The sequence below is a fragment of the Chitinimonas violaceus genome, assembly GCF_052601015.1.
In genome coordinates, this window is sequence record NZ_JBQXDJ010000034.1 from 1 (window position 1) to 47239 (window position 47239).

38 protein-coding genes and 1 pseudogene are annotated in these 47239 nt (G+C 54.5%); 16 read left to right on the top strand and 23 right to left on the bottom strand.

Features of this window, described 5'->3' with window-relative positions; genetic code table 11:
* The first annotated feature begins 197 nt into the window (after window positions 1–197).
* The 3 genes from glgB to ACUHMQ_RS12415 all read left to right on the top strand — a co-directional run bounded on the left by glgB (window position 198) and on the right by ACUHMQ_RS12415 (window position 6019).
* Complete coding sequence (gene glgB / locus ACUHMQ_RS12405) at window positions 198–2357, top strand: 1,4-alpha-glucan branching protein GlgB (RefSeq protein ID WP_445295776.1); 2160 nt, start codon at window positions 198–200, stop codon at window positions 2355–2357.
* A 1-nt stretch (window position 2358) separates the two neighbouring features.
* Window positions 2359–4428, top strand: coding sequence for a glycogen debranching protein GlgX (gene glgX, locus ACUHMQ_RS12410; RefSeq protein ID WP_445295777.1), 2070 nt, complete (start codon window positions 2359–2361; stop codon window positions 4426–4428).
* A 127-nt stretch (window positions 4429–4555) separates the two neighbouring features.
* Complete coding sequence (locus ACUHMQ_RS12415; protein WP_445295778.1) at window positions 4556–6019, top strand: S41 family peptidase; 1464 nt, start codon at window positions 4556–4558, stop codon at window positions 6017–6019.
* Between the two features lie 348 nt (window positions 6020–6367).
* Here ACUHMQ_RS12415 and ACUHMQ_RS12420 read toward each other — a convergent pair whose 3' ends face one another.
* Complete coding sequence (locus tag ACUHMQ_RS12420) at window positions 6368–7453, bottom strand: ABC transporter substrate-binding protein (RefSeq protein WP_445295779.1); 1086 nt, start codon at window positions 7451–7453, stop codon at window positions 6368–6370.
* A 679-nt stretch (window positions 7454–8132) separates the two neighbouring features.
* Here ACUHMQ_RS12420 and ACUHMQ_RS12425 point away from each other — a divergent pair.
* The 3 genes from ACUHMQ_RS12425 to glgA all read left to right on the top strand — a co-directional run bounded on the left by ACUHMQ_RS12425 (window position 8133) and on the right by glgA (window position 12708).
* Complete coding sequence (locus ACUHMQ_RS12425) at window positions 8133–9764, top strand: alpha-D-glucose phosphate-specific phosphoglucomutase (protein ID WP_445295780.1); 1632 nt, start codon at window positions 8133–8135, stop codon at window positions 9762–9764.
* Between the two features lie 164 nt (window positions 9765–9928).
* Complete coding sequence (gene glgC / locus ACUHMQ_RS12430; RefSeq protein WP_445295781.1) at window positions 9929–11209, top strand: glucose-1-phosphate adenylyltransferase; 1281 nt, start codon at window positions 9929–9931, stop codon at window positions 11207–11209.
* Window positions 11210–11211: 2 nt separating this feature from the next.
* The gene (gene glgA, locus ACUHMQ_RS12435) at window positions 11212–12708 is read left to right on the top strand and encodes a glycogen synthase GlgA (RefSeq protein ID WP_445295782.1); all 1497 of its coding nucleotides are present in this window, start codon (window positions 11212–11214) and stop codon (window positions 12706–12708) included.
* Window positions 12709–12715: 7 nt separating this feature from the next.
* Here glgA and ACUHMQ_RS12440 read toward each other — a convergent pair whose 3' ends face one another.
* From ACUHMQ_RS12440 to ACUHMQ_RS12455, 4 genes are all read right to left on the bottom strand, one after another.
* Complete coding sequence (locus ACUHMQ_RS12440) at window positions 12716–13330, bottom strand: GNAT family N-acetyltransferase (protein ID WP_445295783.1); 615 nt, start codon at window positions 13328–13330, stop codon at window positions 12716–12718.
* Between the two features lie 80 nt (window positions 13331–13410).
* On the bottom strand, window positions 13411–13734 hold the full coding sequence (locus tag ACUHMQ_RS12445) for a c-type cytochrome (RefSeq protein ID WP_445295784.1): 324 nt from the start codon (window positions 13732–13734) through the stop codon (window positions 13411–13413).
* Between the two features lie 10 nt (window positions 13735–13744).
* Window positions 13745–14068, bottom strand: a complete 324-nt coding sequence (locus ACUHMQ_RS12450; RefSeq protein WP_445295785.1) for a c-type cytochrome — start codon at window positions 14066–14068, stop codon at window positions 13745–13747.
* A gap of 655 nt (window positions 14069–14723) precedes the next feature.
* Window positions 14724–15491, bottom strand: coding sequence for a class I SAM-dependent methyltransferase (locus ACUHMQ_RS12455; RefSeq protein WP_445295786.1), 768 nt, complete (start codon window positions 15489–15491; stop codon window positions 14724–14726).
* On the opposite strand from ACUHMQ_RS12455, the gene gloB reads away from it, so the two are divergent.
* Together gloB and ACUHMQ_RS12465 are read left to right on the top strand one after the other, a co-directional pair.
* Complete coding sequence (gloB, locus tag ACUHMQ_RS12460) at window positions 15490–16245, top strand: hydroxyacylglutathione hydrolase (protein WP_445295787.1); 756 nt, start codon at window positions 15490–15492, stop codon at window positions 16243–16245. The two genes, ACUHMQ_RS12455 and gloB, sit on opposite strands and share 2 nt — an antisense overlap.
* A gap of 168 nt (window positions 16246–16413) precedes the next feature.
* The gene (locus tag ACUHMQ_RS12465; protein WP_445295788.1) at window positions 16414–18000 is read left to right on the top strand and encodes a LysM peptidoglycan-binding domain-containing protein; all 1587 of its coding nucleotides are present in this window, start codon (window positions 16414–16416) and stop codon (window positions 17998–18000) included.
* Window positions 18001–18075: 75 nt separating this feature from the next.
* Here ACUHMQ_RS12465 and msrC read toward each other — a convergent pair whose 3' ends face one another.
* Entirely contained in the window at window positions 18076–18561 is a 486-nt protein-coding gene (gene msrC / locus ACUHMQ_RS12470; RefSeq protein ID WP_445295789.1) for a free L-methionine (R)-S-oxide reductase MsrC, read from the bottom strand.
* 99 nt (window positions 18562–18660) lie between these two features.
* Between msrC and ACUHMQ_RS12475 the strand changes: the two genes are divergently transcribed.
* A complete protein-coding gene (locus ACUHMQ_RS12475) occupies window positions 18661–19329 on the top strand; it encodes a hypothetical protein (RefSeq protein ID WP_445295790.1) in 669 nt (222 codons plus the stop codon).
* A gap of 134 nt (window positions 19330–19463) precedes the next feature.
* Here the strand turns inward: ACUHMQ_RS12475 and ACUHMQ_RS12480 are convergent, their stop codons facing one another.
* From ACUHMQ_RS12480 to ACUHMQ_RS12490, 3 genes are all read right to left on the bottom strand, one after another.
* On the bottom strand, window positions 19464–20429 hold the full coding sequence (locus ACUHMQ_RS12480) for an ABC transporter substrate-binding protein (protein WP_445295791.1): 966 nt from the start codon (window positions 20427–20429) through the stop codon (window positions 19464–19466).
* Window positions 20430–20638: 209 nt separating this feature from the next.
* The gene (locus ACUHMQ_RS12485) at window positions 20639–21940 is read right to left on the bottom strand and encodes a tryptophan--tRNA ligase (RefSeq protein WP_445295792.1); all 1302 of its coding nucleotides are present in this window, start codon (window positions 21938–21940) and stop codon (window positions 20639–20641) included.
* Between the two features lie 215 nt (window positions 21941–22155).
* Window positions 22156–23622 carry an NAD(P)H-hydrate dehydratase gene (locus ACUHMQ_RS12490; RefSeq protein ID WP_445295793.1) on the bottom strand — a complete coding sequence of 489 codons (1467 nt, stop codon included), beginning with the start codon at window positions 23620–23622 and terminating at the stop codon, window positions 22156–22158.
* Between the two features lie 47 nt (window positions 23623–23669).
* Here ACUHMQ_RS12490 and ACUHMQ_RS12495 point away from each other — a divergent pair, with 47 nt between their 5' ends.
* Entirely contained in the window at window positions 23670–24128 is a 459-nt protein-coding gene (locus tag ACUHMQ_RS12495) for a flavodoxin family protein (RefSeq protein WP_445295794.1), read from the top strand.
* A 453-nt stretch (window positions 24129–24581) separates the two neighbouring features.
* On the opposite strand, the gene ACUHMQ_RS12500 is transcribed toward ACUHMQ_RS12495, so the two are convergent.
* Window positions 24582–25475: a LysR substrate-binding domain-containing protein gene (locus ACUHMQ_RS12500; RefSeq protein ID WP_445295795.1), complete on the bottom strand. Its 894-nt coding sequence runs from the start codon at window positions 25473–25475 to the stop codon at window positions 24582–24584.
* Between the two features lie 115 nt (window positions 25476–25590).
* Between ACUHMQ_RS12500 and ACUHMQ_RS12505 the strand changes: the two genes are divergently transcribed.
* From ACUHMQ_RS12505 to ACUHMQ_RS12515, 3 genes are all read left to right on the top strand, one after another.
* A complete protein-coding gene (locus ACUHMQ_RS12505) occupies window positions 25591–25968 on the top strand; it encodes a nuclear transport factor 2 family protein (protein WP_445295796.1) in 378 nt (125 codons plus the stop codon).
* 477 nt (window positions 25969–26445) lie between these two features.
* A complete protein-coding gene (locus ACUHMQ_RS12510) occupies window positions 26446–26910 on the top strand; it encodes a DUF5675 family protein (protein ID WP_445295797.1) in 465 nt (154 codons plus the stop codon).
* Window positions 26911–27066: 156 nt separating this feature from the next.
* On the top strand, window positions 27067–27351 hold the full coding sequence (locus ACUHMQ_RS12515) for a GIY-YIG nuclease family protein (RefSeq protein ID WP_445295813.1): 285 nt from the start codon (window positions 27067–27069) through the stop codon (window positions 27349–27351).
* Here the strand turns inward: ACUHMQ_RS12515 and eutC are convergent.
* From eutC to ACUHMQ_RS12545, 6 genes are all read right to left on the bottom strand, one after another.
* Window positions 27286–28047, bottom strand: coding sequence for an ethanolamine ammonia-lyase subunit EutC (eutC, locus tag ACUHMQ_RS12520; RefSeq protein ID WP_445295798.1), 762 nt, complete (start codon window positions 28045–28047; stop codon window positions 27286–27288). The genes ACUHMQ_RS12515 and eutC overlap by 66 nt on opposite strands.
* Window positions 28044–29432, bottom strand: a complete 1389-nt coding sequence (locus ACUHMQ_RS12525; RefSeq protein ID WP_445295799.1) for an ethanolamine ammonia-lyase subunit EutB — start codon at window positions 29430–29432, stop codon at window positions 28044–28046. The genes eutC and ACUHMQ_RS12525 overlap by 4 nt, the downstream gene beginning before the upstream one ends.
* Window positions 29433–29454: 22 nt before the next feature.
* Window positions 29455–30846 carry an ethanolamine permease gene (gene eat / locus ACUHMQ_RS12530; protein ID WP_445295800.1) on the bottom strand — a complete coding sequence of 464 codons (1392 nt, stop codon included), beginning with the start codon at window positions 30844–30846 and terminating at the stop codon, window positions 29455–29457.
* A 366-nt stretch (window positions 30847–31212) separates the two neighbouring features.
* Window positions 31213–32760 (bottom strand): metallophosphoesterase, encoded by a 1548-nt coding sequence (locus ACUHMQ_RS12535; RefSeq protein ID WP_445295801.1) that lies wholly within the window; start codon window positions 32758–32760, stop codon window positions 31213–31215.
* Window positions 32753–34498, bottom strand: coding sequence for an alpha/beta hydrolase (locus ACUHMQ_RS12540; RefSeq protein WP_445295802.1), 1746 nt, complete (start codon window positions 34496–34498; stop codon window positions 32753–32755). Before ACUHMQ_RS12540 ends, ACUHMQ_RS12535 begins: the two co-directional genes overlap by 8 nt.
* Window positions 34499–34551: 53 nt before the next feature.
* Window positions 34552–36321: a GMC family oxidoreductase N-terminal domain-containing protein gene (locus tag ACUHMQ_RS12545; RefSeq protein ID WP_445295803.1), complete on the bottom strand. Its 1770-nt coding sequence runs from the start codon at window positions 36319–36321 to the stop codon at window positions 34552–34554.
* 149 nt (window positions 36322–36470) lie between these two features.
* Between ACUHMQ_RS12545 and ACUHMQ_RS12550 the strand changes: the two genes are divergently transcribed.
* The 3 genes from ACUHMQ_RS12550 to ACUHMQ_RS12560 all read left to right on the top strand — a co-directional run bounded on the left by ACUHMQ_RS12550 (window position 36471) and on the right by ACUHMQ_RS12560 (window position 41931).
* On the top strand, window positions 36471–39881 hold the full coding sequence (locus tag ACUHMQ_RS12550; RefSeq protein WP_445295804.1) for a hybrid sensor histidine kinase/response regulator: 3411 nt from the start codon (window positions 36471–36473) through the stop codon (window positions 39879–39881).
* A gap of 797 nt (window positions 39882–40678) precedes the next feature.
* Window positions 40679–41752, top strand: a complete 1074-nt coding sequence (rsgA, locus tag ACUHMQ_RS12555) for a ribosome small subunit-dependent GTPase A (protein ID WP_445295805.1) — start codon at window positions 40679–40681, stop codon at window positions 41750–41752.
* Window positions 41753–41772: 20 nt separating this feature from the next.
* Window positions 41773–41931: a hypothetical protein gene (locus tag ACUHMQ_RS12560; protein ID WP_445295806.1), complete on the top strand. Its 159-nt coding sequence runs from the start codon at window positions 41773–41775 to the stop codon at window positions 41929–41931.
* A 170-nt stretch (window positions 41932–42101) separates the two neighbouring features.
* On the opposite strand, the gene ACUHMQ_RS12565 is transcribed toward ACUHMQ_RS12560, so the two are convergent.
* The 7 genes and pseudogenes from ACUHMQ_RS12565 to ACUHMQ_RS12595 form a co-directional block, all read right to left on the bottom strand.
* The gene (locus ACUHMQ_RS12565; RefSeq protein ID WP_445295807.1) at window positions 42102–42503 is read right to left on the bottom strand and encodes a flagellar brake protein; all 402 of its coding nucleotides are present in this window, start codon (window positions 42501–42503) and stop codon (window positions 42102–42104) included.
* Between the two features lie 152 nt (window positions 42504–42655).
* On the bottom strand, window positions 42656–43705 hold the full coding sequence (locus ACUHMQ_RS12570) for a porin (RefSeq protein WP_445295808.1): 1050 nt from the start codon (window positions 43703–43705) through the stop codon (window positions 42656–42658).
* Between the two features lie 497 nt (window positions 43706–44202).
* The gene (locus ACUHMQ_RS12575) at window positions 44203–44979 is read right to left on the bottom strand and encodes a M90 family metallopeptidase (protein WP_445295809.1); all 777 of its coding nucleotides are present in this window, start codon (window positions 44977–44979) and stop codon (window positions 44203–44205) included.
* A gap of 67 nt (window positions 44980–45046) precedes the next feature.
* Entirely contained in the window at window positions 45047–45823 is a 777-nt protein-coding gene (locus tag ACUHMQ_RS12580; protein ID WP_445295810.1) for an HvfC/BufC N-terminal domain-containing protein, read from the bottom strand.
* Window positions 45824–45825: 2 nt separating this feature from the next.
* Window positions 45826–46656 carry an MNIO family bufferin maturase gene (gene bufB / locus ACUHMQ_RS12585; RefSeq protein WP_445295811.1) on the bottom strand — a complete coding sequence of 277 codons (831 nt, stop codon included), beginning with the start codon at window positions 46654–46656 and terminating at the stop codon, window positions 45826–45828.
* A gap of 104 nt (window positions 46657–46760) precedes the next feature.
* Window positions 46761–47012, bottom strand: a complete 252-nt coding sequence (bufA2, locus tag ACUHMQ_RS12590) for a BufA2 family periplasmic bufferin-type metallophore (protein ID WP_445295812.1) — start codon at window positions 47010–47012, stop codon at window positions 46761–46763.
* 119 nt (window positions 47013–47131) lie between these two features.
* A pseudogene (locus tag ACUHMQ_RS12595) lies at window positions 47132–47239 on the bottom strand (IS5/IS1182 family transposase); the annotation flags it as partial.

The window sequence follows — 47239 nt, forward strand, 5'->3', positions numbered from 1 at the left end:
TTTCGACCGCCTGGGAGTTCCAAGACTCGCCTAACCTCAACTTCTCGAACCGCCCGGTGCGGACCCGCATGCCGGGTGGTGTGGCAGGGGTCGGCCAAGTAATCTGGCCGCCCCTATGCCGATTGGTGTCAAAGAGGTGATTACCACCGCAAAGCGGCCTAGCATATAGGATTAGATCAAACGCACCAGGAGTCGGCATGACAGGCATAGCGCTCGATCCGTGGGTGGTAGAAGCCTTGTGCCGTGGCGAGCATGCCGATCCGTTTTCGATACTTGGCTGGCAGCGCGATGATGACGGTCAATGGTTGTTGCGTTGCTGGCTGCCACAGGCCCAAGCGGTGGCGTTGCTGAATAATGAAGGGCACTGGTTAGCGGATTTGGTGTGTTTGGACCCTCGGGGTCTGTTTGCGTATGCCTCTACTACGAAAGCGCCATTCCCTTATCGATTGCGGGCAAGTTGGCTTGGTTGTACGCAGGAACGCGATGACCCCTACCGCTTCCCCTTGGTACTGACCAGCGAAGAAGTTTGGCATATTGCAGAAGGCAGCCATCGGTGCTTATGGGATAGCCTGGGGGCACATCCTCGTACGGTGGAAGGTGTAGCGGGCGTCGCTTTTTGTGTTTGGGCGCCAAATGCCAAGCGTGTATCTCTAGTTGGAGATTTCAATTTTTGGGATGGTTGTTGCCATCCAATGCGCTTGCGCCGCGAATGTGGGGTTTGGGAGATATTCATCCCAGGTCTCAGTGTTGGTGAGCCCTATAAATATGAAGTCTTGGATTGGGATGGCCGTCGTGTAAAAAAAGCCGACCCACTGGCGTTTTATGCCGAACTGCGCCCAGCTACGGCATCAATAGTCGCTGAATTACCTGTTCCAGCCGAATTTGCACACCCTCAACAGCATCGCTCAGCACCGGTTAGCATTTATGAAGTTCATCTCGGGTCGTGGCGTAAACGTGGCTTTGAATGGCTGAGTTACAAAGAGCTCGCTGAGACTCTGATTCCTTATGTGGTTGAGATGGGGTTCACTCACATCGAGCTTATGCCGATCACAGAATACCCTTTTGATGGCTCATGGGGATATCAACCAACTGGGCTGTATGCGCCGACCAGTCGTTTTGGTCCGCCGGAGCATTTCCGTGATTTCGTAGTTGCGGCGCATCAGGCCGGGCTAGGGGTAATACTTGATTGGGTACCGGGTCATTTCCCTGAGGATGAGCATGGGTTGGGGAATTTTGACGGCAGCCATTTATATGAGCATGCCGACCCACGTGAAGGCTTTCACCATGACTGGCATACCCTGATCTACCATTACGGCCGCCGGGAGGTGGCCAATTTCCTGAGCGCCAATGCCTTGTTCTGGCTGCAGTGTTATGGAATTGATGGCCTCCGTGTCGATGCGGTGGCTTCCATGCTGTATCGCGACTACAGCCGGGCCGATGGTGACTGGATACCGAATGTCCATGGTGGGCGGGAAAACCTGGAGGCAATTGCTTTTCTGCAGCAAACCAATCACTGGGTGGGGGTGGAGTGCCCGAGCACCATCACACTCGCGGAGGAGTCAACGACGTTTCCTGGCGTGAGCCGCCCGCCCGAGCATGGTGGTCTTGGCTTCCATTACAAATGGAATATGGGCTGGATGCATGACACCTTGGCCTATATGCGACATGAGCCGATTTTCCGACGTTACCACCAGGGTGAGCTGAGTTTTGGTCTGACCTATGCTTTTTCGGAAAACTACGTTCTACCGCTGTCACACGACGAAGTGGTGCATGGTAAGGGATCGTTGCTAACGAAAATGCCGGGGGATGATTGGCAGCGGTTTGCCAATTTGCGCGCGTTATTTGGGTTTATGTGGGCACATCCTGGCAAGAAGCTATTGTTCATGGGGGGGGAGTTTGCGCAGGTGGCCGAATGGAACCACGATGCCGGTCTCGATTGGCATTTGCTCAACGATCCTCGCCACGCCGGCGTGCAAAAGCTCGTGCAGGATCTGAATCATCTATATCGAAAGACCCCTGCATTGCATGTGCTGGATTGCGAACCGGCAGGTTTTGAATGGGTATGTTGGGACGATGCAGATAATTCGGTATTCAGTTTCATCCGTCATGATGGGAATGGTGGCCAGGTGCTGGTGCTATGTAATTTCACACCCCTGGTGCGGGAAAACTATCGTGTCGGGGTGCCCCACGCCGGACGCTGGTATGAGGTACTGAATACCGATGCGGAATGTTATGGCGGCAGCAATGTCGGGAATGGCGATGCATGGGCCGAGCCACTGGCTGCGCATGGTCGGGGCCAGTCAGTGAATTTGCGGCTGGCACCTTTGGCAGTGCAGTTTTTTATAAGGGAGACATGAGATGGCGCAGGCCCTAGGGTTGATAGTGGGTGACCCCTTTCGCCTTGGCAGCCATTTCGACGGGTACGGCGTCAATTTTGCCGTCTATGCATTGAATGCTGATTTGGTCGAGCTGTGTGTGTTCGACCCTGCCGGCAAGCGCGAGCTGGCTCGTTTGCCCTTACCTGGCTGGCATGCTGGTGTCTGGCATGGTTACCTGCCTGGCGCGGAGCCCGGCATGATCTATGGGTACCGCGCCTATGGACGTTTTGCACCTGAACATGGGCAGCGATACAACTCCAGCAAGCTGCTGTGCGACCCTTACGCGCGCCGTTTACATGGCCGCTATACCGACATAACTGATTATTGTGACCATCTGCCGGGCGACCCTAGCCGGCTCGATCCCCGTAACAACACCGCCCACGCTGTAAAGGCCGTAGTGTCGGATGATCGCTTTGATTGGGGAGATGACCGCCCGCCGGCTGTTCCCTGGAACGACACAGTGATTTATGAGCTGCATGTAAAGGGGTTCAGCCAGTTGAACCCAGCTGTGCCTACGGCTTTGCGTGGTAGTTACGCCGGTTTGGCGCATCCAGCCAGTATCGATTGGTTGAAGTGGTTGGGTGTGACCACAGTGGAGCTGTTGCCCGTAGCAGCCTGTGCTGATGAGGGACATTTGCTTTCCCGGGGTATGGTGAATTATTGGGGTTACAACAATCTGTGCTTTATGGCGGTGGAAAGACGGTATGCCTCAAGCGACGATGCATTGGGCGAATTCAAAAGCATGGTCAAGAGCCTGCATGCTGCAGGCTTGGAGGTTGTACTGGACGTGGTGCTAAACCATACCGCAGAAGGTGGCGTGGGCGGGCCAAGCTTCAATCTACGTGGGTTGGACAACCGTACCTACTATCGCCTTGGGCCAGACGGGCATTGCGAGAACTGGACGGGGTGTGGCAACACCCTGAATGTTGCAGAGCCACGCTGTTTGCAATTGGTGCTAGATGCGTTGCGATTTTGGGCGACTGATTGCCATGTCGATGGCTTTCGTTTTGATCTTGCCCCGATTCTGGCGCGTGGCATGTTTGGTGCGTTCGAGGCCTGGTCCGCTTTCTTCGCTGCCATCACAGCCGACCCAGTGCTGTCTCGCCTCAAGTTGATTGCCGAGCCATGGGATCTGGGCCCGGATGGGTATCGGCTTGGGGGGTTTCCACCGGGTTGGGCTGAGTGGACCGACCGCTTTCGAGATAGCGTGCGTAGTTTCTGGTTACACCATGGCGTAAGCCGAGGTGAATTTGCGCGGCGGTTGACGGCCAGCAGTGATCTTTTCGAACGGCGTGGTCGTTTGCCATGGGCATGTGTGAACTTTCTGACGGCGCATGATGGCTTCAATCTGCGTGACCTCGTCAGCTACAGCCATAAGCACAACGAAGCCAATGGCGAGGAAAATCGCGATGGGCACAGCCACAACCATAGTTGGAACTGCGGTGTGGAAGGGGAGACTGACAAAGCAGAGGTGAATGTGCTCCGCGCGCGTTTGCGTCGCGCCATGCTGGCTACGTTGATTTTCAGCCAGGGGACGCCAATGTTGCTGGCTGGTGATGAGATTGGCCACACCCAGCAGGGTAATAACAATGCGTATTGCCAGGATGGGCCGATCAGCTGGCTTAATTGGGAAGCGGCAGACCAGGGCATGGCGGAGTTTACCGCCCGGTTATTGTCGATGCGTCGTAGCTATCCGGCCCTGCGTTTTGGTCGTTGGCTGTCAGCAACTGGCCATGGTGGTTACGAGCGTGCCGATGTGCTGTGGCGAAATGCAGCAGGCACGGCCATGACCCCGGCAGAGTGGGATGGTTTGAATGCATTCAGTCTGTCGGTGGAACTGAGCCCGGAAGGGGAGAAGCAGCGCTGCCTCTTGCTGATCAACGCAGAGAAACATCCAACGGTGTTCCAACTCCGGCCAGGGCGTTGGGAACGTGTATTGGATACCGCTGAGTCTGATGTCGGGAGTGCACTGTTCCAGAACCAAGTGGAAGTGGCGGCCAACGCGATCTGGTTGCTGGTACTGAGTACGGACGGTAGGGTGACCTGGTAAGCCCGTTTACGATCTTGTTACACAGCCGTGTTCAGTTTTAAGAAGCTGTTCAACGCCGTATTGCTGATGCACAGCAGGCTGTGAACAGGTTCTAAGGGGCCGATTGCCACCGTATGCAGGGGGGTAGATGCGGGTTTACTGCAGGCGAATCTTATTCTCGCTGATCCTGGCTCTGGCCTGCCTTGTACCGCTTTGGGCTGACGAGGCTTCCCCTGTACTCAGCCCATCTGTATTGCAGGCAGATGCACAGCTATTGCGCGATGCATTACAAGCTTTGCACCCAGGGCTTTATCGTTATAACAGTCCCAGCCAGATTGAAGCGCAATTCCAACAACTGCAGACCCGTTTACGGACGAGCCAGAGCGTGGCGCAAGCGTATCTGGCCTTTGCCACCTTTACTGCACAACTGAAGTGCAGCAATACCGGCCCCGACTTTACCAACCAACCAGACAATGTCCGGCAGGCGGTATTGGAAGCACCCCGACTGCCGTTTTATTTCCGATGGCTCGGTGAACGTATGGTGGTCAGCCGTAGCTTCAATGCAGACCTGCCGGTGGGTTCGCAGATTCTAAGGGTGAATGGCGTACCTGTTGAGCAGATCCTGCAGGTTTTGCTGCCCTTGGTTAGTGCAGATGGCCATAACGATGCGCAGCGGTTTGGATTATTGGAAGTACAGGGACGACATCTGGTCGAACCCTTCGATGTGTATTGGCCGTTACGTTTCCCATCAGATGGCAGACAGGTGCAGTTGAGCGTATTCAAACCGAATGCCAGCCATATCCAACAGATCAAGCTGCCACTACAGCGTGCGGCGGAGCGTGCAGCAATTCGCCAAGCCGATAATGCTGCAGGTGGGCGCTGGCAGTTGCAGTTTCCAAGTGTACGGCTTGCTTGGCTGCAGATGCCAACCTGGGACGTGGGTGATTGGGACTGGCGCGGCTTCTTGCAGCAGAGTTTCCAGCAGATTGCTGACAGGCAAAGTACTGAGCTGGTGATAGACCTACGGGGTAATGAGGGAGGGTTGGACGAAGTGGGCGAAAGCCTGCTTGGTTATCTAGTAGATCAGTCCATACCACGCCAATCCATGCAGACCAAGGTTCGATACCAGCAGGTTCCTATGTCGCTTCGTCCGCATCTGGAAACGGCCGATCCAAGCTTTTACCGCTGGAATACGGTGGCCGAACCAGATGCTCAAGGTTTGTTCGCTTTATTCAGCAGCCAATCTACATTGAGCCAGATTCCATTGCTGTCGCCAAGTTTCCGGGGCCGAGTCATATTGCTGGTGGATGCGAGCAATCGTGCAGCCAGCTTTCTGTTTGCATTACGTATTCGTGAGTTGAATCGGGGCCTGTTGTTTGGCCGGCCTACGGGGGGTAATTTGCGTGGAAGCAATGGTGGCGCATTCATGTTTCTACGCTTGCCCGGTTCGGGCATTGAAATCGACATTCCCCTGGTCGCGAGTTTTTCTTCCAAGCCAGATCAGGCTGATGCCGGTTTGCTACCGGATGTCACGGTCAGTACTTCACCACAGCAAGTGGCCGCGGGGCGGGATGCGGAGTGGGAGATGCTAAGGCGTTGGTTGGGACGTTGAATCCGTTCCCGATCTTACTGCGCAGCCGTGATCAGGGCTTATGTGCTGCTCGAAATCCTCATGTACCTAAGTACATTCCGGTTTCTGCGCTGCGCTTCACCCTGCTGACGGCTGCTCGCGACAGATCGTAAGGTTTTAGAGCTGCTTCGAAGTCTACTACGCGTCAGCAATACGGCGTTGAAAACGCCCTCGGAATGATCATTTACCATTTGTAAACTCCGCTTCCTCGGGCGTTTTCGCCTTGTCTTGCTTTAGCTCGCGAGACTTTGAGCTGGCTTTAAGAACCTGTTCACTATCTTATTGCGTAGCGGTGATCCGGGTTCAATTGCAGTTTCTTCTGGTGCGCTATCAGCTGCGAATCTTCCCGCTGCTATCGAGCACGGTCAGGTCAATGAATTGGGAGCCGCTGCGATTGGTGCCAGAGAAATTGACGCGGAATCCGCCCATATCGTAATTGTGCAGGCCTTCCAAGGCGTTGATGAGTTTCTCGCGATTCAGATCGCGGCCAGCCCGCTTAATGCCTTCTGCCAGTATGCGTGCTCCCAGGTAGCCTTCCATGCTGGGATAGTCGACGGTGTTGATGCCGGCCGCTTTCATGGTTTTTTGGTAGTCCTGGGCTACAGGTTTGATCGCGTTGTAGGGTGAGGGCACCACTTGGGTGACAATAACGCCGTTGGCATTCTGCTTGAGCTCATTCACCAGCGCTTCGGTACCAACGAAACTGACGTTATAGAACGGGCCGATGGAGTTACGTGCGCGAGCCGCTGAAATAAAAGCGGCGCTGCTCTTGTACGCAGACACGATGAATACCGCGTTGGCCGGTTTATTGACAATCAACTCTTCAACGGCACGGGACACGTCTGTGCTATTACGTTTTACGGTTGCCTTGGCTTTGATGGTCAGCTTGTATATCGCTGCCGCTTCCTGCATGGCAACGAGGCCGGCAGAGCCATAAGCATCATCCTGGTAGAGCACGTTGATGGTGTTCATACCCATCTTGGAGATGAATTCGGCGATTTTCTTTGCCTCGTCGCCATAGCTTGCGCGAATGTTGAATACATTGCGGGTAAAAGGCTCCCGCAGGCTATCTGCACCGGTGTAAGGCGCAATGAACGGGACGCCGGTCTGTTTGATTTGCGGTAGTGATGCATTCGACGTTGGGGTGCCGACATAGCCGAACAAAGCGAATGCGTTTTCGTCTTCCAACAATTTCTTGGTATTGGCAGCGGCACGATCGGGCTCATAGCCGTCGTCCAATGTCACAAGGCGAATCTTGCGGCCGTGTATACCGCCACGTTTATTAATCTGATCGAAATACGCATTCGCGCCGCGGCTAACCCCTTTGCCTAATTCCGCTGCAGCGCCGCTCAATGCTGCAGATTGTCCAATAATGATTTCACTATCCGTTACGCCTACTTCCGCATGGGCAAACATAGATATTGCAGCAAAACTTATCGACCACCATTTTTTCATAAACTTAGCGTTCCAAATAATTAATTGCAGCATCGTGAAACGATGCGAGGGGAGTTAATACAATCAAACTTGCGGTGAGCATTAATATGTGTTGCCCACAAAATAATGTACGCCTAATACATTTCTCGCAATCCTATCACAATGGCATTCTTGAACGATGTTGGGGAATTACCCAGATTGCAGAGAGGGTGGTTGAATTCATATTCAAAAAACTTTTACGGATAAGCTATTGGTTACAATCGGTTTAATCCTTGTAAATAAAGTAGCTGGGTAACAGATAGCGTTCCTGGTCAGCATTGGCTTGCTGTATGAAAAGAACGTGGAACCTGGGTGGTTGGCTTGTTCAAGCAGCTGAAAGAGGGCCTGATTTCTCTTGACTCAACTATTTTCAACTGCTTTGATTAATGAAAATACATTCAGAAAACAATGAGGCGTGTGTGATGATTTGGTTAACTAAAAACGTGTTGTGTATCAGTTTAGGTTGGTAGCAAATCAGGTATAGAAAAAGTGTTCCCGTTTAACGGCAAGCATCGGCTTCATTTAGAATTGCGACAGTATTAAAGTTTGTTGCTGCTTTTGCATGCGAGGTATGCAATCGTACAGACTGCCCCAATAAGAAATAATTCCATTTAAATAAAAGATGACACACATTTTGTACTCTACCCAGCCAATCCAAGGTCAGAAGCCCGGTACTTCCGGCTTGCGTAAGAAGGTTACGGTCTTTCAACAGAAGCATTATCTCGAGAACTTTGTTCAGGCCATTTTCCAGGTGATGCCTGAACTCAAGGGAGGTGTGCTGGTTTTGGGTGGAGACGGTCGCTATCACAATGCGGCTGCTTTGCAGATCATATTGAAAATGGTGGCAGCCAATGGTGTTGCGCGAGTTTTGGTAGGGCAGCATGGGTTGTTGTCTACACCGGCGGCTTCGCACTTGATTCGGTTGCGGCAGGCGGTAGGAGGAATCATTCTTTCCGCTTCACACAATCCAGGCGGGCCTGATGGCGATTTTGGCATCAAGTTCAATTCAGCCAATGGCGGCCCCGCGCCAGAGAAGCTGACCGATGCAATTTACGCTGCGACCTTGCAGATAGCTGAATATCGTTTGAGCGATGCACAGGATATCGACCTGGCTGTCGTGGGTGAGGTGGAGCTGGATGGTATGCAGGTGTGCGTGGTTGATCCGGTTACAGACTATGCTGCGTTGATGCAGCAGCTGGTCGATTTTGGCGCCATCAGAAACTGGATTGCGGCGGGCCACCGTTTACGCCTGGATGCCCTGCATGCAGTCGGTGGGCCTTATGCGATTCGGCTTTTCGAAGACATGCTCGGCGCACCCATGAACAGTGTGCGCAATGCAGCGCCTCAGCCAGATTTTGCGGGTGGTCACCCAGATCCGAACCCGGTGTATTGTGCTGACCTTGTCAAGACTATGAAGGGTGAGGAAGCGCCGGATTTTGGCGCTGCCTTCGATGGCGATGCGGACCGTAACATGATTCTTGGCCGAGACTTCGTGCTTACCCCATCCGACAGCTTGGCAATACTGGCTGCGAATGCCGAGCTCATTCCCCAATTCAAAGGGCGGCTCACCGGCGTGGCCCGTTCGATGCCGACTTCACGGGCCGTGGACAAAGTTGCCCAGGCGCTAGGCATTGACTGCTATGAGACGCCAACAGGATGGAAATTCTTTGGCAACTTGCTCGATGTTGGCCGTATCCAATTATGTGGCGAAGAGAGCTATGGCACCGGTGCCGACCATGTACGGGAAAAGGATGGGATATGGGCTGCATTGGCATGGCTCAATCTGGTGGCGGTACGTAAACAGTCTGTAGCTCAGATTGTGCGGGAACACTGGGCGCGATTCGGGCGACATTTCTATTCACGCCACGACTATGAAGGACTGAGTATTGCTGCGGGGGATGCGGTACTGACCACGTTACGTGCCAAGTTGCCCAGTCTGCCCAACAGCATCGTGGCCGGTTTATGTGTGACGCATGCCGATGATTTTGCCTATACCGATCCTGTGGACGGCTCGCTTTCGCAAAAGCAGGGGATACGGGTTGAGTTCGCTGGTGGATCGCGGGTGGTTTTCCGCTTGTCAGGTACAGGCACGGAAGGCGCGACCTTGCGGGTGTATTTGGAGCATTACACCGCGGATGTCAGTGAGCAGACGCAGGAAACGCAGGCAGCACTTCATGCAGTAATTGCTGCTGCCGAGTCGTTGGGCAGTATTTATGCCAATACTGGACGTGTGGTGGCTGATGTTGTGACTTAGAACCTGTTTACGATCTTGCTGCGCAGCCGTGATCGGGGCTTATGTGCTGCTCTGTACCCCGCTGACAGCTGCCGCGACAAATTGCAAACAGGTTCTTAGAAGAGGCATTTAGCGGAACCTTGACGCATTGCTGCTTGCTTCGCCGGAGCAGAACCGGAGGGGAAATGGACGACCTGATAATTGCTCGTCAGCTGCCACGGCGCAGCATCGCCTTGGTGCTGGCAGGTGGTCGCGGTACACGGCTCAAGCAGCTGACCGACAAGCGCGCCAAGCCGGCGGTCCATTTCGGCGGTAAGTTCCGGATTATCGATTTCGCGCTGTCCAATTGCCTGAATTCCGGCATACGTCGTATCGGTGTGGTTACCCAATATAAGTCGCATTCCCTCTTGCGCCATTTGCAGCGTGGCTGGGCAATGTTCCGCTCGGAAATGAACGAGTTCATCGACCTGTTACCTGCTCAGCAACGTGTGGACGACGGGAGCTGGTATCGCGGCACTGCCGATGCGGTCTACCAGAATCTTGATATCGTCCGCAGCTATCGGCCTGAGTATGTGGTGATCCTGGCTGGGGATCACATCTACAAGATGGACTACGCACGGATGCTGCTCGACCATGTGCAGAGTCTCGATAAACTCGGTATCAAAAGCGGTGTCACAGTAGCGTGTATTGAAGTGCCTTTGGTTGAAGCCAGTGCCTTTGGTGTAATGGCGGTAGACGAAATGCGCAAGATCATAGACTTCGTCGAAAAGCCGTTGAATCCACCGCCGATGTTGGATAAGCCGAATAAGGCTTTGGCCAGCATGGGCATCTATATCTTCGATGCCGATTATCTGTACCGCTTGCTGGAGGAGGATATTGACGACGCGGGTAGTGAGCACGATTTCGGCAAGAACCTGATTCCAGCCGCAGTGAAGGCGGGCAAAGCACTGGCCCATCCATTCAATCTCTCATGCGTATCGAGCTATCCACATGCGCCGCCTTACTGGCGGGATGTTGGTACGGTGGATGCCTATTGGGCTGCGAATCTGGACTTGGCGTCCATCACGCCGGAGCTGGACTTGTATGATCGGAGCTGGCCTATCTGGACTTACCAGGAACAGCTTCCACCTGCCAAGTTTGTACAGGATGCCGGTGGTGAACATCGGGTATACAACGCCGTCATTTCATTGGGATGCATCGTATCGGTGGCGCAGGTGACCAATTCGGTGCTCTTCAACAAGGTGCGCGTGCATCCGCATTGCCTGATCGATCAGGCAGTTCTGTTGCCCGATGTGGATGTGGGGCAAGGAGCCCGGTTACGTAAGGTGGTAGTGGACCGTGGTTGCAAGATTCCAGCTGGCATGGTGATTGGCGAGGATGTCGAGAACGACATTAAGCATTTCTATCGCAGCGAGGGTGGTGTGTTGCTGGTAACGCGCGAGATGTTGCAGGCCATGAAAGTGTGAATGTGTCAGGCAGCAATCCAACCCGGTCTGTAGCGTTGAAGATTCTGCATGTGGCGGCAGAGTGTTACCCCTGGTTGAAAACCGGTGGGCTTGCCGATGTGATCGGAGCCCTGCCTTCTGCCCAGTGTGCGCAGGGGATGGATGCCCGGATACTGCTGCCTGGTTTTCCGGCAATACGCGCAGGTTTGATCGACGCTAAGCGAGTAGCGGTGATGCCACCACGTTTCGTAGCCGAATGCGTGCTTTGGCAAGGCCGATTGCCAGACAACACACCCGTATATGTGATTGATGCCCCCAGCCTGTTCGATCGTCCTGGTAACCCTTATGCCGATGGCGACCAACGTCCTTATCCGGACAATCACCGCAGATTTGCATTACTGGGTTGGGTAGCCGTGCAGCTGGCGGCAGGCCATTTGGCGGATTGGCGACCCGATGTATTGCATGCGCACGATTGGCATGCGGGACTTGCTTCGGCGTACTTGAAACATGCTGCGTTGCTAAGGGGGGTAAAGCCGGCAACCAGTGTCTTTACCGTACATAACCTGGCTTATCAAGGCTTGTTTCCCGCCTATATATTTGGTGAGCTGGGTCTGCCGGGGAATTTCTTTCAGTACGATGGGCTGGAATTTCATGGCCAGCTTTCTTTCATCAAATCCGGTCTGCAATTCAGTGACCGCATTGCCACGGTGAGCCCAAGCTACGCACGCGAAATCCAGTCGGTTGAGCATGGCTGTGGATTGGATGGGCTGTTGCGATACCGCGCTGCCGACCTGACCGGTATTCTGAATGGCGTCGACGCCGCGAGTTGGAACCCAGCCAGCGACCCGGCTCTACCTGGGCATTTCGATGCAGAAAAGACGGTGGGTAAGGCGCGTTGCAAAGCCAGTTTACAGAAGGAACTAGGCTTGGCGGGTGCGCCTAATGCCTTGTTGTTTGGCGTGGTAAGCCGGCTAACGGAGCAGAAAGGGCTTCATCTGATTTTGGCGGGGATGTGGAAGATTATTGCCCAAGGCGGTCAACTGATGGTGCTGGGTAGTGGTGAAGCTGAATTGGAGGCAGGTTTCAAGCAGATGGAGCTGGATTACCCCGGTAGCGTGGTGGTACGGCTGGGTTTTGAAGAATCATTGTCGCACCGCATCTTTGCTGGCGCGGATGTGGTGCTGGTGCCGTCACGTTTTGAGCCCTGTGGGCTGACGCAGATGTATGGCATGCGATACGGTGCGCTGCCCTTGGTGCGCCGAACAGGTGGTCTGGCGGATACGGTGGTGGATTGTACGCTTGAGAATCTGGCCGATGGCACTGCCTGCGGGTTTGTATTCGAACGCTTTGAACAGGCTGATTTTGACGCTGCGGTACAGCGGGCCTTTGTACTGCATGCCAAACCGACCCAGTGGCGTGAAGTGCGCCGCCATGCCATGGGACGCCAGTTCGATTGGACAGCCCCAGCGCTGGCGTATGAGGCGCTATATCGTGCGGCCATGCAGGCTGGAGCTGCTTAACTAGACATCAATCCTTCCCCCGCTGCTTATGCACCAGCGGCGCAGTATGGTCGCGAGCCTGCCAGTCGCTGTGCGTCAAAGCCGTCAAAATATGGTCGCGCCACAAGCCGTCAATCAACAGATAGTCGCGCGCCATTCCTTCGCGTTGAAAGCCCAGTTTTTGCAGTAGGCGGGCGCTGCGTTCGTTATCCGGCAGATGATTGGCCGCTACCCTGTGCAGATTCAACATATCGAATATCCAGGGTATCGCCAGGTTCAGAGCACGCTGCATGCGGCCGCGACCCCATTGAGATTCAGCCAGGGCGTAACCCAGCGTACAGCCATGATGGGGATAGCCGCTGATGTTGGTGAAATTGATATCGCCGATGACGGTCTGGTCGTCCGGCTCGAAAACGAATAAGCAGACACTGTGTGCCCGTTCGTAGTGGCTCAGGTTCAGTGCGACGCGCATTTCCCAAAAGGAAGATGTGTAGAAGCTATCAGGCCGGCGCGGTTCGACCGGGCACATGGCTTCGCGATTGGCAATGAAAAACGCCAGGATGGCCGGGATATCGTCGGCTGTTGCCAGCCGGACGATCAAGCTGCCGTCGCTGAGGTGGGGAAGGGGGATGATGCCGGTCATTTATTTGGAAGTAGCCTGTCGTTTAAAGCACAACGCCCGGTAAGCCGGGCGTTGTCATGAATTATCACTACCATAGGCTGTTAGCGTTTCATGTTCAAAACGCTCTGCTGCGAGGCAAACCACGCAGCCAGATTGCTGATGTCCGCCTTGGATAATGGTTTGACGATGTCCGCCATAACGGCATTTTTACGGACACCTGTTTTGTAATCGTGCAATACCTGGGCCAGATAATCATCATGCTGGCCGGCCAGTACGGGGTACTGAGGGTTGGTGCTGTTGCCATCGGCGTTATGGCAGGTAACGCAAACCTGCTCGGCCTTGAGTTTACCTGCGTTTATATCCGCAGCTTGTGTAGCGCATGCCATGCCGGCAAGGACGAGCAGAGAAAGGATTCGTGCATTCATAATGGTTACCTCAGCGTTTCTCGGCGTAGTAGGCTGCCAGGTCGGCAATATCCTGATCCGATAGCTGAGCGGCGATGCCAGTCATTGTCGGGTGTTCACGGGCACCGGATTTATAGGCTGCAAGCGCCAATGCAATGTATTCGGCATGTTGGCCGCCGATTTTGGGTACGTGGTAAACGGTGGGGAATGCAGTCTTGTAACCTTCGATGCCATGACAGCCTACGCACATCGAATTCTTCTTTGCCCCAGCTTGCGGATCACCCGCTGCTGCATGTAGGGCTAACGGCAGGGCCGTTATCAGCCCCAATGCGAGCCATGTTGGCTTGTGAAACATTGTCACCTCCCATATTGGTATCTTGCCCCGGCGGCGGGAAGTCACCGGAGTCCGCCGCATTGTAGCGATGCCCCTGTTATGGCGCCACGCTAGCTTGGAACTGGTTCACGATCTTGTTGTATAACCATGTGCTACCCCAAAGCATTTGCAAATAGGGTGCTGAATGTACCGGGATTGAGCGCCTAACGTTCGGGTTCGGAGCGCATGGATACACGCGGTTTCTGTGCAGTGTATTACCCGGTGGATTTGCTACCCATGGTAGACCGTGAACAGCTACTGAGTGGCGACTATTATGGCCCCAAAGGTCAGGGCCAGAGCAGCCTTGGGCTTAAGTTAGGGCACCGATGTCGGATAGTGTGGCGAGAATAGCGGCACCAAGTATTTGAGGTGTTGACCATAGGACGTTTCACCTGTTAGAGCCTGCTCACCATCTTACTGCGCAGCAGACGACGATTTAAGGTGCTTAGCGTCGCTAACAAAACCCTTCTGGCGTTGTTCGCAAGCTTGCCGTACCCACCTGTCTACGCTTGTGCGCGTAGCTAGAATCGCTTCGCTGGGTTTTGTTAGCGACTCTTAAAGCCTTGCGGGCGGGGGTAAGACAAGGTGTTTTCAACACCATATTGCTGATGCGCAATAGACCTGGAACAGGTATTGATCAGCGCTGTCTGCGCTGGTCGACCAGTTTCGGTTCCCGCCGATCCACCGCGCCAACGGCGACTGCGCGACCCACAGGCTTGGTTTTCTTCCACCCAGGGGTGATGAGCCGGATGCCTCGTACCCGTTTTACACTTTCCAGGCAATACACACCACCATTGACGGGCCACCAGCGCTCACCTGCGCGTTCCATGAAGCAGAACTTCTCTCGCCAGTTGTCGCGCAAAATAGGGGGGGAATAGCAATAGGTTTTTCCGCTGGTTGGTTCAAGGCATAACAATGCTAACCAATCTTTAAGCCGAGGCTGACTGAGAAATTGGCCTTGCCAAGGCATGCCTTGCCGTCTTTTCGCCAATCGCGTGGCACCCCAAAGGCTCCAGGGGTTGAAACCACTCATGATCAGCCGGCCCTCTGGAACTAGCACACGTTCTGCCTCGCGGAGCACAGAATGTGGGTCGGGATGAAAGTCCAAGGTGTGCGGTAATATCAGCAGGTCAATGCTGGCGGCAGGGAAAGGGAGCTGGGTGGGGTCGCATGCGAGCTTGCACCCTCTGGCTGTCCCTGCAACGATGCGGGTAGGCATGCGATTACTGCGCAAAAAATCGATACCGGGCAGTTCCAGCTGCACTGCGTAATAACCGAATACATCAGCGACGGCGTTATCAAAGAATGCTTGTTCATGCTGGACAACATATTGGCCGAGCGGGCTGGCCAGCCAAGCTGCAAAAGCTTCGCTGGCGTGAGTGCCTAGATGATTGGAGAGGTTCATGTTGAACATCCTGCCCGTTCCTATCTTGAACGACAATTATGTCTGGCTGGCATATCAGGCCGGCCGTACGCTGGTGGTTGATCCTGGTGACGCCGGTCCGGTTCGCGCCAAGCTTGCCGAGCTGGGCCTGGAACCCGCTGCCATCTTGATTACCCATCACCATTCAGATCATATCGCGGGACTTGCGGAACTGATTGCCGCTTATCGTTGTCCAGTATTCGGGCCAGCCGGCATTGCTGGTATAGACCATGTATTAAACGATGGGGACCGATTGCAAGTGCCAGGGTTTGCGGCGGAATTCGAAGTCATGGCCGTGCCTGGGCATACGCAAGATCACTTGGCCTACTATGGTGAAGGTATATTGTTCTGCGGCGATACTTTATTTGCGTGTGGATGTGGGCGATTGTTCGAAGGAACACCACGTCAGATGCAGTCGTCGTTGGCCCGCTTGGCAGCCTTGCCAGATGAGACTCTGGTTTGCTGTACGCATGAATACACGGTTGCCAACCAGCGTTTTGCACGGGCGGCCGAGCCGAAAAATGCCGCTTTGCAGCAGCGAGCAGCAGAGGATGCGGCCCGACGAACGCGAGATGAGCCCACTTTGCCCAGTACCATTGGGCGGGAAAAAGCGACGAATCCATTTTTGCGATGGACGTCACCAGATTTGATGACTGCTGCTGCCCGGCATGGTGCGTCGAACAGCAGCCCGGAGGAAGTTTTTGCTGCGTTACGACGTTGGAAGGATGTGTTCTAAGATCAGAGAAATCGGCTGATATCGACTAGAAATTAGAGCCTTAATATTGATTATTAAGGAATTTTTGGTTGACGCCCCTCCCTGGTCGCCGTTACCATCCAGCCAATTTTTGACATTGGCATGTCCACAGATCCCCCTGCTTAGACATGCCTTTTTGCTTTTCGGGACATGCAAATTATTCAATTTCGCCTCCTCTCTTTGTTCACCTTGGTTGCGGCGCTGTTTGTCCCGCAGGCCATTGCTGACGATGTGACTGTGCCCGCTAGCGATGCGGGTGCGTTTACCCCGGTGCCTGCCATAGAGGCCGCACCTGCCCAGAATTCCCCGGTATCTACAGAACAAGCTGACTTGTGGGCGCGTGTTCGGCACGGCTTCAAGATGGAAAACCTGGACAACGCGCAAGTGCGTGCCCAGGAACAGTTCTATGCCCGGAATCCTGAATACATGCGGCGCGTGGTGGAGCGTAGCCGGCGTTATCTCTATTTCATCGTGGGTGAAGTAGAGCGGCGTGGTATGCCAACCGAACTGGCACTGCTGCCTATCGTGGAAAGCGCTTTTGTCCCCAAGGCTCAGTCCCATGCGATGGCGTCTGGCCTGTGGCAGTTCATTCCGGCTACCGGGCAGCGTTATGGGCTTGAGCGGACATGGTGGTATGACGGTCGCCAAGATGTGATGGCAGCCACCTATGCCGCGTTGGATTATCTGCAAGACCTGTATAACCAGTTTGGCGATTGGCAGCTTGCATTGGCAGCCTACAACTGGGGTGAAGGCGGTGTTGGCCGTGCGTTGGCAAAGACGCGAGCCAAAGGGATGGACGATGATTTCGAGACTATCCGTAAGCCACGTGAAACGGAAAACTACGTTCCCAAGTTGATCGCCGTGCGTAACATCATCGCCAACCCTTCGGCGTATGGTGTGACCATCCCCTCGGTACCCGACAAGCCCTATTTCCAGCCTGTGGCTACTGGCCGGCATATGGACTTGCAATTGGTCGCCAAACTCGCCGGTACGACGATGGAAGAATTGTTAATGTTGAACCCGGGGTTTATTCGCCCTGTGTTTGCACACAAGGAAGATCGTAAGTTATTGCTACCGATCGACAAGGTGGAAACCTTTGAGCAGAACCTGAAGAGTTACGATGCGCCATTGTTGTCCTGGCAGCCATACGTGACAAAGCGCGGCGAATCACTGGATGCGATTGCTGGCAGGTTCAATATCCAGGTCGCGGAGTTAAGGGACCTGAATAAACTCGGTGGTGTTCGTGCAGCCAACGGTCAGACCATTCTGGTGCCGATCCGTGCAGATATGAATGTGAGCGAGCGGCAGAATCTGGCGTCCCTTATTTCCAATGCCGTCGCAGTGCCTAGTGATGTGGTGGACATGGTGCCCAGCAAGCCGCATGGGACATTGATCCAGCATAAGATTGGCAAGGGCGATACGCTCTTCAGCATCGCCAAGCACTATGGTGTACCCGTGGCTGAGTTGAAGGCGATGAATGGTTTGCAATCCAACAGCGTAACACCGGGGAGTTTGCTCAAGGTCAGTGCTGGGGCATATGCATCCAACAATAAAAATATGGTTGAAAAGGAAAAGGCTAAACAAGCCAAGCCCCGTTTATACATAGTGCGAAACGGCGATACCTTGGATGAAATAGCCCGCAAGTACGATGTCAGCGTGGGTGAGTTAAGAAAGTGGAATCGGCCTGCTGCCCGAGGTATGTTGAAGGTTGGTCACAAATTGCAGATACATCGCTGAACCACGACATACTGGCAGGACAATAAAAAGCCCGCATGTGCGGGTTTTTTATTGTCCTGGGTGCGACTCTCGACTTCAGACCGGAAAATCCGTCGCAGCCACAAAGCGGGCGATCAATCGTTGCAGCCCGGTTTGATCGATATCGCTGAACCGGTGTTTTTCCGGGCTGTCGATATCAAATACACCGACCAATCTGCCATCCGCAATAACGGGGAAGACGATTTCCGAATTGGATGCAGCATCACAGGCGATATGGCCAGCAAATTGATGTACATCCTCCACCCGCACGGTTTCTTGAGTACTGGCAGCTTTACCGCAAACACCTCGACCAAAAGGGATGCGGACACAGGCTACTTTGCCTTGGAAGGGACCGAGTACCAGCTCCTCATTGCGTACAAGATAGAACCCCGCCCAGTTTACCGAAGCCAGTGTTTGATAGATAAAGGCGGAGAACTGCGCAGCATTGGCAATAAAATCACGCTCTCCCTCGAACAAGCTCGCCAATTGCTTGTCCAGTTCATTGTAATCGGGGTTATGTGTCTGCTCTGCAGTGTGGAACATATGAGGAATCCGGAAAGACAGGCCAGTGATATTAGCACCGGCAAGGAACCGTGGCCGGCAGACCCTGTCTATCGCGCACCGTGTTGAGGAGTGGATGGTGTGAATGAACGATGGCAGCGGGTATCGCTCGGTTGCACGTTATCGTTGTTGTTGCATGGTTTGTTGCTTTGGCTGTGGCCGGAGCAACGGATTAGCTTGCGTCCATCTTCACTGAGCATGGAAGTGGTTTTGAGGCCATTGCCTGCCGCCATTCTGTCTGAACCCATTCTACCGATTGAGGAGCCTGAGCCTGAACGCAAGGAGCGGCCCGCTCCAAAAACGAAATCAACAAACCGGCATCCCGTCCCTACAGCAGTATTGCCATCGCAGGTTATCAGTGAACCTAAGGAAGCTATGCCTGTTGAGGAGAAAGAAGTGCCAGCGGTACCCGAGGCCAGTCTGAGTGAACGCGCATTGGCGGGTGTGAAGGCTGCGGATCGGACTATACGCGCAGAGCAATCCGGTAGGCAGGAATTGCTTGGTATGCCTGCTCAGCATCGGAACTTGGTGAAGCTGTCACCAGCCCTTCAAACCGCATTGGCGCGCAGTTTTGAGAATGAACTGGCCGAATTGGTTGTTCTGGAGAAGACGGAAACTCAGGAAGGGTCGGACAGGGTGACTAAGATTCGCACCAATAAAGGCACGTATTGCATGCGGGAGATGCTGGTGAAACCGACGTATCTACGAGGTATGCCAACTGTGCCGCGTTTTGGCCATTGTGGACCCTAGGCGTTTAGTCCCACAGTGTGCTGGGACGGATCAATCCTGAAGCGTCGCGGTTCGGTTGCCCAGATATTGCAGATGTATTCCGAGGGTGTTTTTAACGCCGTATTGCAGACGCGCAGCAGACTTTGAACGGGTTCCTAGGGTGATATTTTGCCCGGCTCTGCTTCCCATCCACGATAGTCAGCCAAGTTATCCTGGGTGAGCAACGAGGATTTGAGCTGGATCTTCGGTTTTGCTACGGTCTTGCCTGCCAGGAATAAGCCAGCAAGCTCTACCGCTTTGTGGGCCATGGCATACGGGTCTTGTTTGGCCGAACCTAGCACCCTGGGTCTGCGACGCATCAGCTCGGCGATTTCCGGGGAGCCATCCACGCTGATAATGTACACATCGTTACGCCCAGCTTCAGTCAAAGTTTTGTCTGATCCAACAGCTTGGCGGTCGTTGATGGTGAATACACCCGCGATATTGGGTTCTGCTTTAAGGATTTGTGCCATTGCGGTGCGCCCTCCTACAGGAGAGCCACTGCCATTGAACTCCCCAGGTACCAGCTGTATGTCGGGATAGCGCTGCAGGGATTGCTTGCAGCCGCTTACGCGTTCAATAACGGAGGAAACACTGGGGCCGGTTTGGATAGCAACCTTGCCACGTCCTTGCAACGCTTTCGCCAGATAGTCGCAAGCGATTTGCCCAGCTTGCAGGTTGTCGGTCATTACTGTGGCATGCGCGCCTGCCGCTTCCACGTCGACAGCAATCACGATGATGCCCGCCTTGCGCACTTCGGCGATCAAAGGGGCAACGCTGGTGGAGTTGGCGGCATTGAGGAAAAGCACGCGAACCTTGCGGCTTTTCAATTGCTCCAGGTTCGACTGGTTACGGTGCAGATCGTATTCGTTTTGTACGGTGACTACTTCAACAGAAGGGTCGACCGCGCGAGCATAAAACATGATGCCGCGCACCAGGGCTTGAAAGAAAGGATTGGCAAGAGAGCTTGCCTCGATGCCGATGACGCCCAGGCTACCCGCTATCGCACTGGGCATAGCGAAGAATAAATAGAGTATCAATACAGCACGACGCCCAAAGTTTAGATGGAATGCCTCTCGCATGTTGGCCTCATACCCGGCGGGTTAGCAACGATCGGGTATAACCGCGTTACGCGGGTTATATCTCCTAGGTATACAACCAACGATGGTATTTTCCTGGGCGAATTGCTGTATGGCAGCAGGCGTGTGGTATGGCGTGGGGCCATAAAAGCCCATGCCTAGTTGGTACATTTATACCAACCAGGCATAGCAATAGGACAGCAACAGGCGTTTTATTCAGCTTCGCTTAGTTGCGCTAAGGCCTGCGCGACTTCATCTTGGCTGATGTTCTCGGCCAATTGGGCAGGGGCATCCGCCAGTACAGCGTTACCTTCCTGTTTCAGCCGGCTTATCCATTGGCCAGCTTCCTTGCCGTTCTCAAAACCATGGCTCTGCAACAGCAGGCGACCGTCAGCTGCATTCAGTTTGAAATAGAAACGGCCATCTGCCTCGCGGTATTGCTTGAATACAGGCAGTGCTGCCTTGGTCGCTTCGGCTTTATCCACGGGAATGGGGGCTGCGGTAAAGCTGCCGATGCCCACGGCAGCGCGTAAGGCGGCGAGAAACGGTGCGGCGATAGCCCGGGCTTTGGCGGCCCCGGCTTGCAGCGCGGCTTCGATTTTTTCCGGATTGGCGATCAGCGCTTCGTAACGCTCCCGCATTGGGCCGATATCCCGCTCAATACGCTCGTACAGACGGCGTTTGGCAACACCCCAGCCCAACCCGGCTTCCAGTTCCGCACGGAATGCAGCAGTTTCCTCGGTAGTTCCGAATGCAGAATAGAGCGTAAGAATGGAGTTACTGTCTGGATCCTTAGGTTCTCCAGGCATGCGGGAATCGGTGACGATTTTCGCAATGGCATCTTGCAAACCCTTGGCCCTCCCTTGGAACAGAGGAATGGTGTTGTCGTAGCTCTTGCTCATCTTGCGGCCATCGAGACCCGGCAGAAGGGCAATATCTTCACTCACCTTGGCTTCTGGCAGCACGAACAGCTCTTTACCCTGGCCATACAGGTGGTTGAAGCGCTGGGCAATATCGCGCGCCATTTCGATATGCTGAATCTGGTCACGTCCCACAGGTACTTGATGCGCATTGAACATCAGGATGTCGGCCGCCATCAGCACCGGGTAGCAGAAAAGCCCCATGGTGACGCCATGATCAGTCTCTTCGCCAGCCGCTTCATTGATATCGGTCGCAGCCTTGTAGGCATGGGAGCGATTCATCAAACCCTTTGCGGTAACGCAGGTGAGCAGCCAGTTCAGTTCCGTAATTTCCGGGATATCGCTTTGGCGGTAGATAGTGACCCGTTCCGTATCTATACCTGCGGCTAACCAGATTGCTGCCATTTCCAGGCGGGACCGTGCAATGCGGGCAGGGTCGTCACACTTGATCAAGGCGTGGAAATCGGCCAGGAAAAGAAAACCTTCGGTCCCGTCTTGATAGCTTGCGGCGATAGCCGGACGGATAGCACCGACATAATTGCCGAGGTGGGGCGTGCCGGTGGTGGTAATGCCGGTCAAAACGCGGATGGTCATGGTGGGAGTGTCCTTAATACCTTATTTACTGATCTTGCTGCGCGGCCATAAGCCAGGCGCATGTGCTTGAAGCACTTTGCGCCAATCGGCTTGCAATCTTATGTACCGAAGTGCACGTCAGTTTCTGTGTGGCGAATTAATCAGCCGAAGTCTTCTGTGCAGGCAGCGAGTCTAGCTTGCCAAGGGGGTAGGTGGCTATGGTGGCGCAAGCAAAATCAAGGGGATTGGTGTGTACGTAATACACGCCCGATCTCATTTGTCACATCGTCGGCCAGGGTGGTAAGACTGCCTTCGCGCGCTGCTAAACGGTCACTTGCCAGACCATGCACCCAGACGCCCAGGTTTGCGGATTGCCAGCTATCTAGTCCCTGGGCTAGCAGAGCGCCAATCAGCCCACTCAATACGTCACCCTGGCCTGCATTGGCCAAGGCTGAACTGCCGCTGGTATTGACCGCGTTCTGTGCGCCTTCGGCAACCAGGCTGCCAGCCCCTTTCAGCACGACTGTCGCATTGAACTGCTGGGCCAGACTCTGAGCGGCATCGAAACGCTGTGTCTGGATGTCGGTGGTACTGCTGCCTAGAAGACGTGCTGCCTCGCTCGGGTGTGGGGTTAGCACTGTCGGGTAGGTGCGTTCCTGCACCAGTTTGGTCAGGCTGGAATTTGCGGCGATAAGATTCAATGCATCGGCATCAATCAGCAGTGGCTTGGCAGCATGAAGTGTCTGCGTCATCAGGGTATGGGTATTGTCGCTTTGCCCAAGGCCGGGGCCGAGGACGATAACATTCGCCGTCTCAATTAGTTGAGAGGTGGTCTGCTGATCTGCCAGGTGACGAAACATCAGCTCTGGCCGAAGGTAGTCCACTTTTGGGCCATGGGCATCAAGCTGGCCGACAAAGACCTTGCCGCAGCCTGCATGCAATGCCGCGCGGCCGGCCAGTATGCCAGCACCCGCCATCCCTGCTGCACCGCCAATGATCAGCAAGCTGCCAAAACGGCCTTTATGGCTGTCTGCTTCGCGTTTGAGCCATACTTTGCTGGCGATCTGCTGGCAGGACCGTACTTGGTTTTCGGGTAACAAACTGCTTGGCAGCTCCAGCGAGGCCAAATGGCGTTCACCCACCTGGTTACATGCTGAACCGGTAAGCAAGCCGCGCGCCGTGCCAATGAAACTGAGTGTCCATTTGGCAGAGATGGCGACACCGGGTTGTGCGCCACTGTCAGCTAGCACCCCACTGGGAACGTCCAGCGCCAGTACGGGAACTGCCATCTCATTCACAGCTTGAATGAGCGCTTCCCAGTCTGCAGTGAGCTGCCGGTTCAATCCAATCCCAAACAGGCCATCGATTACCACGTGGTAGCGCCCGTTTGGCAGATGACTGGTTTCCACGCCGCCACATGCATGCCAATCGCGATAGGCTGAAGCTGCGTCGGCGGGCAGGTTGTTTGGCCCACTTGGCAGCACGACGGTTAACGGGTGGCCCACTTCGCGTAGCAGGCGGGCTGCCACGAGTGCATCACCGCCGTTATTACCAGGTCCAGCCAGTACGAGGACATGCGTATTTCGCCCAAAACGCTGGCAGATAAAGTCAGCTGCGGCCAAGCCAGCACGTTGCATCAAAGCCAAGCCTTGGGTTTGTGCAGCGTGTTCTATCTGGCGAAGTTGGGCAACTGAGTAGAACATAAGTCTCATACCAATAAGCGCGATGCGGCGATTGTAGCGGGGTGGAGATGAAACAATTACTGATTCTGCATGCCGGCCAGACTGAGGCGGGCCCTGTTTATGCATTGACTACAGCTGCACTGGCGGGTGCCGAAGTCGAAGCTATCGAAGTCAAATTACTGCGGGCGCTTGATGCGAGAGTCGAGGATTTATTGGCTGCCCATGCCGTTTTGTTCGTCACACCAGAAAAATTCGGCTACATGGCCGGCGCATTGAAGGACTTTCTCGATCGCACCTTCTACCCGGCACAGGGCAAGGTCGAAGGTTTACCTTATGCTCTTATCGTAGCAGCTGGTAACGATGGTACGGGGGCTGCTACTGCAGTAGCACGTATTGCGCTTGGTTATCCGTTAAAGCCAGTGGCAGAGCCGCTTATCGTGCGTGGTCCACCGACGGTTGCGGATACCCAGGCTGCACAGGAGTTGGGGGCGGCGTTGGCGGGGGGCTTGGTGCTGGGCATTTTCTGAAAACCTGTACAAAGTCCGCTGCGCGTCAGCAATACGGCGTTGAAAACACCCTCGGCATGCTCATTTACCATTTGTATACTCCGCTTCCTCGGCTGTTTTCGCCTTGTCTTGCTTTAGCTCGCGAGACTTTGAATAGATTCTTACTACGCAGCTGTGATCAGGGCTCATGTGCTGCTCGAAAGCCTCATGTACCCAAGTACATTCCGGTTTCTGCGCTGCGCTTCACCCTGCTGACAGCTGCTCGCGACTGATCGTGAACAGGTTTGGGCACCCGTACAAAGTCTGCTGCGCGTCAGCAATACGGCGTTGAAAACACCCTCGGCATGCTCATTTACTCTATGTAAACTCCGCTTCCTCGGCTGTTTTCGCCTTGTCTTGCTTCAGCTCGCGAGACTTTGAATAGGTTCTGAGAACCTGCTCGTGATCCTACTGCGCAGTCGTCAGGTTGTTCTACTAATACCCAGCCTTGGATGTTTCGAAGTGCGTGACCTGCGTATGCAGCCAGTCCAGAAAGCGCAGCATTCGTGCAAGTTTGTGTGAGCGATGCGGCCATACCAGGTAATAGCTGGAGGAATGGGCGACTTCTATATCAGTCAGCTGGATCAGCTCGCCATCAGCCAGCAGGCCGGCGGCAATGGAACGCCGGGTCAATGCTACTCCAAGCCCACGGCGTGCGGCTTCAAGCATATGAGTGGAATCGGTGAACTCCATCAGCGGTACAGATCGGGGCAGCTCGATATTGCCGGCTGCCAACCATGTCGCCCAGTTTTCATTCGCCTGCAAAATGGGGGCGGTCAGAATATCGGTAACCGAGTCGGGTATGCCTTTGGGAAAAAGCTTAGGCGACGCGACAAGTAACAATGTGTCACCCATCAACCTCTCGCAATGCAGATCAGGCCACTGGCCATGTCCGAAGCGGATTGCACAATCGACGAGCTCATTCTCGAAGTCGACCAGCGCAGTTGAAGCGGAGAGGCTGATCCGCATGCCGCCCTGTAAAAGGGTGGGTAATCTGGGTACCAGCCAATGCATAGCGAAAGATGGCAGGACGGCTACCCTCAGTTGCTGCACTGGTCCTTGTTGGCGCATCCGCTCAGTGGCCGCCGCCATGTCGTCAAGCGCCTGACGGATCTGATAGGCATAAATCCGTCCTTCTTCCGTCAGACTGGTGCGGCGACCGCTACGGTTCACCAAGGGTACGCCAAGGTAATCCTCCAACGCGTGAACCTGATGACTAATCGCACCATGAGTAACATGCAATTCCTCTGCAGCTGCTCCAACAGAACCCAATTTCGCGACAGCGACAAAGGAGCGTAGTGCCGGCAATGGTGGAAGCATGGTACTCATGTTAGTTCTATTCACGAAGGTGCTTGAAATATCTCACACCAAGCTATCCCTGGCAACGATACGATTCCTTATCGCCCCTTCATGGGAAACGGTCGATATAACAAGGAGTTGAAACATGACAGTGAATGCCATACGCGAATTCCTCGGCACCTACTTCGAGGTACTGCAAACCCAGGACCTAGGCTTGTTTGATCAGGTATTTCATCCTGGTTGCGTGCTGTATTCGCAGCAGGACGGTGCAACAGTGGTACGCCCATTACCGGAATGCCGGCGCATGGTGGAAGGGCGTCATTCGCCACAGAGTGGCGGTTTTCCACGTAATGATGAGATATTGATGGTCGATGTGTTGTCACCCGACATGGCGCTCGCGAAAGTGCGGCTGCGCTTGTTCGACAGCATCATGGTCGATTACCTGAATCTGATGAGAGTCGACGGACAGTGGCGCGTCGTCGCGAAACATTTTCATCGCGATAGCAGGGCGGTTGTGGGTTGATCGATTAAGGAAAGCCTATTCACGATCTTGCTGTGCAGATGTGATCAGGGCGGGCTGCTAGATCAGGTTCATGCCGGTTTTCGCATGGCGCTGCCCGCTCTCGATTACAGCCCATCTACAAAACTTAAGTGCCGCTGAATCACATTCCCTGCGGCTGAACTTTTCAAGCTGTCTACATACAGAAGCTAAAGCACAAATTAGCCAACACTAATGGTTTTGGTATTTTAGCTGTGTCCAGACTGGCTTGGTCTCATCTCGAATTCTGCTGTTGATGTAAGAACCTGTTCAAAGTTTCGCGAGTTAAGGCAAGACAAGGCGGAAGCAGCCAAGGAAGCGGAGTTTACGCATGGTAAACGAGCATGCCGAGGATGTATTTAAGCCGTATTGCTGACGTGCAGCAGACCTTGAACAGGTTCTTAACAAGTTCAGTTATGTCCAACTTGATCAAGCAGGGGCAGGATGATGAATAAAGTGCTCATGAGTTCGTTAACGTCTCCGCAGGCCAACAGCCAGGTTAGGCGATATGTTGTGCTGACACGCAGGCCATCTTCAGACGATGGCACATTTGGCAGTTTGCAGACCAATAACGGTTTCACCTGCAAAACCTTGGAACTTCCCTGGCGCGATAACCGTACAAATCGCTCCTGTATCCCGCCTGGCGATTATCTATGCAAGGTTGTATTGTCCCCACATCTGGGCCAAGTCTATGGCTTGCTAAATGTCCCCGGTCGCACTGACATCCTGATCCATGCGGGCAACTTCGCCGGGGATGTTGAGAAAGGACTGAAGTCCGATGTGGAGGGCTGCATTCTCCTCGGTGAGAGTGATGGCGTTCTAGATGGTCAGCGTGCCGTCCTAAATAGCAGATCTACAGTAACCAGGTTCATGCAAGCCATGGACTATGCACCACTTGTGTTGAGTATTCGACAGATGGCCAGATAGGTAGTGGGGCGCTTCACATTACCTGGCTAACTTCGCTAGCTTTCAACGAAATCGGTATGCAGATGACGAATCACTGCCTGTTATGCTGGTGTAGAGAGTGATGAAAGCCGGAATGCTGTGGTGACTGAGACGAACGAGGGGAAGGGTGTCGAAAGGGTGAGGACGTGGTGCGTCTACCTGCTGCGTTGCGCGGACGATAGCTTGTATTGCGGTATCACAAATGACCTGCCCAGGCGTGTTGCTGCCCACAATGCGGGTAAAGGGGCGCGCTATACCCGGGTACGGCTGCCTGTGGTTGTGGCTTATGTGGAACCCTGTGTTGACCGGTCCGATGCTTCCAAGCGCGAGGCAGCAATCAAGTTGCTGCCCAGATCGTCAAAGTTGGGGCTCATTGCCAATCAGGGCGAGGTCGCTCTCGTCCTTCAAACCGATACCGCTTAGTCCTCGCGATTTCGCTGCACGAATCAGCCAAGCCAGTTTGATGGCTGCCTGTGCGGGGGGTAGTCCTTCCGGGCGGATATTCGATACACAGTTGCGTTCTGAATCCATACGGCCCTGGCAGGGGGCGAACGTGAGATATGCGCCGAGGCTATCGGGCGACGACAGACCTGGCCTTTCGCCAAGCAATATCAAAACCTGGTTTGCACCTAGCAGTTCACCTACCTCGTCCGCCAAGGCAACCCGTGCCTGCTCTGCCAGTACGATAGGGGCTACGGTGAAGTCGGCCAACAAGGGTAGCAGGGCAGTCAGCGTGGCCACGGCATGACGTTCCACTGCCAGGGCGGACAAACCATCGCCCAATACAATGGCTAGATCACACGTAGCTTTATGTATACGCAACATTGCTGCGCTTATTTCGCTTAATTCCCGGCCCAGATCAGGCCGTTGCAGATAGACGCGTCGGCTATCTGCCCGGCTTGTTACATGCAGGCAGGTTTGGCCGATTTCTGCCAGTTGGGTACTGATTGCTTCAACTGCCAGGGGCTGGTGAACGGCATCGCGCGCTTGGGCATGAGCCAGGCCAAACGATAAAACCTCACGGGTGGGGAGGCCGGCACCCACACGACCAAGTGCGATGCGGGCTTTGGTATAGGTTGACAGGTTATCCCAAGGGTCGCGTGGCAGAGGTTTGCTCATGCATTCCCCATAGAAAAATCTGCTAAAAGCCGGTGGTCAGCTTGGGCGGGTAAGAGTTGACCGGCTGGGTTGGTGAGCCGCATCTTGGCGAGCCAGGCCTCGAATTCGGGCGCACGTTTAAGGCCCAGTGCTTCGCGTAGGAAGAGCTGGTCGTGGAAAGAAGTGCTCTGGTAATTGAGCATGATGTCATCCGCCCCCGGCACGCCCATGATGAAGTTGACCCCGGCTGTACCCAGCAGCACCAACAGGTTGTCCATGTCGTCCTGGTCAGCTTCAGCATGGTTGGTGTAGCAGATGTCGCACCCCATGGGCACGCCCAGCAGCTTGCCGCAGAAGTGGTCCTCCAGACCGGCACGAATGATCTGCTTGCCATCGTAAAGATATTCCGGGCCGATAAAACCGACGACGGTATTGACCAACAATGGTTTGAAGCAGCGTGCGACGGCATAGGCACGGGCTTCGCAGGTCTGCTGGTCCACCCCATGATGGGCATTGGCCGATAACGCACTGCCTTGGCCGGTTTCGAAATACATCACGTTGTTCCCCACCGTGCCACGTTTGAGGGATTGAGCAGCATGATGCGCTTCATCGAGCAGGGCCAGGTTGATGCCAAAGCCGGCATTGGCAGCCTGAGTGCCGGCAATCGACTGGAAAACCAGGTCCAGCGGCACGCCTGCCTCGATGGCCTGAATCTGGTTGCTCACATGGGTGAGTACACAGCTTTGGGTGGGGATGGCATAGCGCTGGATCAGCTCATCCAACATACGCCATAGCGTTGTAAGGGCTGGAACGCTGTCCGACGCCGGATTGATGCCGATGACGGCATCACCCACGCCATACATCAAGCCGTCGAGTAACGAAGCTGCGATGCCACGTGCATCGTCAGTGGGGTGATTGGGCTGTAGGCGTACTGCCATATGCCCGGGCAGCCCCAGTGTATTGCGAAAGGCGGTAATGACCTGGCACTTGTGCGCTACGGTAATGAGGTCCTGATTACGCATCAGCTTGCTGACGGCCGCCGCCATTTCAGGTGTGATCCCTGGTGCGGCCTTGCTTAGCATCACGCTGTTGGTGCTATCGCTCAGCAACCACTCGCGAAACTCGCCAACGGTAAGCGACGCAATCGGCGCAAAAGCAGCGGCATTGTGGCTGTCGATGATCAAGCGGGTGATTTCATCGGATTCGTAGGGGATCACCACCTCATCCAGAAACCGACGCAACGGCAGATCTGCCAACACTAACCTTGCTGCCATACGCTGTTCGGCGTTTTGAGCAGCCACACCAGCCAGATAGTCGCCAGACCGTGCCGGGCTTGCCTTGGCCAGCAAGTCCTTCAGGTCGGCGAAATGGTACTGTGTGGCGCCCAGGCAGCAAGTCAGGTTCATGGCGTTTCCCTGTGGCGATGGCTCAGGCGGCTTGTTTTGCTATCGAAGCACTGTTTTCCAGCAGCACATCGCTTGGTGCATTTGCCCTTTGCCGGCTGGTCAAAAAGAAATACGCGAAGGCGGCGGCGAGAAAGCCCAGAAACACCAGCGACAACAAGCGGTTGTAATACACGAGCGCTGCGAGGCAAATGCAGGATGCCACCAAGGCAAACGCGGGTGCCAGTGGGTAACCGGGTGCGCGGAATGGGCGTTCCAGATTGGGTTCGATCGTGCGTAGCTTGAACAAGCTGGCCATTGAGATGATATACATCACGATCGCGCCGAATACCGCCAGGGTAACGATGTTGGCAGTGAGTGGTTGGCCGCCGATGCTGATGAGGTTGTCACTGAAGATGGCGGCAATACCCACCACACCACCCGCCAGAATCGCGCGATGAGGCGTATGAAAGCGGGGATGGATGGCGGCAAGGTACTTGGGCAGATAGCCCGCCCTGCCCAGTGCGAAGATCTGGCGTGAATAACCCAGGATGATGCCGTGGAAGCTGGCGATAAGGCCGAACATCCCGACCCAGACCAGCATATGCAGCCAACCGCTGTCGTTACCGACGATCATCTTCATCGCCTGTGGCAGCGGATCGTTGATATTGGCCAGTGTACGCCAGTCACCGGCACCGCCGGCCATGATCATCACGCTTACTGCCAGGAACAGTAATGTGAGAATGCCACCGATGTAAGCGCGGGGAATCGTGCGCTTGGGGTCTTTGGCTTCTTCAGCCGCCATGGCTGCACCTTCGATAGCGAGGAAGAACCAGATCGCAAAGGGGATAGCTGCAAACATGCCGCTAAGCGCTGCCATGCTGAATTGATCGTTACCGCTCCAACCACCTTGGACAAAATTCGCTATGCTGAAGCCGGGCGCAACTACCCCCATGAACACCAACAGCTCACCAATCGCAATAAGCGTGACGAAGAGCTCGAACGTAGCGGCAATCTGCACGCCGACGATATTCAGGGTCATAAAGACGAGGTATGCCCCCACTGCGGCATATTTGGGATTGATCTCAGGAAACTGCACATTGAGATAAGCCCCGATGGCCAGTGCAATCGCAGGTGGGGCAAACACAAATTCAATCAGCGTTGCCATGCCGGCAAGGAAACCGCCGGCTGGTCCAAAAGCGCGCGTCGCATAGGCGAATGGCCCGCCTGCATGCGGTATGGCGGTGGTCAACTCGGTGTAGCTGAAGATAAAGGCCAGGTACATCGCAGCAACAAAGAGCGATGTGAACAGAAAGCCCAGCGTACCCGCCTGCGCCCATCCATAGCTCCAGCCGAAATACTCGCCCGAAATCACCAGTCCAACGGCGATTCCCCATAGGTGCCACGTACCTAAGGTCTTTTTTAGCTGCTGCCCCATTACTTATTTCCCCTGATTAGAAGGCATTGATCGAAATCGCATGTAACCAGCGTGAACGCGGCTAACTGTGCGGTAGTTATGGTATTTCGATGTGAAACAAACTCGCCATGCGTGCTAACACTCAGGCGAGAAGGGAGCAGCGATGAAAATATTTTATTATTTCAAAGCAATACGGCGTGGTCGCGTGTAAACCATAATGAGTTATGCGTTGCTAAACCCAGTGCTTGTGTACTCTAACGGGATGTTTGCCGGCGACTCTACTCAGGCATGCAAGAAGGGCGGCATACGTTGCAAATTGGGTGCATGTCTGTGGCGGAGGGTGCAACGGTGAAAGCCGATGGTGCTGGAAAACAGAGCTGAAGTCGTTCAGCTTCTTTTAAACAGCCTGTCGAAATGGCTGCCCCAGTTCATGGTGTCTCGCACGTAGTAGCAGAGCTTATGGTCGCCCTCTTCGGCCTGGTGTTCGAACAGATAAAGCGCCCGGCCGATGCTACGCCGGCGGTAGCCATAGTTGGCTTTGGGAAATATCTGGCCGCGCCATGCACCGGTGTTGACATAGGTGTAGTTTGGTCGCTCTGGCGGGGTATCGAATTGAAGGTCTGCTTCCATGGCGACATGGGTATGGCCTTCTGTGTGGATGCTGAAACCGTATTCCCGGTAGGCAGCGTGAAAACCAGCCAGACTGATCAGGTCTTTCAGCGCGATACCGGCTTTGGGCTCCTGCACCCAGGCCATCAATTTCATGACGCCCAGGCTGATGATCTCTTCGTGTAGTCGGCTCAGCACCCAAAGCACGGGTAGGAAAACAATGATGGGAAATGGGGCCAGCTGCCACGTGGCGCGGTGCGACAACCAGCGACGCAGGTTGTGGCGGAAGTTGGTGGTGATGGCCCGCAGGATATGCTCATCGGTACCTCTGCTGCGTTGGGCTCTGGCCTCCTGCAGGATACGGACTATGCCCTTGGTGGCTGGCCGGTAGAGGTCCATTTCATCGAGTATGCTGCATAGCCGGGTGATGGCCTGGGTATCGGACAGGGTGACGGCTTCCTGTTTATGAAGCGCATTCTTTGCTTCCCAGATAAAACCGGACAGCAGGCCCGCAGCGACGGTGTCGCCAAAGCAGGCTTCGGTAAAGGGCGAAAAGTGCAGCGCCTTCCAATGGGCAGGGTGCCATTTTCCCGCCTTCCAGCCTGCGATGGCTACCGAGTTGCTGCTGTCCCGCCATTGGCCGTGGGTAGCGAACAGCTGAAAGCCCCGGTCGCCAAAATAAAACGGTAGCCATGGGGCTTCATGCGGGGTCGCCCGGCCATACATGGTGGCGATCCAGTGCGTGTATTCGGCATCCTGCTCGGCATCCCAATCCAGGCACTCGCGGTAGAAACGCTGGCGAGCATGGTTGACCAGCAGGAGCTCCTTGTCGTGATTGCCTACGATAGGAATGACTCGCACCGATATGCCTGCATGCTTGAGGCGTATAGTCAGCTGCCGCAACAACTCGAAAAACCCATCCTGCCCAAACAGGCCGCTTGGTTTGGCATGCTGGTTGATGATGCCATCCATGATCTGATTGATAAGCTCGGCAAAGCGAGGATGGTCACGTTCCCACGGGTAGACGCCGGCCTCAGTCCATATCGCGCTGCGTATCAGGTCGATGATGTCGCCATTGAGTACGAACACAAGTTCCTGCTGATCCTCTGCGGCCTGTTCGACCTGCCGGAAGAAATACAGCCAGTCTTCGCCTTCACCGCTCTGGTTACCGACTGTGCCATCGGTACAGTGGATATCGCTGATGACGATACACAGGCGCTTGCTTGCAGTTGATGCGGGTAGAAAAGCCAAATGGGGCAGACTGCTCGCACCACTGCGGTTTGCCAGCAGTAGTTTTTGTAGAAATGGCTGATTGGCGCTAGGCATTGCTGTGTATACGGAGGAAGTCGAGCATGCGGGGGAAAGTGTCCTGTGCCACGTTTTTGCCCATGAAGACGTCTTGGTGACCGTAGCTTGGGTAAACGTGCAGCTGATGGCGGCCTGGGACGATCTTCTCCAGCCGCTGGTGGCAGATGATGTTTGAATCGGCGAATACCCCGTTTTCCTGGCCGGTAGTCAGCAGGATGGGGGTCATGACGTTGGCGATGTTGGTGAAATAGTTGTCCGGTAGCGCCGCGTAGCGTGGATTGCCGGGCTCGAACTTTACCGGGTCGTGGTTGGTATTCACCATCTTCAGCACGTGGCGGTAGTAATTGACGCTGATACCGCCAAACAAGTCGCCGAGCCGGTTATGGGTTTCCTGCGCCATGTTCTGGTGCAGGAACAGGGCGGGTTTGCCAGCTCCCCACATGAAGCTGAGCATATGGCACTCGCTTGAATCACATTCGTGATGAAACCAGTCCACCCCCATAGCCAGCAGCTTGGCAGGCGACCAGCCTGGTTGGTGTCGCCAGCGTGGATTGACGTATTCGACCCCCAATATGTAATCGCATGCGATAGGCCCCAGGCCCAGCTTGAGTTTGGAATAGGGTGGGACGTTGGCGGTCAGGGCAATGCTGTTGAGAATGGCGCTTTGGATGCTGCCGACCTGCCCAGCCGCGAGGCTCATGCCAAAGGTCAGTGCGCCGACACAGTGGGCGATCACGTGCAGACGCTTATTTCGGCCGATGATCTGGCGCAGCGTGGCGATGGCGGCAGGATGGTCGAACAACGCCAGGTCGTCCAGGTTGGCATGGCCACGAATCAGGTTGTAAGGGAAACGGTTGCTGCCGCGGTGGTCCAGGGTGAAGACATCGGTGTAGCCGTTGTTGAGCAGATACTGCACCAGGTTTTCGTGCTCGGGCATGATGAACATGTCCGAGGAAGTGGTCAGCCCATGAATGATCAGCACTACATCGTTGCACGGAGCGCGGTGAAAGCGTGTCAGATTCAAACCGAATCCGTCGCCGGTGCTGAAGGGGTGTTCGGTAATGCCGGCGCCCCGTACGCCTTCGGTGGTGAAGCGTGCATAGATGCGTGGTGCTTCATAGGGACGGGGAGGGAGTGAGGGACCATAAATCTGCCAGAGTGAACCGGCGAAGAATTCGCCGAATGCAGCAAGGCCGGACAGACTGGTTTTGCCCTGAGCATCAGTCGCGCGTACGGTGCGTAGTACCTTGGCGAAATCAACCACACCCAGGCTGAGTATCCCCGTGGCGAGCAGGTCGGCCTTGGGGGCTTGGTCCGGTGTGATATGTCCGACGAAGAGATTGGTGTACAGCGTGGTGGTGTCATGCCAGAGATCGAAACCGAAGTGGTGCTGGACCTCCTTCTGCCCCGCCAATGTGAAACGATCGCCCTGTTCGTTCACGCAGTAGACACGGTAGTTCATGATCTTGCGGTTGAGGTCGGCTGTGTTCGGCATCAGCATGAAGTGTCCTGATTCCACCTTGGCCTGGCCACCCACCAGCGGGCCTTCGATATAGCCTGTCAGCCTTGCCCCGTGTTCGCTCGATGTTAAAAAGACAGCAAGATCATCGACATCGACATTCACATGGATGGCCAGTGGCAGATTTGCCTTGCGCCCTTCCTCGAATCCATCGGTAAAACTGCTACCACCAAGGCTGGCATAACCACTCATGGTTTCTGCGAAGTGGATCTTGATACCCTGCAACTCGGTGCGCATTGTTCTTTTCCTGTGTCGTTGGCAATGGTAGGGAGAGGGCTATCGTGTGCTGGTTATTTCAGGGAACTGTCGGGTTGCTGTCCGGTAATGCCATGGGCGATCCATTCGGATAGCGCAGTAATCGTGGCGGCGGGGTTAGAGCCGAGCGCACCGGGGACGATGGAACCATCGGCCACATACAGGCCCACATAGCCGAAAACCTGGCCGCGATCGTGTTCCGCTGCACTGACCACCCCTTCGTTGGCGCTATCGGCCAGGGTGCAACCGCCAAGTGGGTGTACAGAGACGTTATGCCGCATCGGCCATAGCCAATTCGGCATGGGCAGGAAGTAACGACCGCCGATAAATTCCTTGAAGCGCTCGCCTATGCCAAGAATGGCGTCGTAGAGCTGCTGGCTGGTTTTTTGCGGCCAGTCGAGGTTGAGAAACCCGGCAGGATTGAGTGAAAAGCGACCATCTGATTTATCGATGCCCATGCATAGCAGTACGGCGCTGTATTGGGTGATGTCCTGGCTCAGCAACTGGCTGATCAGGCTACCCATGCGTTGGCTTTTGTGGCCGGGGTAGAGCGAGCAGATCGCTTCCTTGATGACACTCAGCAGGATCTTGAAGCGGTCCCATGGGTCGAGAACCGGCTCCAGCGTCGCCATGGCCCAGCCGGCATGGGTAGGTACGCTGGCGTCCTCCAGCAGAAAGGCGCGTTCCGGATCGTGGTTCTCGAACAGGTGATGGTCGATGTATTGCGTGATTACGGGTCCATAGGTGGAATTGATCTCCCGTTTTCCATCAAGCGCAAACGACAGAAAATCGCCATTACCCGAGAACCGGTATCCCAGCCGCTGGCTGATGGCAGGAAGGCTGCGGTGGACATCACGACAGCGTAACAGCAGCTCATTACTGCCCAAGGTACCGGCCGATACCACGACACGTTGGGCCGTGGTTGACCCTGCCTTGCCCGAGCCATAGTCCTGGTAATAAACGCGATACCCATGTTCACCGTGTGCTTGTGGGTCATCCTGGCCTGTTGCATTCAGCGGCACAATCCGATCGACCTGGGTTTGGGTTTGCACCTTGGCACCGTGGTACTCACGGGCGGCATGGATGTAATTGAGATCAGTCGAATTCTTGGCATGGACATTGCAGCCGATATCGCATTCACCGCAGTAGGTGCAGGAGGTTTGTATGGCCCCGTAGCGATTCGGCTCCTGCAGGCCTATTTCCAACGGCTGTGCCTGGTTGGCATAGTTGTAACCGTTGCCGAAAAAAACGGCGATATCCGATAGCTTGCTAGGCAGTTTTTGTTCAGCCGCAAAGCGCTGGAATTCAATGGTCCGGAGGATATAGCGTTCATCGCTTTCATTACGATGTGGAGGAATAGGGCGCGCACCCAGTACCGACTGGGCCACGTCGTAATAGGGTGCGAGGGTTTGCAGATTCAGTGTCTTGGGCCAGTACGTTTGAAACACATGGGCAGGAGGGCGTAGGAATACATTGGCGTAGATGAGTGAGCCTCCACCCAGGCCGGCACAGGTGACGGTATCCATACGCGAAAAACTGCGCACGTCGAACATGCCAAGCAAGGCGCCTTTGTTGGTTTTTTGCTGAAGTATCGTGCGGGGGCGTTCGCTGTTATCGTCGGCCGGGCTCCAGAAGTTACTGGCCAGATCGTTAGGACTACGGGGAAACCGACCCTTCGGGTAGGCTTTACCCCTTTCCAGCAGCAAGACCTTGCCTGGCCAGCGTTTGCTTAGCCGGGCGCACATCGCTCCTCCCCCAAAGCCGCTGCCGATGACCAGGGCTTCGTACTCCATTGCAATAGACATGCTCTATCCTTCTTATATTCATCTCTATTCGCAGCAGTCTAGTCAAGGCTAGGCTAGAAGCCAGCGCAAGCGTGCAGTGTTCATCTGCTAGGATTAAGCGCTACCCGGCAATTGCCGCAGGAGCGGCCTACTTTATTTTGATGCAGACCATGCACCCCTCTTCGTCCATCTTGGCTGGCTTCTGGCGCTTGCTGCGAGGTCTGCTGGTGCTTGCTATCTGTGGTGTTGCGATGGCGCAGCAGAGCAAGGGACTGGTGCTGGGTGATGCGGAGGATGAGGGTGTTTCGCTGCTGCCGTATCTGACGGTACTGGAAGACCATAACCAATCATTGTCAATAAAGCAGATACTTGCTGCCGATCGCAGCAATTTGTTTGAATCGCGAGCGGGAACCGGGCGCTCGTTGAATTTTGGTCTTTCACGGTCTGCGTTCTGGCTCAAGCTAACACTGCGTAACGACAGCCGTATGCCTAAGGAGCGATTGATCGAGATCGCCTATGCTCATCACGACAAGGTCGCGCTGTATCAGCCGCAGGCCGATGGACATTATCAGGCCCTGCATACCGGCGGTGATTTCCCCTTTGCAGATAGACCCTATCCGAGCCGATTTTTCGTACTGCCGGTAACGATACCGGCATCCACCGAACAGACGCTTTACCTGCGCATGGCTTCTGATTCGTCGATGGACATTCCCGCCACGCTGTGGACTCACTCAGCGTATGAGCAACACCAGCGGATAGACTACATCGGCCAGGCTTGGTATTTCGGCATGGTGATGGCCATGAGCCTGTTCAATCTGTTGCTCTTTCTTGCCCTACGCGATCGTGCCTATCTGCTTTATGTAGGCTTTGTGACCACGGCTGCTTTATCTCTGGCTTGCTACAACGGTGTCGCCTATGAGTTCCTTTGGCCCGATCTATCTCATTGGTCCAAGATATCGACCATGGTGCTCTTCGCCACCTGCACTTTGTTGTTGGTGCTGTTTGCGCGCAAGCTGATGGAGACTAAGTTATATGTCCCGCGCTTCGATAAATTACTGAAGGTCTTCATCGTCCTTAACCCATTACAGGTAGTGGGCTTAATGATCTCCTTCCGCAGTACGTTGCCGATTGCCATCCTGATCGATTCCGTCTGTATGTTGATGTTGCTGATCGTCAGCATTGCGTGCGTCTTCAAGGGCCAGCGCAGCGCCAAGTATTTCCTGGCGGCGTTCACCTTCCTGATTCTGGCTGCGGCCATGACAGGCATGCGCAGTTTTGGCCTTGTGCCTACCAATTTCCTGACCGTCAACGGTATGCAGTTCGGCTCGGCCTTGGAAATGTTGCTCTTGGCCTTTGCGCTGGCGGAACGTTTCAACGCAATAAGGTTGGAGAAAGAAAAAGCCCAGGCCGAGGCGCTGTCAGTGAACCTTGCACTGGTCGAGACATTGCAATCATCCGAGCGGCTGCTGGAAGAACGTGTCGAGCAGCGTACGCATGAACTCATCGAAGCCAATGACCGGTTGCAGGAACAGGAAATGGCGCTGCGTCATGCCATGCATGTGGCGGAGGATGCATCGCGCTTGAAATCGGAATTCCTGGCCAATATGAGCCATGAAATACGCACCCCGATGAATGCGGTTATCGGCATGGCCTTTTTGGCGCTGAAGACGGACTTGACGGCTAAGCAGCGTGACTACGTAAGCAAGATCCACATTGCAGGCAACTCCTTGCTGGCGGTGATCAATGATGTGCTCGACTTCACCAAGATCGAAGCAGGCAAGCTCGATATGGAGCAGGTCAGCTTTTCACTCGATGAAGTGTTGTCCAATGTCGCTACGGTGACGGCGCAGAAAGCTCAGGACAAGCAGCTGGAATACCTCTTCCAGATTCCACCAGAAGTCCCCAGGCAGTTGATAGGTGACCCCTTGCGTCTAGGACAGGTGCTGATCAATCTAGCAAACAATGCCATCAAGTTTACTGAGGACGGAGAAATCCATCTGAGTTGCCGGGTGGTGCGCCAGACGCAGGCAGAAGTTACGCTGGAATTCGTAGTGCGCGATACCGGGATAGGGATGACGGAGAGCCAGGCCGCCAACCTCTTCCAGCCTTTTATGCAGGCTGATGGCTCCACGACACGCAAGTACGGCGGTACCGGCTTGGGTCTTGCGATTTGCAGGCGGCTGGTGAACATGATGGGGGGCGAGATTGGTCTGATCAGTTCCTCTGGCAAGGGCTCAACCTTCCATTTCTCCAGTTGTTTTGGCCTCGCCAGTACGGTTCTTCCCATCAGTTCGGCCAATTTGCAGGCCTGGAAGGGCCTGCATGCCTTGGTGGCTGACGACAACCATGTTGCCTGCGAGATATTGGTCGACGCGTTGCAAACCTTGGGTATTCATGCGGAAGTTGCATATGATGGCGCCGAGGCGTTGCAGATTCTGCGGCAAGCAGACGATAAACGTCCGTACCAACTGTTCTTCTGCGACTGGAAGATGCCGGAAATGGATGGTCTGGAGGTAGCCAGCCAACTTCATACGTTGCACTTGCGGCATAGGCCGCATTTTATTCTGGTGACAGCCTTCGGGCGCGAAGAAGTACGCCAGCAAGTGGAGTTTACTGTGGTGGACGGCATCATGACGAAGCCGATCAACCAAGCAAGCCTGGCTGAAACCTTAGCTACGGTGTTGCAGTCGCCAGTACGGGTGGCGATCCAAATGCCAGGTTTGCAGGAGAGCGCACCGCGTTGGGGTGGGGAACGCATCCTTTTGGCTGAAGACAACGAGGTAAATCAACAGATCGCTATCGAATTGCTGCATAGCGAGGGATTGCAGATCGATGTTGCCGAGACAGGTGCCGAAGCGTTGACCATGCTGCAGACGCAGCCTGCCGACTACTACAAGCTGGTATTGATGGATGTGCAGATGCCGGAAATGGATGGCCATGAGGCAACGTTGCAAATCCGCTCGATGGCCCGTTTCAACGACCTACCTATTGTGGCGATGACCGCGCATGCAATGGTGGAAGAGCGTGAGCGTTGCCTGCTGGAAGGTATGCAGGATGTGATTACGAAACCGATTGATCCGATGCGCATGTTTCTGACTTTGGAAAAATGGTTGCCACCAAGTAGCGCTAAGACTGAAACCAGCCCGACTTCACCTCAGGAGACCAGTACCGTGTCCGTAGAACCAGAACCAGCGGTACCTTCCCCAGAACCTGATCCCACTGCCAAGACGGAAGTGGTATTGAAAGGCTTCGATACTGAAACTGCATTACGTCGTATGGGGGGGCGGTTGGAGTTTTACCACCGTATGCTGGCCAAGTTGCCAAAAACGCTGGGTAATAACAGTGCCGCGCTGCATGCCGCCTTGGCAGATGCCGATCGGGCAACGGCGGAACGTATTGCACATACTACGTTGGGGGTGGCAGCCAATGTTGGTGCGGTGGAGCTGGCGGATATCTCCCGTACGCTTGAACAGGCATTGCACGATGGCAATGAAACCTCTGTGATGCTCACCGACTTTGATACTTGTCTTGCCGGTGTACTGGCCCAGATAGAAGTTAACTTTCCTTTTTCGACCCACTAGTAGTGTATGGGCAGCGCAACCAGGTAAACGGTCCGCTTGACGCCAGCTGATTAGTAGAGAGAAAATCAGCGCTCCCTTCCCATCTACAAGGAGAAAGCGATGGATAAATTTGACCTCTTCTCTCTCCCTCTGTCGATCGCTGCCTGAGAACACGTTCAATTTCCAAAGCGCCTCTTGATAGCGCCGCTAGAAATCGTGTGTCAATTGAGTAAGCTCTTCGCAACCTAGCGGATTTCTTACTGGCATTTTCGTTCCGATATCTTCGCAGTATGTGTTGCGCCTCGTAAGGGGTTGCCTGCGATAGATACTGGACGTGTTCCAAGCCGCTCTCGTTCCTTGCTTGTGTCTGCCTGTGGGTAGATCTGCTGCAGGGGCAATCTAGGACCTCACCTTCGCTGCGTTGCTCAAAGCATCGCTCCGGTTTTGTGCTGCGCTGTACCCTGCTAGTGATCGTGAACAAGTTCTCGAAACCTGTTCAAGGTCTTGTAAAGCAAACCTTGTTGGGCCTGATGTGCTGTTCAGTACACCTTGTAAAGGTGATTTCGAACAATACCCAGATAAGGTGCTTGTAACAGGGTTTGTAAGCAGATTTTCAGCGTTGAGGTTCCATGAAGTCCTTTGCAATGCTTGTCAGTAAGTCTGGAACGTAGTCCGCGCCTCGCTCGATCGACTTTCATTTTTGTTCCGTTCCATGTGCATTTTGCAGCATGGCTTGGCCGATGCATGGCGTCGGCAACTGGCACCAATGACGATGCTCGATTCGAAGTCATTTGTGCCTCTTCTGGATGATGAGACAAATGAACGAATTCGATTTCGAGACGTTGTATGCGATTGGTTTAAATCATGGCATGGCCAGCCAATGGTTTACTCAGGCAGAGGCCCAAACCAGCAGTCTGATGCGGGTGACAGAGGTGCAACGTGACTGGTTGCAAGTACACGACGGCCACGTTGAGCATGCGGCCCGCGTTATGCCGGCACTGGTGGCGCAGCTGCATAACGCAGGGTCAGGTTTGGCAGTGGGGGATTGGGTTGGCGTAAAGGCACATGCACACGAGGAGTGGTGGGTTCATTCCCAACTGACGCCACAAAGTCATTTGGCCCGCCGTGCTAACGATGGGCGTCGTCAACCGCTGGCCAGTAATGTCGATACAGCATTTCTGGTGATGGGGCTGGACCATGACTTCAATCTTCGCCGCCTGGAGCGTTACCTGGCCTTGGTGCAGGCAGCCGGTGTGATGGGCGTGGTGGTGCTTACCAAAGCCGATATTGGCCACGATGTTGATGCGCGTATGGCCGAGTTGCATGAACGTCTGCCACGCAATGTACCGGCCTACGCAGTCAATGCATTGGCGCCGGAAACGCTAGCGGAACTGGTGCCCTGGCTGGGGAGGGGGCAAACCCTGGTGCTGTTGGGGTCATCAGGTGTAGGGAAATCGACGCTGACTAATACCTTGAGCAACAGCATTGCCCAGCAGACTGGTGGACTGCGTAAGGGCGATGGAAGGGGGCGGCACACCACGACAGCCCGGTCATTGCACTTTTGTCCGGCAGGGGCCTGCATTATCGATACGCCCGGTTTGCGCACTTGGCGGCCCGATGCTGATGTCGACAGTCTGGCTGCGACTTTTGACGATATCGAGGCACTAGCGCAGTTCTGCCATTTCCGTGATTGCCAGCATGGTGACGAACCGGGTTGTGCAGTTCGAGGTGTAGTACCGGCAGACCGGCTGCTTAATTATCAAAAATTATTACGTGAAGTTCGCCGTAGCCAACAGACCCCACTGGAGCGCAAAGCGCAATTGGCAAAGTGGAAAGTGATTGGTAAGGCCGGCAAGCAACGTAATCAAGAAAAACGACGAGGAAATTTATGATTATTCAATGGCGATTAGAAATGGCACGAAAGGACATCGACGTGATCCGTGCCATAAGCGAGAGAATCCGCAGTAGGGCGGTCAATGCTGGCGTTGAAAACACTGAACGTGACTTGCAGAGCGTACGTAATGAGAAACATGCAATGCAGGCTGATTCGCTGACATTTAAGTATTGGTAATACTAGGAATCTATTTACGATCTATCACTGCTGCGACGTAAGATTGTGAACAGGTTCTAAAGCGCTCTTCGGCGCAACAACTGAAAAGCCCCGATGATGGGGCTTTTCCTTTTTGTAGCAGCACATATAAGCCCTGATCACAGCTGCGTAGTGAGATCATGAACAGGTTCTTAGGGTTTCGACTTGGCTAGGCGCTCCCGTTCTGCTTCCAGAATATAGCGTTGAATCAGGTTCTGTGCAGGCGCGCCCAGATGGATGAATTGGGCACCGGTACGTGTCGTGCGGATGCCATTGCGTAGCGTGATGTCGTAGACATCCCGAATCTCGATATCGGCAACCAATGTACCAAGCTTAGGCAGCTCAATACGAACACCGCGGTACTTCACGCCAGGCCGCAGCAAAAGACCGGGCATATAGCCAAGAATGCCGAGCCCTCCCACGCTTAAATCGACCAGATCAATCTCCACCTCATCGCCTTGTACCGGGACGAAGCAGGACAATGGGGCGACTTCCAAGGTCATGAGCCGGTAGTACGCGCGCCTTTGCTCGGAAGACTGGGTGGGTTGGCTCATTGGTGGGTTCCAAATTGGTGGCTACTTGGAATTGTAGTGCAGGGCTTGAGAACTGGCTCAAAGCCCGCTGCGCGTCAGCGATATACGTTGAAAAATAAAACACCCCGCTTGAAGCGGGGTGTGGATTCAACAGCGGGAATGCTGCGAAATTTTTAGAACAGGTGAATCAGGCCTGTCGTCCAAGCGCTATTCTTGCGTGCAGTAAGAGATTGGCCTGCGGAGGTTTCAAGTTCGGAATAATTGACAGAATTTTTGTCATTTTTAGCTTGCGTAAACTCGGTGTAGACAATGCTGCGCTTGGACAGCGGGTAGTCAACTCCTAGCGCCCAGTAGGTGCCGCCTGTGTCATTCTGCGTTCCCGAACTTTTGATATTACCCAGCTTGGTAAAGCCAAGGCGTGCGGTCAGATCACCAAATGGATGTGTCAAAACAGTGATGAAAGTATTCCGTTTAAGGGATAAGCCATTGGTGTTGATTTGGGAACGACGCAGGGCAATTTTCAGATTGGTATGGGTAGGTAAGGTGTAACCACCACCGAATAAGTAATTTTTGATCTTGGTACCGGCGTCCGTAGCTTTGGAGCCATCGGCAATTTCAACAGCCAAGTCTTTTTGGTCTTCAAACGCGAACACAGCGGTAATTGGACCACCCTCATAGTCCACAGCGCCAATCACTGCGCGAGGGGAAGCGCCAGTCGTCTTACCTTCCATGTCTGCATATTGCAGCTTGCCGGTAATCCCCGACATGGTGGGGGATTCATAGGCAATGCTGTTATTGATTCGATAATAGGCTCCGTCGATCAGGAGGCTGTTGATCATGGTCGAGTTACCGTTGAAGCCGTCAAAGCCTTCCTGCGCCAAGTCAAAGTAGGTCTTGCCACGACCCAGTTTGGCTTTACCCCAGCTTTCATCTTTCAAGCCCAGCCAGCCTTCGCGATTGGCAAAGCCTGCTTTGCTGGCATCATCCATACCCACTTTGCTTTCGATCTGAAAGAAAGCCTTCATGCCGCCATTCAGGGCATCCTCACCTTTGAAACCGATGCGTGAACCTGTGTCTTCCACCAGCATCCGGGTGGTGACACCATCGTTGGCCCTGGTAACAGCAAGTTGGGCGATACCATAGACTGTGACAGTGTCTGCAGCATGCACGGCCTGAGCAGTGGACAGACCTGCAAGAACAACAGCAATCGCAGTGAGTTTCATTCGGGAGCTCCTAGTGATTTTTGTGATGCATCAGTGAATGGCGGCCCGGCAGGCCAAGCTGAAGCTTACTTTGGTAGGCCATTGTTCGGCGTGATTGCATCAGGACTGCATTAGGGAAATCCCATGTCGGTATTGTTTTAATATATTTGATGCAAAGAATTATTGTGATGCGGATATGTGCCACAAAGGCTTGCTGGCTGGTGCTTTCAGAGGATTTTCCTTGGGTGTATCGGGGGATTGCCGGCAAGGAATTACGCTTTATTTCCAGCGTATCTTATGGGCTATTTGTGTTGCATAAATGCAAGTTGTTGCATTAATGATCTGGATAGATGTGCCTACAGCATAGATGCTGTACCCAGCATGCTGTGTATAGTTTCCCCAGAGCTTCCTAAGCTACGGGTTGCACGGCATGGTGGTGAGTGGGAGCCAATAAAAAAGAACCACTTAAGTACGGTTCGTTTTATTGCAGTACTGGGTGACAGATCGTGAGCAGGTTTTCAGAAAAGGCTTGGCGGATCAATCAGCGGTAGCCGCTCACCAGGGTCTTGGCGGTAGAACTGGCGCAGCTGTTCGTAAATGGTTGGGTATTGGTCGTGTACCAGATGCGGAAGCTCGAAGAAGTATTCCGACAATACGGCGAAGAATTCAGCAGGGTTCTCCGCGGCATAGGGGTCGATAGGTACTGTTTCGCCACGAGCTAATCGCCCGGTAAAGTCGACATAGCCGGTTTCAAAAGCGCGTGTCCAATCGGTGGCATGCATGCTGGCATGCAAAGGGGGAAAGCCGTTCGCAGTACCATTCAACATATCCAGCTTGTGCGCACATTCGTGGATGACGACATTTCTGCCATCCAGAATCGGTCCACGCTGGGCATCGGGCCAAGCCAACAATATCGGCCCATCCTGACGAGCCTGACCTGCCAATACCCATTCACCTTCATGCACCAAACCTGCTTCATCACGCCATGGGGTACGGTTGACGAAGGCATGTGGGTACAGAATCACCTCGTTCCAGTCTGCGTATGCCTTGTCTCCCAGATTGATGATGGGCAGGCAAGCTTGCGCGGCAATTTGCAGCAATCGGCGCTGGCTGAGGGCGAAACCTTCTACGCCATGGAATGCCTTGTTAGTCAGGAAGTGACGCATACGGGCTTCCAGCCGCCACCACTCGCAGTCGCCCAGGCCTGATAACAAGGGCATTTGCCGGCCAAGCTCGGGCCAAGCCGGGTGGGCAAGCGGGTCGGGAGGCGGTGTACGGCGCAGCAAGTTCAGCATGAGGGGCTCATCTAATCTGGCAACAACACTTAGAACAGATTCTTAGATGCTGCCAGTTGCTGTAATCTCAACTGTCACTTGTAATTATACCGATCCAACCATCTTGCAGCCATTGGCTTAGGAGTGTCACCGCGCGATTGGGCACTTCTTCGGCTGAATGCCACGACAGTAGGGCAGAACACGCATCACCAAAGGTTTGTCCAGCTTGCATGCTCAGTAACAAGGCTGCTTCATCGTCCGCGAGGGAACGGTAACAAGGCTGCAATGCCTCACGCCAGACAGCCCAACGGCTCGGTACGGCTTGCGGAGGGGGAGGAGATTCGTCGGCATCGAGTGCCCGCCAGATTGCGACGGTATTCCATTTAAAGACCATCACACGCAAGCCAGGGTGCCAGATGGGGCGCAGATTTGGCCAGTCGTCATCTGCCAATGTACCAAGGATAGTCACACCGGTGGTTGGCGAATCGGCTGCATCGAAGGCTAACCCTAAAGCCCACTCAAATTGGGCCAGTTCTGCAAAAACGGGGACATCGGCATACGGTGCTTGGCTGGCAAGCAGCGTGGGCAACTGGTCGCCAAACCATCGGATATTGGGTTGGCGTGACGGCTGTGTATCGAGATAGCAGCGCGTCAATGTCAGGAAATCGTTGTCGCCCAGCAGCAGGTGCAGCTTGGGGTAGTTGCTGCGCAACGCTTCGTCCAGCCGCAGGAGGTAGGCATCTGCATAGATACCTAACCGCACGTGGCGAGGGACACTGGTGGTCTCTATGATCACATCATCCAACAGGTCATCACCCTGGCGAATGGCTGTGGCAACTCTGCGTTGCAGTGTGGCGAGCGACATGTTCATACCACCACCTCGGCAGCAATGGCGCGGGCAATATCCAGTTCTTCCAGCAGGGTGGCGAGTGGCGGAATGTTGTCGTCACGTTCGATCATGGTGGCTACGCCGGGGAAACGTTTGGCTGCTACTCGGTAGAGGTCCCATACAGCGGGTGGCACCGGGGTATCGTGTGTGTCGATCAGATACTGGCCGCGATTCGCATGGCCCGCCAGATGTATCTGCCGTACACGCTCGGTGGGAATAGCCGCCAAATAGGCCAAAGGGTCGAATTGGTGATTGACGCTGCTGACATATACATTGTTCACATCGAGCAGCAACAGGCAGTCCGCCCGCCTCGCAACTTCGGTCAGGAATTCCCATTCCGGCATCTCATCAATGCTGTAGCTCAGATAGCTCGATACATTTTCGATGAGCATGCGTTGGCCTATGGCGTCCTGCACGCGGGATATTCTTTCGGTGACATGGGTGATTACCGCTTCGGTATAGGGCAGGGGCAGAAGGTCGTGCAGTTTGACGCCATCTACGCCTGTCCAGCATAGATGATCCGACACCCACATAGGCTCAAGCCGATTGACCAATGCACGTAGCGACTTCAGGTAGGTTGCGTCAAGCGGGTCGGTACCGCCCAAGGACATGGCTACACCATGCAATGCCATGGGGTAATCGATACGTAAGCGGTCCACGAAGTGCAGCGGTCTACCGCCGGGCACCAGATAGTTGTCTGATAAAGCTTCCAACCAGTCGACACAGCCTGGTGCGGCCAACAAGTCTTGGTAATGGTCGGGGCGTAGGCCCAGGCCGAAGGCTGGGCTAGGCGTTTTTGGGGCATTCATGATGGATGTGCAGCTGGCAAGTTTCAGATGCTGAGGCGTGTGGAAACGGTCCTGCTACGCAATCCAATTAGTTAGGACATGCGCGGCAAGACCGTATTTACTGCTTATTCCTTCACTTCTTTGCCGCCCTTGGCTTTGCATTCCTTGGCGCTGGTTTCTACCCAGCCATGGCCTTTGCAGCTGTTTTGGCCTTTGCATGCACTTTCAGCTGTTTTGCAGCTCGACGTACCTTTGCAGCTGTTGATGCCTTCGCATTTCACTTTGGCGCCAGCTTTTTCAGCAGCGAGTGTTGGTGTGGCGCTAAGGGCGAGGGTGGCAACGGCAGCAGCGGCAAAGGCGGCGGAACTGAATTTCATAGTGAATCTCCTTGTTGGGGTAGATGAAGCACAGCGCTTCTGCTTCGTTGGTCGTACGGCTGCGCTGCGTCTTACACCTTAGGTGAGAAATTCTTGAACCGCTAGGGTCTGTTGACGTTTCACATAGGTAGCCATAGAAACCCACAGGCCATGGCAACCATGCTTTCATAGTTCCGTTTCAGTTTGTCGAACCGGAACGCCACTGCACGGTAATGCTTCAGCCTCGC

Coding starts and splice junctions, on each gene's coding strand:
- ACUHMQ_RS12490 (WP_445295793.1), bottom strand. CDS start 23,622: ATGTTCTACTCAGTTGCCCAACTTCGCCAGATAGAACACGCTGCACAA.
- ACUHMQ_RS12455 (WP_445295786.1), bottom strand. CDS start 15,491: ATGAACCTCTCCAATCATCTAGGCACTCACGCCAGCGAAGCTTTTGCA.
- rsgA (WP_445295805.1), top strand. CDS start 40,679: ATGAACGAATTCGATTTCGAGACGTTGTATGCGATTGGTTTAAATCAT.
- ACUHMQ_RS12550 (WP_445295804.1), top strand. CDS start 36,471: ATGCACCCCTCTTCGTCCATCTTGGCTGGCTTCTGGCGCTTGCTGCGA.
- ACUHMQ_RS12575 (WP_445295809.1), bottom strand. CDS start 44,979: ATGCTGAACTTGCTGCGCCGTACACCGCCTCCCGACCCGCTTGCCCAC.
- glgC (WP_445295781.1), top strand. CDS start 9,929: ATGGACGACCTGATAATTGCTCGTCAGCTGCCACGGCGCAGCATCGCC.
- ACUHMQ_RS12580 (WP_445295810.1), bottom strand. CDS start 45,823: ATGTCGCTCGCCACACTGCAACGCAGAGTTGCCACAGCCATTCGCCAG.
- ACUHMQ_RS12480 (WP_445295791.1), bottom strand. CDS start 20,429: ATGCGAGAGGCATTCCATCTAAACTTTGGGCGTCGTGCTGTATTGATA.
- ACUHMQ_RS12425 (WP_445295780.1), top strand. CDS start 8,133: ATGACACACATTTTGTACTCTACCCAGCCAATCCAAGGTCAGAAGCCC.
- ACUHMQ_RS12415 (WP_445295778.1), top strand. CDS start 4,556: ATGCGGGTTTACTGCAGGCGAATCTTATTCTCGCTGATCCTGGCTCTG.
- ACUHMQ_RS12560 (WP_445295806.1), top strand. CDS start 41,773: ATGGCACGAAAGGACATCGACGTGATCCGTGCCATAAGCGAGAGAATC.
- ACUHMQ_RS12535 (WP_445295801.1), bottom strand. CDS start 32,760: ATGCCTAGCGCCAATCAGCCATTTCTACAAAAACTACTGCTGGCAAAC.
- ACUHMQ_RS12505 (WP_445295796.1), top strand. CDS start 25,591: ATGACAGTGAATGCCATACGCGAATTCCTCGGCACCTACTTCGAGGTA.
- glgX (WP_445295777.1), top strand. CDS start 2,359: ATGGCGCAGGCCCTAGGGTTGATAGTGGGTGACCCCTTTCGCCTTGGC.
- bufB (WP_445295811.1), bottom strand. CDS start 46,656: ATGAATGCCCCAAAAACGCCTAGCCCAGCCTTCGGCCTGGGCCTACGC.
- ACUHMQ_RS12500 (WP_445295795.1), bottom strand. CDS start 25,475: ATGAGTACCATGCTTCCACCATTGCCGGCACTACGCTCCTTTGTCGCT.
- ACUHMQ_RS12565 (WP_445295807.1), bottom strand. CDS start 42,503: ATGAGCCAACCCACCCAGTCTTCCGAGCAAAGGCGCGCGTACTACCGG.
- ACUHMQ_RS12545 (WP_445295803.1), bottom strand. CDS start 36,321: ATGTCTATTGCAATGGAGTACGAAGCCCTGGTCATCGGCAGCGGCTTT.
- ACUHMQ_RS12540 (WP_445295802.1), bottom strand. CDS start 34,498: ATGCGCACCGAGTTGCAGGGTATCAAGATCCACTTCGCAGAAACCATG.
- eat (WP_445295800.1), bottom strand. CDS start 30,846: ATGGGGCAGCAGCTAAAAAAGACCTTAGGTACGTGGCACCTATGGGGA.
- ACUHMQ_RS12445 (WP_445295784.1), bottom strand. CDS start 13,734: ATGAATGCACGAATCCTTTCTCTGCTCGTCCTTGCCGGCATGGCATGC.
- glgB (WP_445295776.1), top strand. CDS start 198: ATGACAGGCATAGCGCTCGATCCGTGGGTGGTAGAAGCCTTGTGCCGT.
- msrC (WP_445295789.1), bottom strand. CDS start 18,561: ATGTTCCACACTGCAGAGCAGACACATAACCCCGATTACAATGAACTG.
- ACUHMQ_RS12495 (WP_445295794.1), top strand. CDS start 23,670: ATGAAACAATTACTGATTCTGCATGCCGGCCAGACTGAGGCGGGCCCT.
- ACUHMQ_RS12510 (WP_445295797.1), top strand. CDS start 26,446: ATGAGTTCGTTAACGTCTCCGCAGGCCAACAGCCAGGTTAGGCGATAT.
- ACUHMQ_RS12450 (WP_445295785.1), bottom strand. CDS start 14,068: ATGTTTCACAAGCCAACATGGCTCGCATTGGGGCTGATAACGGCCCTG.
- eutC (WP_445295798.1), bottom strand. CDS start 28,047: ATGAGCAAACCTCTGCCACGCGACCCTTGGGATAACCTGTCAACCTAT.
- ACUHMQ_RS12570 (WP_445295808.1), bottom strand. CDS start 43,705: ATGAAACTCACTGCGATTGCTGTTGTTCTTGCAGGTCTGTCCACTGCT.
- ACUHMQ_RS12420 (WP_445295779.1), bottom strand. CDS start 7,453: ATGTTTGCCCATGCGGAAGTAGGCGTAACGGATAGTGAAATCATTATT.
- ACUHMQ_RS12465 (WP_445295788.1), top strand. CDS start 16,414: ATGCAAATTATTCAATTTCGCCTCCTCTCTTTGTTCACCTTGGTTGCG.
- ACUHMQ_RS12485 (WP_445295792.1), bottom strand. CDS start 21,940: ATGACCATCCGCGTTTTGACCGGCATTACCACCACCGGCACGCCCCAC.
- gloB (WP_445295787.1), top strand. CDS start 15,490: ATGTTGAACATCCTGCCCGTTCCTATCTTGAACGACAATTATGTCTGG.
- bufA2 (WP_445295812.1), bottom strand. CDS start 47,012: ATGAAATTCAGTTCCGCCGCCTTTGCCGCTGCTGCCGTTGCCACCCTC.
- ACUHMQ_RS12440 (WP_445295783.1), bottom strand. CDS start 13,330: ATGACCGGCATCATCCCCCTTCCCCACCTCAGCGACGGCAGCTTGATC.
- ACUHMQ_RS12525 (WP_445295799.1), bottom strand. CDS start 29,432: ATGAACCTGACTTGCTGCCTGGGCGCCACACAGTACCATTTCGCCGAC.